The sequence below is a fragment of the Devosia oryzisoli genome (assembly GCF_014837245.1).
Lineage (GTDB): Bacteria > Pseudomonadota > Alphaproteobacteria > Rhizobiales > Devosiaceae > Devosia > Devosia oryzisoli.
In genome coordinates this window covers 166,361-220,196 of sequence record NZ_JACYFU010000003.1, presented here as the reverse complement: position 1 = coordinate 220,196, position 53,836 = coordinate 166,361, and the positions used below count along the sequence as shown (strand labels likewise).

General features: G+C 65.1%; 59 protein-coding genes (2 of these 59 cut by a window edge). 32 read left to right on the top strand and 27 right to left on the bottom strand.

The window, feature by feature from the left end:
* Positions 1-423: the 5' portion of an iron response transcriptional regulator IrrA gene (gene irrA / locus IC608_RS12570; protein ID WP_191775892.1), read on the bottom strand. It extends 24 nt beyond the left edge of the window; the window shows 423 of its 447 coding nt (coding positions 1-423); the start codon lies at positions 421-423; its stop codon lies off the left edge, out of view.
* A gap of 175 nt (positions 424-598) precedes the next feature.
* Between irrA and fabA the strand changes: the two genes are divergently transcribed.
* The 3 genes from fabA (at position 599) to IC608_RS12555 (ending at position 2,687) form a co-directional block, all read left to right on the top strand.
* Complete coding sequence (fabA, locus tag IC608_RS12565; RefSeq protein WP_191775889.1) at positions 599-1,105, top strand: 3-hydroxyacyl-[acyl-carrier-protein] dehydratase FabA; 507 nt, start codon at positions 599-601, stop codon at positions 1,103-1,105.
* Positions 1,106-1,217: 112 nt separating this feature from the next.
* Positions 1,218-2,444 (top strand): beta-ketoacyl-ACP synthase I, encoded by a 1,227-nt coding sequence (fabB, locus tag IC608_RS12560; protein WP_191775886.1) that lies wholly within the window; start codon positions 1,218-1,220, stop codon positions 2,442-2,444.
* An 87-nt stretch (positions 2,445-2,531) separates the two neighbouring features.
* Positions 2,532-2,687, top strand: a complete 156-nt coding sequence (locus IC608_RS12555) for a hypothetical protein (protein ID WP_210316348.1) — start codon at positions 2,532-2,534, stop codon at positions 2,685-2,687.
* Positions 2,688-2,692: 5 nt separating this feature from the next.
* Here IC608_RS12555 and mutM read toward each other — a convergent pair whose 3' ends face one another.
* A complete protein-coding gene (gene mutM, locus IC608_RS12550; protein WP_191775881.1) occupies positions 2,693-3,580 on the bottom strand; it encodes a bifunctional DNA-formamidopyrimidine glycosylase/DNA-(apurinic or apyrimidinic site) lyase in 888 nt (295 codons plus the stop codon).
* Between the two features lie 119 nt (positions 3,581-3,699).
* Here mutM and ubiE point away from each other — a divergent pair, with 119 nt between their 5' ends.
* The 8 genes from ubiE to dnaA all read left to right on the top strand — a co-directional run bounded on the left by ubiE (position 3,700) and on the right by dnaA (position 11,338).
* A complete protein-coding gene (gene ubiE, locus IC608_RS12545) occupies positions 3,700-4,464 on the top strand; it encodes a bifunctional demethylmenaquinone methyltransferase/2-methoxy-6-polyprenyl-1,4-benzoquinol methylase UbiE (protein WP_191775878.1) in 765 nt (254 codons plus the stop codon).
* Between the two features lie 3 nt (positions 4,465-4,467).
* The gene (gene ubiB / locus IC608_RS12540; RefSeq protein WP_191775875.1) at positions 4,468-6,009 is read left to right on the top strand and encodes a 2-polyprenylphenol 6-hydroxylase; all 1,542 of its coding nucleotides are present in this window, start codon (positions 4,468-4,470) and stop codon (positions 6,007-6,009) included.
* A gap of 62 nt (positions 6,010-6,071) precedes the next feature.
* Positions 6,072-6,671, top strand: coding sequence for a hypothetical protein (locus IC608_RS12535; protein ID WP_191775872.1), 600 nt, complete (start codon positions 6,072-6,074; stop codon positions 6,669-6,671).
* Positions 6,668-7,123 carry a dUTP diphosphatase gene (dut, locus tag IC608_RS12530; protein ID WP_191775869.1) on the top strand — a complete coding sequence of 152 codons (456 nt, stop codon included), beginning with the start codon at positions 6,668-6,670 and terminating at the stop codon, positions 7,121-7,123. The genes IC608_RS12535 and dut overlap by 4 nt, the downstream gene beginning before the upstream one ends.
* The gene (locus IC608_RS12525) at positions 7,074-7,832 is read left to right on the top strand and encodes a DUF2259 domain-containing protein (protein WP_191775867.1); all 759 of its coding nucleotides are present in this window, start codon (positions 7,074-7,076) and stop codon (positions 7,830-7,832) included. Before dut ends, IC608_RS12525 begins: the two co-directional genes overlap by 50 nt.
* The gene (moeB, locus tag IC608_RS12520; protein WP_191775864.1) at positions 7,822-8,574 is read left to right on the top strand and encodes a molybdopterin-synthase adenylyltransferase MoeB; all 753 of its coding nucleotides are present in this window, start codon (positions 7,822-7,824) and stop codon (positions 8,572-8,574) included. The genes IC608_RS12525 and moeB overlap by 11 nt, the downstream gene beginning before the upstream one ends.
* Before the next feature lie 147 nt (positions 8,575-8,721).
* The gene (rpsT, locus tag IC608_RS12515; RefSeq protein ID WP_191775861.1) at positions 8,722-8,988 is read left to right on the top strand and encodes a 30S ribosomal protein S20; all 267 of its coding nucleotides are present in this window, start codon (positions 8,722-8,724) and stop codon (positions 8,986-8,988) included.
* A 907-nt stretch (positions 8,989-9,895) separates the two neighbouring features.
* Positions 9,896-11,338, top strand: coding sequence for a chromosomal replication initiator protein DnaA (dnaA, locus tag IC608_RS12510; protein ID WP_191775859.1), 1,443 nt, complete (start codon positions 9,896-9,898; stop codon positions 11,336-11,338).
* 77 nt (positions 11,339-11,415) lie between these two features.
* On the opposite strand, the gene IC608_RS12505 is transcribed toward dnaA, so the two are convergent.
* On the bottom strand, positions 11,416-12,393 hold the full coding sequence (locus tag IC608_RS12505) for an aldo/keto reductase (protein WP_191775857.1): 978 nt from the start codon (positions 12,391-12,393) through the stop codon (positions 11,416-11,418).
* A complete protein-coding gene (locus tag IC608_RS12500; protein ID WP_191775853.1) occupies positions 12,390-13,256 on the bottom strand; it encodes an SDR family NAD(P)-dependent oxidoreductase in 867 nt (288 codons plus the stop codon). The genes IC608_RS12505 and IC608_RS12500 overlap by 4 nt, the downstream gene beginning before the upstream one ends.
* A gap of 202 nt (positions 13,257-13,458) precedes the next feature.
* Here IC608_RS12500 and dnaN point away from each other — a divergent pair, with 202 nt between their 5' ends.
* The 5 genes from dnaN to IC608_RS12475 all read left to right on the top strand — a co-directional run bounded on the left by dnaN (position 13,459) and on the right by IC608_RS12475 (position 19,077).
* Positions 13,459-14,583, top strand: coding sequence for a DNA polymerase III subunit beta (gene dnaN / locus IC608_RS12495; RefSeq protein WP_191775850.1), 1,125 nt, complete (start codon positions 13,459-13,461; stop codon positions 14,581-14,583).
* A 218-nt stretch (positions 14,584-14,801) separates the two neighbouring features.
* Complete coding sequence (recF, locus tag IC608_RS12490) at positions 14,802-15,914, top strand: DNA replication/repair protein RecF (protein WP_191775847.1); 1,113 nt, start codon at positions 14,802-14,804, stop codon at positions 15,912-15,914.
* Positions 15,915-16,095: 181 nt separating this feature from the next.
* Complete coding sequence (gene gyrB / locus IC608_RS12485; RefSeq protein ID WP_191775844.1) at positions 16,096-18,546, top strand: DNA topoisomerase (ATP-hydrolyzing) subunit B; 2,451 nt, start codon at positions 16,096-16,098, stop codon at positions 18,544-18,546.
* Positions 18,547-18,607: 61 nt separating this feature from the next.
* The gene (locus tag IC608_RS12480) at positions 18,608-18,817 is read left to right on the top strand and encodes a type II toxin-antitoxin system HicA family toxin (RefSeq protein ID WP_345890896.1); all 210 of its coding nucleotides are present in this window, start codon (positions 18,608-18,610) and stop codon (positions 18,815-18,817) included.
* Positions 18,790-19,077 carry a type II toxin-antitoxin system HicB family antitoxin gene (locus IC608_RS12475; protein WP_191775841.1) on the top strand — a complete coding sequence of 96 codons (288 nt, stop codon included), beginning with the start codon at positions 18,790-18,792 and terminating at the stop codon, positions 19,075-19,077. The genes IC608_RS12480 and IC608_RS12475 overlap by 28 nt, the downstream gene beginning before the upstream one ends.
* A 65-nt stretch (positions 19,078-19,142) precedes the next feature.
* On the opposite strand, the gene IC608_RS12470 is transcribed toward IC608_RS12475, so the two are convergent.
* A complete protein-coding gene (locus tag IC608_RS12470; protein WP_191775838.1) occupies positions 19,143-19,322 on the bottom strand; it encodes a DUF3606 domain-containing protein in 180 nt (59 codons plus the stop codon).
* 163 nt (positions 19,323-19,485) lie between these two features.
* On the opposite strand from IC608_RS12470, the gene IC608_RS12465 reads away from it, so the two are divergent.
* Positions 19,486-20,508 (top strand): LLM class flavin-dependent oxidoreductase, encoded by a 1,023-nt coding sequence (locus tag IC608_RS12465; RefSeq protein ID WP_191775834.1) that lies wholly within the window; start codon positions 19,486-19,488, stop codon positions 20,506-20,508.
* A gap of 12 nt (positions 20,509-20,520) precedes the next feature.
* Here IC608_RS12465 and IC608_RS12460 read toward each other — a convergent pair whose 3' ends face one another.
* On the bottom strand, positions 20,521-21,051 hold the full coding sequence (locus IC608_RS12460) for a hypothetical protein (protein WP_191775831.1): 531 nt from the start codon (positions 21,049-21,051) through the stop codon (positions 20,521-20,523).
* Between the two features lie 321 nt (positions 21,052-21,372).
* On the opposite strand from IC608_RS12460, the gene IC608_RS12455 reads away from it, so the two are divergent.
* A complete protein-coding gene (locus IC608_RS12455; RefSeq protein ID WP_191775828.1) occupies positions 21,373-24,066 on the top strand; it encodes a PBP1A family penicillin-binding protein in 2,694 nt (897 codons plus the stop codon).
* A gap of 68 nt (positions 24,067-24,134) precedes the next feature.
* Here the strand turns inward: IC608_RS12455 and IC608_RS12450 are convergent, their stop codons facing one another.
* The 4 genes from IC608_RS12450 to IC608_RS12435 all read right to left on the bottom strand — a co-directional run bounded on the left by IC608_RS12450 (position 24,135) and on the right by IC608_RS12435 (position 26,621).
* The gene (locus tag IC608_RS12450; RefSeq protein ID WP_191775825.1) at positions 24,135-24,824 is read right to left on the bottom strand and encodes a L,D-transpeptidase; all 690 of its coding nucleotides are present in this window, start codon (positions 24,822-24,824) and stop codon (positions 24,135-24,137) included.
* Positions 24,825-24,883: 59 nt separating this feature from the next.
* Complete coding sequence (locus IC608_RS12445; protein WP_191775823.1) at positions 24,884-25,222, bottom strand: hypothetical protein; 339 nt, start codon at positions 25,220-25,222, stop codon at positions 24,884-24,886.
* A gap of 51 nt (positions 25,223-25,273) precedes the next feature.
* Positions 25,274-26,023, bottom strand: a complete 750-nt coding sequence (locus IC608_RS12440) for a M48 family metallopeptidase (RefSeq protein WP_191775820.1) — start codon at positions 26,021-26,023, stop codon at positions 25,274-25,276.
* A gap of 124 nt (positions 26,024-26,147) precedes the next feature.
* Positions 26,148-26,621 (bottom strand): DUF2852 domain-containing protein, encoded by a 474-nt coding sequence (locus IC608_RS12435; RefSeq protein WP_191775817.1) that lies wholly within the window; start codon positions 26,619-26,621, stop codon positions 26,148-26,150.
* Between the two features lie 143 nt (positions 26,622-26,764).
* On the opposite strand from IC608_RS12435, the gene IC608_RS12430 reads away from it, so the two are divergent.
* Both IC608_RS12430 and IC608_RS12425 read left to right on the top strand, forming a co-directional pair.
* Positions 26,765-28,084, top strand: coding sequence for an ActS/PrrB/RegB family redox-sensitive histidine kinase (locus IC608_RS12430; protein ID WP_191775814.1), 1,320 nt, complete (start codon positions 26,765-26,767; stop codon positions 28,082-28,084).
* Positions 28,085-28,126: 42 nt separating this feature from the next.
* On the top strand, positions 28,127-28,678 hold the full coding sequence (locus IC608_RS12425; RefSeq protein ID WP_191775811.1) for an ActR/PrrA/RegA family redox response regulator transcription factor: 552 nt from the start codon (positions 28,127-28,129) through the stop codon (positions 28,676-28,678).
* 7 nt (positions 28,679-28,685) lie between these two features.
* Here the strand turns inward: IC608_RS12425 and IC608_RS12420 are convergent, their stop codons facing one another.
* The 6 genes from IC608_RS12420 to IC608_RS12395 all read right to left on the bottom strand — a co-directional run bounded on the left by IC608_RS12420 (position 28,686) and on the right by IC608_RS12395 (position 34,211).
* Positions 28,686-29,039, bottom strand: coding sequence for a DUF1428 domain-containing protein (locus IC608_RS12420; protein ID WP_191775808.1), 354 nt, complete (start codon positions 29,037-29,039; stop codon positions 28,686-28,688).
* Between the two features lie 96 nt (positions 29,040-29,135).
* The gene (locus IC608_RS12415; RefSeq protein ID WP_191775805.1) at positions 29,136-30,290 is read right to left on the bottom strand and encodes an MFS transporter; all 1,155 of its coding nucleotides are present in this window, start codon (positions 30,288-30,290) and stop codon (positions 29,136-29,138) included.
* 49 nt (positions 30,291-30,339) lie between these two features.
* Positions 30,340-30,804, bottom strand: a complete 465-nt coding sequence (locus IC608_RS12410) for an MmcB family DNA repair protein (RefSeq protein WP_191775802.1) — start codon at positions 30,802-30,804, stop codon at positions 30,340-30,342.
* Entirely contained in the window at positions 30,797-31,984 is a 1,188-nt protein-coding gene (locus IC608_RS12405; RefSeq protein ID WP_191775799.1) for an MFS transporter, read from the bottom strand. The genes IC608_RS12410 and IC608_RS12405 overlap by 8 nt, the downstream gene beginning before the upstream one ends.
* Positions 31,981-33,153, bottom strand: a complete 1,173-nt coding sequence (locus IC608_RS12400) for an MFS transporter (protein WP_191775798.1) — start codon at positions 33,151-33,153, stop codon at positions 31,981-31,983. Before IC608_RS12400 ends, IC608_RS12405 begins: the two co-directional genes overlap by 4 nt.
* 188 nt (positions 33,154-33,341) lie before the next feature.
* Positions 33,342-34,211 carry a LysR family transcriptional regulator gene (locus IC608_RS12395; protein ID WP_191775796.1) on the bottom strand — a complete coding sequence of 290 codons (870 nt, stop codon included), beginning with the start codon at positions 34,209-34,211 and terminating at the stop codon, positions 33,342-33,344.
* 156 nt (positions 34,212-34,367) lie between these two features.
* On the opposite strand from IC608_RS12395, the gene IC608_RS12390 reads away from it, so the two are divergent.
* Entirely contained in the window at positions 34,368-34,520 is a 153-nt protein-coding gene (locus tag IC608_RS12390) for a YjiS-like domain-containing protein (protein WP_191775794.1), read from the top strand.
* Positions 34,521-34,578: 58 nt separating this feature from the next.
* Here the strand turns inward: IC608_RS12390 and IC608_RS12385 are convergent, their stop codons facing one another.
* Positions 34,579-34,932: a septal ring lytic transglycosylase RlpA family protein gene (locus tag IC608_RS12385; RefSeq protein WP_191775792.1), complete on the bottom strand. Its 354-nt coding sequence runs from the start codon at positions 34,930-34,932 to the stop codon at positions 34,579-34,581.
* Positions 34,933-35,395: 463 nt separating this feature from the next.
* Here IC608_RS12385 and IC608_RS12380 point away from each other — a divergent pair, with 463 nt between their 5' ends.
* Together IC608_RS12380 and preA are read left to right on the top strand one after the other, a co-directional pair.
* Entirely contained in the window at positions 35,396-36,745 is a 1,350-nt protein-coding gene (locus IC608_RS12380) for an NAD(P)-dependent oxidoreductase (RefSeq protein ID WP_191775790.1), read from the top strand.
* Entirely contained in the window at positions 36,738-38,060 is a 1,323-nt protein-coding gene (gene preA / locus IC608_RS12375) for an NAD-dependent dihydropyrimidine dehydrogenase subunit PreA (protein ID WP_191775788.1), read from the top strand. Before IC608_RS12380 ends, preA begins: the two co-directional genes overlap by 8 nt.
* 95 nt (positions 38,061-38,155) lie before the next feature.
* On the opposite strand, the gene IC608_RS12370 is transcribed toward preA, so the two are convergent.
* From IC608_RS12370 to IC608_RS12335, 8 genes are all read right to left on the bottom strand, one after another.
* The gene (locus IC608_RS12370; RefSeq protein ID WP_191775786.1) at positions 38,156-38,791 is read right to left on the bottom strand and encodes a peroxiredoxin; all 636 of its coding nucleotides are present in this window, start codon (positions 38,789-38,791) and stop codon (positions 38,156-38,158) included.
* A gap of 161 nt (positions 38,792-38,952) precedes the next feature.
* On the bottom strand, positions 38,953-39,477 hold the full coding sequence (locus tag IC608_RS12365; RefSeq protein ID WP_191775785.1) for a CreA family protein: 525 nt from the start codon (positions 39,475-39,477) through the stop codon (positions 38,953-38,955).
* A 58-nt stretch (positions 39,478-39,535) separates the two neighbouring features.
* Entirely contained in the window at positions 39,536-40,339 is an 804-nt protein-coding gene (locus tag IC608_RS12360; RefSeq protein ID WP_191775783.1) for an amino acid ABC transporter permease, read from the bottom strand.
* Between the two features lie 44 nt (positions 40,340-40,383).
* Complete coding sequence (locus IC608_RS12355) at positions 40,384-41,178, bottom strand: transporter substrate-binding domain-containing protein (protein ID WP_191775781.1); 795 nt, start codon at positions 41,176-41,178, stop codon at positions 40,384-40,386.
* Positions 41,179-41,248: 70 nt separating this feature from the next.
* Positions 41,249-41,575, bottom strand: coding sequence for an Rdx family protein (locus IC608_RS12350; protein ID WP_191775779.1), 327 nt, complete (start codon positions 41,573-41,575; stop codon positions 41,249-41,251).
* Between the two features lie 82 nt (positions 41,576-41,657).
* Positions 41,658-42,290: a DUF1236 domain-containing protein gene (locus IC608_RS12345; protein ID WP_191775777.1), complete on the bottom strand. Its 633-nt coding sequence runs from the start codon at positions 42,288-42,290 to the stop codon at positions 41,658-41,660.
* Between the two features lie 165 nt (positions 42,291-42,455).
* Positions 42,456-42,935 (bottom strand): glutathione peroxidase, encoded by a 480-nt coding sequence (locus tag IC608_RS12340; RefSeq protein WP_191775775.1) that lies wholly within the window; start codon positions 42,933-42,935, stop codon positions 42,456-42,458.
* A 436-nt stretch (positions 42,936-43,371) separates the two neighbouring features.
* On the bottom strand, positions 43,372-43,836 hold the full coding sequence (locus IC608_RS12335; protein ID WP_191775773.1) for a hypothetical protein: 465 nt from the start codon (positions 43,834-43,836) through the stop codon (positions 43,372-43,374).
* Between the two features lie 598 nt (positions 43,837-44,434).
* On the opposite strand from IC608_RS12335, the gene IC608_RS12330 reads away from it, so the two are divergent.
* Complete coding sequence (locus tag IC608_RS12330; RefSeq protein ID WP_191775771.1) at positions 44,435-44,797, top strand: DUF4365 domain-containing protein; 363 nt, start codon at positions 44,435-44,437, stop codon at positions 44,795-44,797.
* 130 nt (positions 44,798-44,927) lie between these two features.
* The gene (locus tag IC608_RS12325) at positions 44,928-45,788 is read left to right on the top strand and encodes a hypothetical protein (protein ID WP_210316347.1); all 861 of its coding nucleotides are present in this window, start codon (positions 44,928-44,930) and stop codon (positions 45,786-45,788) included.
* 408 nt (positions 45,789-46,196) lie between these two features.
* Here the strand turns inward: IC608_RS12325 and lepA are convergent, their stop codons facing one another.
* Positions 46,197-48,002 carry a translation elongation factor 4 gene (lepA, locus tag IC608_RS12320; protein ID WP_191775768.1) on the bottom strand — a complete coding sequence of 602 codons (1,806 nt, stop codon included), beginning with the start codon at positions 48,000-48,002 and terminating at the stop codon, positions 46,197-46,199.
* Positions 48,003-48,104: 102 nt separating this feature from the next.
* Here lepA and IC608_RS12315 point away from each other — a divergent pair, with 102 nt between their 5' ends.
* Positions 48,105-49,061: an extensin-like domain-containing protein gene (locus IC608_RS12315; protein WP_191775766.1), complete on the top strand. Its 957-nt coding sequence runs from the start codon at positions 48,105-48,107 to the stop codon at positions 49,059-49,061.
* Here the strand turns inward: IC608_RS12315 and IC608_RS12310 are convergent, their stop codons facing one another.
* On the bottom strand, positions 49,062-49,583 hold the full coding sequence (locus IC608_RS12310; protein ID WP_191775765.1) for a hypothetical protein: 522 nt from the start codon (positions 49,581-49,583) through the stop codon (positions 49,062-49,064).
* Positions 49,584-49,889: 306 nt separating this feature from the next.
* On the opposite strand from IC608_RS12310, the gene IC608_RS12305 reads away from it, so the two are divergent.
* From IC608_RS12305 to IC608_RS12280, 6 genes are all read left to right on the top strand, one after another.
* Positions 49,890-50,801 carry a LysR substrate-binding domain-containing protein gene (locus tag IC608_RS12305; RefSeq protein WP_191775763.1) on the top strand — a complete coding sequence of 304 codons (912 nt, stop codon included), beginning with the start codon at positions 49,890-49,892 and terminating at the stop codon, positions 50,799-50,801.
* Positions 50,802-51,336: 535 nt separating this feature from the next.
* Complete coding sequence (locus tag IC608_RS12300) at positions 51,337-51,588, top strand: hypothetical protein (RefSeq protein ID WP_191775761.1); 252 nt, start codon at positions 51,337-51,339, stop codon at positions 51,586-51,588.
* A 12-nt stretch (positions 51,589-51,600) separates the two neighbouring features.
* The gene (locus tag IC608_RS12295; RefSeq protein ID WP_191775759.1) at positions 51,601-51,864 is read left to right on the top strand and encodes a hypothetical protein; all 264 of its coding nucleotides are present in this window, start codon (positions 51,601-51,603) and stop codon (positions 51,862-51,864) included.
* 314 nt (positions 51,865-52,178) lie between these two features.
* A complete protein-coding gene (locus tag IC608_RS12290; protein ID WP_191775757.1) occupies positions 52,179-52,394 on the top strand; it encodes a cold-shock protein in 216 nt (71 codons plus the stop codon).
* A gap of 401 nt (positions 52,395-52,795) precedes the next feature.
* A complete protein-coding gene (locus IC608_RS12285) occupies positions 52,796-53,008 on the top strand; it encodes a hypothetical protein (RefSeq protein ID WP_191775755.1) in 213 nt (70 codons plus the stop codon).
* 292 nt (positions 53,009-53,300) lie between these two features.
* Positions 53,301-53,836, top strand: partial view of an NAD(P)/FAD-dependent oxidoreductase gene (locus tag IC608_RS12280; protein ID WP_191775754.1) — the beginning only. Its footprint extends 718 nt past the window's final position; only the first 536 of its 1,254 coding nucleotides appear in the window; it begins with the start codon at positions 53,301-53,303; its stop codon lies off the right edge, out of view.

Sequence of the window (53,836 nt, the reverse complement as noted above, 5' to 3'; positions counted from 1 at the left end):
GATGACGACGTCGACATGGCTCACTTCCATGCCCTCGGGCGCGCGCGGTAGGGAGCGGAACTCCACGGCATCGGCCGGGATGTCGATCATGCGCTGCTCGTCCTCGACGAAGAAGTGGTGATGATCGGATGTGTCGGTGTCGAAATAGGAGCGCGCGGCGTCGATGGCCACTTCGCGCAACAGCCCCGCTTCGTGGAACTGGTGCAGCGTGTTGTAGATGGTGGCCAGCGACACGTTCACATTGGCCATGGATGCCTCGCCATGCAGCTGTTCCGCGCTGACATGGCGGTGCGGGCCGCCGAACAGGAGCTCGGCCAGCGCCACGCGCTGCCGGGTCGGGCGGAGGCCGGCCATGCGCAGGACGGCAGTCAGGCACGGCGTGCGGGAAGGGTGGGCCCGGGTGGCTATGGTACGGTCGATCATTAGGCCGAAAATGCTCGTCTCGAGGTCCTGAAATCCAGAGTTTGTTATAGGGTGAGGGGACTTGCCTGACAAGCCGCGGCCCTGTCGCGCACCGCCGTTGCGTCTTTCGGCTGGCTTGACCCTCCCGGTGCGCGCCTATACGAGACGAAGCTTGAGGTGAAGTGGGGACGACCGGATGGCCGAGCGGCAACACGCGTTTGACTATGAGGAATTGCTCGCGCATGGCCGCGGCGAATTGCCCGGGCAGGGCGACGCCCGCCTCCCGGCGCCGCCGATGCTGATGTTCGATCGCATCACCGACATCCAGGAAGAGGGCGGCACCCACGGCAAGGGGTTCGTGCGCGCCGAACTCGATGTCAATCCGGACCTGTGGTTCTTCCAGTGCCACTTCATCGGCGATCCGGTGATGCCCGGGTGCCTTGGGCTCGACGCCGTCTGGCAGATGACCGGCTTTTTCCTGTCCTGGATCGGCCAACCCGGCAGGGGGCGGGCGCTGGGCGGCGAGATCAAGTTCCAGGGCCAGGTGACCAATGACGTCAAGCTGGTCGAATACGGCATCGATCTCAAGCGCGTGATGCGCTCCCGCCTGACGCTGGGCATCGCCGATGGCTGGGTCAAGGCTGACGGAAAAGTTATCTACGAGGCCAAGGATTTGCGGGTTGGACTGTTCACGGACGTTTGAGTCCCGTGCGGAACGGTCTGCCCCGGCAACCTTTCCGATCGGTTACGCGTCCCTATATGAGTGCGATGCGAGCGCCCCGGCGCCCGCACCCAAAGACTAAAGCGAGGACCAGATGAGACGAGTTGTCGTCACCGGCATGGGTATCATTTCCTCGATCGGCAACTCGCTCGACGAGGTGACCGAGAGCCTGCGCCAGGCCCGGCCAGGGATCATCTTTGCCCAAGACTACGCGGAACTGGGCTTTCGCAGCCAGGTCAAGGGCGACCCGCTGCTCGATCCGTTCGAGGCGCTGGACCGGCGCGTCACCCGGTTCATGGGCAAGGGCGCGGCCTGGAACTACCTCGCCATGCAGCAGGCCATCGCCGATGCCGGACTGGAAGAAAGCGACATCTCCAACCCGATGACGGGCATCGTCATGGGATCGGGGGGCGCCTCGACCCGCACCATCGTCGAAGCGGCCGATATCACGCGCAAGAACAATTCGCCCAAGCGCATTGGCCCCTTGGCCGTGCCCAAGGCCATGGGCTCGACGGCGTCGGCGACGCTGGCGACGCCGTTCGGCATCAAGGGCATCAACTATACGATCACCGCGGCCTGCGCGACCTCCAAGCACTGCATCGGCAATGCCATGGAGCAGATCATGCTGGGCAAGCAGGACATCGTCTTTGCCGGCGGCCACGAGGATCTCGACTGGACGCTGAGCGACCTCTTTGACGCCATGGGCGCCATGAGCTCGGACTTCAACGACACGCCGCAAAAGGCGTCGCGCTGCTACGATGCGGCCCGGGACGGCTTCGTCATTTCCGGCGGCGCGGGCGTGCTGGTGCTCGAAGAACTCGAGCACGCCAAGGCGCGCGGCGCGAAGATCTGGGCCGAACTGGTCGGCTATGGCGCGACCTCGGACGGGCTCGACATGGTGGCCCCCTCGGGCGAGGGCGCCGAGCGCTGCATGCGCATGGCGCTCAAGACCATCAAGGCGCCGATCGACTACATCAATCCCCATGCCACATCGACCCCTGTGGGCGATCTCAGGGAAATCGAAGCGCTGCGCGCCGTTTTCGGCAATGAGGACAAGTGCCCGCCGATTTCGGCGACCAAGTCGCTGACCGGCCACTCGCAGGGCGCCACGGGCGTGCACGAATCGATCTACTCGATCCTGATGATGCATCACCGCTTCATTGCGGAAAGCGCCAATATCGAGACGTTGGACCCGGCCTTCGAAGACATGCCGATTCTCCGCCAGCGCCGGGACGACGTCGATCTGGGCTATGTCCTCAGCAACTCGTTCGGCTTCGGCGGCACCAACGCCGCGCTGGTGTTCAAGCACCCCGACGCCTGATCGCAGCCGCCCCGCCTACGTAAAGCGCCGAACTGTCGCCGCTTTGGTCCAGACCCTATCGTTCTCCCAGCATCTGGGGGGAACGCTATGGGTCGGCTCATGCAACGGCGCGGCAGTGCCAGTTCCGCGGACAATGGCCCGCTGGGGCAGCGGGGATACGTGATCCTGGGAATGGCGCTCGGGGCCTGGGCGGCCGTGGCCTTCCTTGGGTTCGGCATCTGGACCGCCCTGAGCCTCGGCTGATCGCGCTAGGGTCTTTTCTGGCAGACGGGACAGTAAAAGGTCGACCGGCCTGACTGCACGATGCGGGCAATGATGCCCGTGCAGAGCGGGGTGGGGCAAGCTTGGCCCTCCCGGTCGTAAACGGCGAAGCGGTGCTGGAAATAGCCCGACCCGCCCTCGGCATTGCGAAAATCGCGCAACGTCGATCCGCCCACTTCAATGGCCTCGATCAGCACTTCGCGCACCGCAATGGCCAGCTCGTCCAGCGCCTGCTTGGGCTTGCCCCGTGCCGTGACCAGTTTTCCGGCGAGGATCGTGGGCAGGATATGGGCGCGGTGCAGCGCCTCGGCGACGTAGATATTGCCCAGCCCCGCCACGACGCGCTGGTCGAGCAGGGCCGACTTGATCGGCGTCTTCTTGCCGGCAAACTTCTCCGCCATCTCGGCCGCGCTGAAATCGTTGCCCAGCGGTTCCGGTCCCAATCCCCGGAGAAAGGGGCTGTCTTCGGGCCGCTCGAAAAGGTCGATGAAGCCGAAGCGCCGCGGGTCGGCGTAGATGAGGTGGCTCTTGCCGTGCCGGGGGTGGGCGATCTCCCACACCATATGGTCGTGCTTGGGTTCGGTGCCCGGCTCGTAGTAGCGCGGCGGCTTATCGATGCCGTGCTCGGCAAAGCGCCAGGAGCCGGTCATCCCCAGATGGCTGAGCAGCGTCTTGCCGCCCGAGAGCGAGAGCAGAAGATACTTTGCCCGCCGCCCCACATGGGTCACGGTCTGGCCCTCGAGGGCGTCCTTGAGCCCCTCGGGGAAGGGAAAGCGCAGGTCCGCCCGGTTGAGCGTCACCTTGTCGATGCGGGCTCCGGCCAGCCAGGGCTCCAGCCCCCGCCGCACGGTTTCGACCTCGGGCAATTCGGGCATGAAACGACAACTCCTTCACCCTGCGCGGCTTTGTGGCATGGGCATTTGCGCCGGCCTTATATAAGGTGCGGCGCGATCCCGACGGATCGACACCCGTTCACCTTTGTGTTGAGCCTGCCATGACCGAGACCCGCGAGACCACCCATTTCGGCGAACAGACCGTGGCGCTGGAAGATAAGCAGGGGCTGGTCAACCAGGTGTTCCACGACGTGGCGGACCGCTATGACCTGATGAACGACCTGATGAGTGGGGGCGTCCACCGGCTCTGGAAAGACGCCATGGTGGCCGATCTCGCCCCGCCGCGTTCCGGATCCCGGCCCTATCGCGTGCTCGACATGGCGGGCGGCACGGGCGACATCGCCGAGCGCATCGTCAACACCTCGCACGGCTACGCCGAAGTCGTGGTGTCGGACATCAATGCCGACATGCTGCGCGTCGGCGCGGAGCGGGCCAAGCGCTGGCGCTATCCGGCGCAGGTCAGTTTCGTCGAAGCCAATGCAGAGGAATTGCCCTTCGAGGACGCCAGCTTCGACGCCTATACGATCGCCTTCGGTATCCGCAACGTGCCGCGCATCCAGAAGGCGCTCGACGAGGCGCATCGGGTCTTGAAGCGCGGCGGGCGGATTCTCGTGCTCGAGTTCAGCCAGGTCGACGTGCCGGGGTTCGATGCGGTCTACAAGGCCTTTTCCGATCGCTTGATCCCGCCCATGGGTCGGGTCGTGACCGGTGATGCCCAGCCCTATCAGTACCTCGTGGAATCGATCCGCAAGTTCCCCGACCCGCACCGGTTTTCCGGCATGCTCGGCACCGCCGGGTTCAAGCGCGTCAAGCACACGGCCTTTACCGGCAACATCGCCACCCTGTTCTCGGGCTGGAAGCTCTAGCCCATGTCGGTTGTGTCCTATTTCCGGCTCGTTCGGGCCGGCTGGGTGCTGGCGCGCGAGGGCGCCTTCGCCGTGCTCCCGATCGAGTCGCTGCCGCCTTCGATGCGGGCCGGGATCGCGCTGGCACGGCTCGTCGAACGGCCGAGCGTGCGGCGGACCGGCCGGGTGGACCGCCTGAACGCGGCGCTCAACAAGCTGGGGCCGACCTATGTGAAGTTCGGCCAGACCCTGGCGACACGTCCCGATATCGTGGGCCCCGAGGCGGCCGAGGATCTCTCGGGCCTGCAGGATCGCATGCCGCCCTTCGACCCGGCCCTGGTGCCGGGCATGCTTGACGAGGCCCTTGGGACGAAGGCCGCCCAGCTGGTCGACATCAGCCCGCCCATTGCGGCCGCCTCGATTGCCCAGGTGCATCGCGCCAGGCTCCGCCTGCCGGGACAGCCGCCCAGGACGGTGGCAGTCAAGCTGCTGCGCCCCGGGGTGAAGGCGCGGTTTCGCTCCGATGTGGACAGTTTCTATGCCGGCGCGCGCTTGGCGGAGACCTTCGTACGCAGCTTCCGGCGGCTGCGGCCGACTGATATCGTGCGCACGCTCGATCACTCCTCGCGGCTTGAGCTCGACCTTCGCCTCGAGGCCGCGGCCATTTCCGAAATGGCGGAGAACATCAGGAACGACACGGGTTTCGTCATCCCGCAGGTGCATTGGGACCAGGTGGCCGAGACCGTGCTCACCACCAGCTGGGTCGATGGCATCCCCATCCGCGATCATGCCGCTCTCGATGCCGCTGGCATCGATCGCAAGGCGCTGGCTGCAAAGGTGCTGCAGTCCTTCCTGCGCCATGCCATCCGCGACGGCTTTTTCCATGCCGACATGCATCCGGGCAATCTCTTTGCCGACCGCGTCACCGGCGACGTCATCGCTGTCGATTTCGGGATCATGGGACGCATCAACAAGCGCGAGCGGCGCTTTCTGGCCGATATCCTCTATGGCTTCATCACGCGCGACTATGCGCTGGTGGCCCAGCGCCATTTCGACATCGGCTATGTGCCGCCCGACCAGTCGGTGGATGACTTCATGCTGGCCATCCGCTCCATCGGTGAGCCGCTGCACGGCCGGACGGCGGCGGATATATCCATGGCCCGCGTGCTGGGACAGCTGTTCACGATCACCGACCTCTTCCAGATGCAGACCCGGCCCGAGCTGGTGCTGCTGCAAAAATCCATGGTGCTCGTTGAAGGGGTGGCGCGCAGCCTCGACCCCGAGCTCGACATCTGGACGGTTGCCGAGCCGGTGGTCGGGGACTGGTTGCGCCGCGAAGAGGGGCCGGTGGGGCGCTTTGAGGATTTGAGCGGGCACCTGAAGCGGTTCAGCGATGCCGCAGGGCGCGTGCCGACGCTGCTGGTGCAGGCCGAACTGCTGATGGCCGAGCATCGCGCGCTGATGCGGCGGCCGCAGGACGCCACGCTGCGCCATGCCATCCTCGCCGTGCTGGTGGTCGCGATCGTGGTGCTCGTGATCGGCGGCATCAAGCTTGTTTCGCTTTAGTGCGGCGCTTGTTCCCTCTCGGGTCAGCCCCTAGACTGCCCCGCGTTCTATCTGGAGACCCGATGCGCCTCCTATCCCTGGGCAAGATCGTCGCGACGCTTGCGCTGGCCGCTGCGCTCTCGGCCTGCCTCGACGCAACCGTCGACGTGGCGCTGACGAGCCCGGGCGCGGCGCGCGTCAGCATCGTCGAGACCATGGGGGCGGACTTCTATGCCATGCTCGACACCGAGGCGGGGAAGGACGAGGGGGACGGGGCCGAGTACTGCCTCCATGGCCGGCTGCGCTTGGACGGCGACGGCAGCGCGATCTGCACGCAGGTGGAGGAGGGCGCATTCGAGACCCTGGCGGCCACCCGGCGCGACCCCGGCCTGGCGTTCACCCCGGCGGGGCCGAACCGCGTGCGGATCAGCCTTCCGCTGGCCCTGCTGCGCGAGGAGATCGGCGCTGGCGAGGCCACCGACAGCGAGGGGCGGGAGACCATCGCTGCGCTCTTTGCCGGCCGTACCCTGACCATCCGCTTTTCGGGCAAGAGCATCGTCGCGACCAATATGGACCCGGCCGACGACGGCAAGAGCGCCCAGCGGGTCCTGCCCTTCCTCGACCTCATCAATGGGACCGGCGACCTGCCCAAGACGCTCTATGCCGTGGTGGAAGCGCCATGAGCGTTCCGGTGGCTCTCCGCTGGCTGCCCCATGGCGTGGGCCTGCCCGTGCCGGCGGTCGCGACCAGCTATGCCGCCGGGGTCGACCTTCGCGCCGCGCTCGCTGCCGGGGCTCCTCTCGCGTTGGCGCCCGGCGCGCGTGCCGTTGTGCCGTGCGGCTTTGCCATCGCCCTGCCGGTGGGCTACGAAGCGCAGGTGCGGCCAAGGTCCGGCCTTGCGGCCCGCCATGGCGTCACGGTGCTCAATGCGCCCGGGACCATCGACGCCGATTATCGGGGCGAGGTGATGGTGATCCTGGTCAATCTGGGGCAGGACATTTTTCGGATCGAGCGGGGCGACCGGATCGCCCAGATGGTGGTGGCGCCGGTGGTGCAGCCGGTGTTCGAGATAGAGGACGAACTGGATGAAACCGGACGCGGAGCGGGCGGCTTCGGATCGACGGGGCAGCGCTAGAGCCGCCCTTGCCGCAGCGGGCCTCTGGATCGCCCTGGTGGCGGGTGCCAGCGCTGGGGACCGGGCGCTGATCGACTTCATCGGCTATTCCGATGACGCGCGCTATTTCGCCTTCGAGGAATTCGGCATTCAGGACGGGTCCGGCTTTGCCTATTCGAGCGTCTATGTGGTGGACCTTGCGACCGATAGCTGGGTGCTGGGCAGTCCGGTCAAGGTTCAGGCCGAGGACGAGGCTGAGCCCCTTTGGCAGGTCCGGGCAGAGGCGATCGAGCAGGCGAGAGGCTTCATCGATGATTTCGGCCTCCACACCCCTGTCGAGATCGCGGCCCTTACCGGCGATGGCGTTGCCGCCGGCGACGGCAAGAGCCTCGAGTTCGGCACGCCGCCCATTGTCGGTCGTGCCGTGTCGGACAGCTACGGCCTGCGGCTTTCCACCTTCGAAACCACTGCGGCGACGGCCTGTGTGGAGTATTTCGGCGCCGCACCGCTGGGGTTCGAGCTGACGCTGTCGCAGGGGACCGATCGGCTCGTGCACCGGGATGCCAGCCTGCCGCGCTCGCGCGGGTGCCCGAGCGACTACCGTATCTATGCCGTCCTCATGCCGTTTGGCGCGGCGACGCTGAGCAATGCGGTGGCCATAATCTCGGTGTATCCCGGCGGCTTCGAAGGGCCCGACCGGCGCTTCCTGGCGGTGCCGCTTGGCTTCTGACCCCTTGCTCTCGCCCGAGGAGACGCGGCGCTACGCCCGGCACCTGGTGCTCAAGGGCTTTGGCGGGGCCGGCCAGCAGCGCCTCAAGGCGGGACGCGTGCTGGTGGTGGGGGCCGGTGGGCTGGGCAGTCCGGCCATCGCCGCCCTGGCCGCTGCGGGCGTGGGACACATGACCATCGCCGACCCCGACAGCGTCAGCCTTTCCAACCTGCAGCGCCAGACCCTGCATCGGCTCGCCGATATCGGGCGCAACAAGGCTCAAAGCGCGGCGCGCTTCGTGGCCGATCTCAATCCGCACGTGGAGACGATGGTGCTGGAGGCGGGGGTCACGGCGGAGGCCGCGACGGCGCTGGTGCGCAGCTTCGATGTCGTGCTGGACGGCTCGGACACGCTGCACACGCGGCGCATGGTGGCTGCCGCTGCCGAGGCGGCAAAGGTGCCGCTGGTCTCCGGTGCCGTGGGGCAGTTTTCCGGGCAAGTGAGCGTCTTTGCGCCCCATCTCGGCGGGCCGCGGCACGAGGCACTGTTTCCCGCCGAGGCCGGTGACGCCGATCTGCCCTCGTGCGAGGCCAATGGCATTCTTGGGCCGGTGACGGCGGTGATCGGCGGCCTGATGGCGGTCGAGGCCATCAAGGTCCTGAGCGGGATCGGCGTGCCGCTGATCGGTCGCGTGCTGCTTTACGATGCGCGCGAAGCCGCTTTTCACGAGATGATGCTGGAGGGGCAGGGCGCGGAGCCATAAGGCCCGAATCCTGTTGACGCTCACCCGCCTTTCCCCTATAGACCGGCCGACTTGGCGGCGCCTTGGATGCCGCCGCTTTCATTTTATCCCGGTCGCCGGTTGCGCCTAACGCGCCCCGTCGTCCGGCTGGACGCCAAGAGGACCGCAATGGCCAATACGCCCTCAGCCAAGAAGGCTACCCGCAAGATCGAAGCGCGCACCGCCGTGAACAAGGCGCGCCGCAGCCGCATGCGCACCTTCCTGCGCAAGGTCGAGGAAGCGATTGCCACGGGCGACCACGCCGTAGCCTTCGCAGCGCTCAAGGCCGCCGAACCCGAGATCAACCGCGCCGCCAATAAGGGCATCGTCCATGCCAACCTGGCCGCCCGCAAGGTCTCGCGCCTCAACAACCGCGTGAAGGCCCTCTCGGCCTGAGTGCAGACCCGCGGCGCCGATCCCGGCCGACGCGGACGGAACAGATAAAGGGCTCCGCGAGGAGCCCTTTTTGTTGGCCGCCCGCTGGGCAAGCTTTTTTCGCTGCGTGACGCTTCCGTGACAGTTTGGCAACGCCTCTCCGGGTGGCGACGCTGGCGAGAACGAAACACGATTATCGTGTGCCGGCAGGCACTTGCGGGGCGGTGTGCAAAGGTGCTGAAAGTCTTCGAGGTGCCGCACCAGCAGAAAAACCGGTTGAGGAAGAATAAATTTTTCGCTCTCCGGCAGCGCCTAAGTGTTGGAATCTGCATGGAGTCACAGAGCCTTGCCGGGGGACACTTTTGAGGGGTGGCCGGCCCTGAAAAACGGGCTCCAGAGTCAAGCCCCTATTTCAACGATTCACGTGTTGCGAGGCCAAAACCCACCCTCTAAAGTAATCTGGCCAGCGCGGAAAACGAGGCCGATAAGGTTCCCGAGCCAAGCTGGTTGCCCTCCGCTCAGGAGGGTTCTTGTTGGGGCAGCAACCGGCAGCAATGCCGGCTCGTATCGTGCCAGAAGTGAGTGAGTTGGCGGCATGGCTGCAGCGTGACCCTATGGGTCGGGTTGCATCGAGTAGACCTTCGGCCGGTTCAGGCCGGGATCAAGTTCAAGGTCGGTAGGCCGCGACGGCATCGCCGTCGAGAGGATAAATGCGCCCGGTTTTCGGGCGCAGGGGCGAAGCCATGTCCAATGGTCCGGAACGGACCGCGTGGCAATGAGATTTAATGGCTGGGGCAATTGCGGACCCTGGCGTGCTGAAAGAATGGGGCGACAAGCGATGATGCGACAGGCGACTGCGGGACGGGATGACTGGGCCGAGACCAATCAACCTCCCTCTTCTCTTCCCAGCAAGAACGGTGCCCCTGTCATGATCGATAGCTCCGAGAACCAGCGTGAACTGTGGACCCGGGTACGCGCCCGCCTCAAGGCAGCGGTGGGGGAAGACGTCTTCGCCTCCTGGTTTGCCCGGCTCGAGCTGGAAGAGTTGAGCGGCGATCTGGTGCATCTGTCGGCGCCGACCCGTTTTCTCTGCTCCTGGGTGCAATCCAATTACGCCGATCGCATCGTGGAAGCGTTCCGCAATGACGCTACCGAGGTCACTCGGCTGCAGGTGACGCTGCGGGTCAATGGCCAGGCCCGGCCACGCCTTGCCGCTCCCGCCGAAGCCGAAGCCCCGGCAGCCGCCGCCCCGGCCAGCACGGCGGCGCCCACCGCCGCGCCGACCCCGATGCGCGTGGTGCGCGACAGCGCCAAGAGCGGCGACGCCCTCTCGGGCAGTGCCATCGACCAGCGCATGACCTTCGATACGTTCGTGGCCGGCTCGGCCAACGAGATGGCTTTCGGCGTCGCCCGGCAGATCGCCAATGCCGCGATCAACAACGCGGTGACGTTCAATCCGGTCTACATTCATTCCACGGTCGGCCTGGGCAAATCCCACCTGCTCAATGCCATCGCCCATGCCGTCTCGGAAGCCGATCCGTCCAAGAACATCGTCTACCTGACGGCGGACCACTTCATGTACCATTTCATCACGGCCGTGCAGCGCCAGAGCGCGCTCGGCTTCAAGGAATGGCTGCGGCGGGTCGACCTGCTGCTGATCGACGACATGCAGTTCCTGCAGGGCAAGTCGGCCACCGAATTCGGCCACACGCTGGGGACGCTCCTGACGGGGGCCAAGCAGGTGGTTGTGGCCGCCGACTCGCCGCCGCGCGACCTCGAAATGCTTGATGAGCGCGTTCGCTCGCGCCTTTCGGGTGGCCTTGTGGTGCCGATCTCGACCTTCGACATGGACTTGCGCCGGGCCATCGTGCAGCGCCGTGCCGACCAGGCGACCGCCCGCTTCGGCATGCATTTCCCGCCCGCCGTTATCGACTATGTGTCGCGCGCCGTGATCAGCCATGGCCGTGACCTCGACGGTGCGGTCAACCGCCTCGTGGCCGCCAACCAGCTGACCGGCGAGCTGATTACCGTGCCGCTGGCGGAAAAGACGCTGGCCGACCTGATCCGCACCCGCGACGCCAAGCGCGTCCGCATCGAGGACATCCTCAAGATGGTGTCCCGTCACTACAAGGTGCCGCGCAACGAGCTGCTGTCCGCCCGCCGCTCGCGCGACGTGGTCCGCCCGCGCCAGATCGCGATGTATCTCGCCAAGGCGCTGACCCAGCGCTCGCTGCCCGAGATCGGCCGACGCTTCGGCGGCCGCGATCACACCACCGTGCTCCACTCGGTGCGCAAGGTCGAACAGATGATCAAGGACGATATCGAGCTGGGCCAGGAAATCGAACTCTTGAAGCGCATGCTGGAAGAGTAGGCCCGGCGGTCCTGTTCGCGGCTCTCCTGTCAAAAAAAGCCCCGTGTCATCCACGGGGCTTTTGTCTTGAGGGGGACTCAGCTGGCGTCTAGCTGGCGCGCGATTTCGGCCATCGTCTCGGCCGGAAGGGGACCGAACTCGAGCGCGCCCAGATTGTCCCGCACCTGCTTTTCGGTGCGGAAGCCGGGCACGGGCACGGCAATGGGGGAACTGGCCAGGATCCAGCCCAATGCTCCCTGGGGCATGGTGCGGCCGCCGGTTTGCAGCAGCTCCCGGATGGCACCCAGCCGTTCGAGATACTCCGCGTTCGGCTTGCCGTCCTTGAAGAAGCGCAGCCAGGCGTGATCCTGGGCGCGCACGTCGTCAGCGGCGAGTTTTGCATCGGGGGCAAACTTGCCGCTGAGCAGGCCCATCGCCAGCGGCAGCCGGCTGATCGAAATCAGCCCCCGCTCCTGGGCGAACGCCATGAGCTCGCGCGCCGGGGTAAAGACATTGTAGTCGTTCTCGAAGGCGACGAAATGCGGATAGCCGGCCGCAGCGCGGGCCTGCGGCATGAAGTCGGTGCTCCAGCCATAGGCGGCGATCCTGCCGCGTGCCACCAGCGCTTCGAGCGTGTCGAACACTTGCGGCACGAGGCCCACATCCATGTCGTTGACGTGCAGCAGCACGAGGTCGAGACAGTCCCGCTTGAGCCGCGAGCGGCTGCCCTCGATGATGCCTTCGATCCCCGCCGGGGTGAGATTGACCTCGCCCTTGAGGTTGGCCTCGAAATCCACCTCGACGCCGAACTTGGTGACGATGATGGCATCGTCATAGTGGGAAATCTCCTGGCCCACCAGCATTTCGGAGTGGCCTGCCCCATAGGCCGCGGCAGTATCGAAGACACGCGCGCCCATCTCGTAGCCGGCCTGCAGGGCGGCGCGTGAGGTGGCGTCGTCCGTCTGGCCATAGGAGGTGGAGGGGCCGCTATTGGCCGTGGTGCCGCCAATGGCCCAGCAGCCCATGCCGATGCGCGGAACCGTGCGGCCGTTCCAGAGGGTGATGTCAGTGCTCATGATGATGTGCTCCTGTTGGTTGTCGGCAGGTCGGCGTCCATGAACTGGGCGAAGGCTTCCTTGTAGTCCGGGTGCCAGCGCGACAGGGCCGGCCGGTTCTCGACGATGTCGAGCGCGTTCCACACGATGCGCTTGTGATCGACCCCATTGGGTGTCTCGTCATCGGGGCAGAGGATGAAGAAGCGATCGGCCGCGATCGCTTGGTCCATATAGTCCACGACCTGCTCGGGGAGCCAGGCGCCCTTCTGATGAACCCGGTCGCCCGTGGTCGTCCAGCCCGGGATCAGCAGGTGTGCGGTAACGCGGCACTTGTCCCGCTCGCGCAGGTCCCGGGCAAGGTTCTGGCTATAGGCGTTCACCGCTGCCTTGGACGTATTGTAGGCGGGGTTGCCGGGCGGGTTGGTCAGCCCCTGCTTGGAGCCGGTGTTGACGATGACGCCGGCGCGGTCCGACGCCAGCATGCCGGGCAGGAATGCCTGCACGCCATTGACCACGCCCATGACGTTGACCGCCATGACGCGCTGCCAATTGCTGTTGTCGTCGAGAATACCGCCTGGGCCGCCGGAGACGAAGGCGGCCGCGTTGTTCATCAGGAGCGTCGGGCTGCCCAGTTGCGCCTCGACGCGGGCCGCCAGGGCGGTCATCGCCCCCGGATCGCTGACGTCGACGCGCTCGGCCATGACTCTTTCGGGACCCAGTTGTTCCGCCAGTTCGGCCCGCAGCGCCTCGAGCTTGTCCGCATCGACGTCGACCAGAACGACGCTCATCTCCGATGCTGCGGCGCGCCGTGCCGCCGCCCGCCCGATGCCGCTGGCTCCGCCGGTGATGACGGCGACGCCGCCCTTGCTGAAACACCTTGCCATGCGATCCTCCTTTGTCGTGTCGAGGCAGGCCTAGACCGATTTGCCGCTCCCCGCAGCCCGGCTCGGCTCCCGCCAGGATTTCCCGTGGCAAACCGCCGCTCGCCCTTGCGTTTTCGTCAACGAATTGTAAATGTCCAAGCCCCGGCGTGCCGGGGGTTTTGTCGTCTCCCCGGAGACGTATCGAGTGCCGGAGTAGGTTGGAATGAAAGTCACGCTCGAACGCAATCATCTGCTCAAGTCGCTGAGCCATGTGCATCGCGTGGTCGAGCGCCGCAACACCTACCCGATCCTGGCCAACGTGCTGTTCAAGGCCAGCGACGATCATGTCGAGCTGCGCGCCACCGACCTCGACATCGAGGTGACCGAGAGCGTGCCGGCGATGGTCTCGACGCCGGGCTCCACCACCGTGCCGGCGCATACGCTCTACGAAATCGTGCGCAAGCTCGCCGATGGGGCCGAGGTGCGGCTCGAGACCGATGGCGGCGAGAACATGGTTCTCACCTCCGGGCGCTCGCGCTTCAACCTGGCCTGCCTCTCGCCCGACAGTTTTCCCGATCTCAAGTCCGGCGCCTTCGCGCATGAGTTCGACATTTCCGCCGCCGCGCTGCGCGAGTTGATCGAGCGCACCCAGTTCGCCATCTCCAACGAGGAGACGCGCTACTATCTCAACGGCATCTATTTCCATGCCGTGACCAGTTCCGCCGCCGGCCCCCTGTTCCGCGCCGTGGCGACCGACGGGCACCGCATGGCGCGCGCCGAGATCGCGGCGCCCGCTGGCGCCGAGGGCATGAGCGGCATCATCGTGCCGAAAAAGACGGTGGGTGAGGTGCAAAAGCTTCTCGATGGCGTCGATGGCGACATCCACGTCGAGGTCAGCGACACCAAGATCCGCTTCACCGTCGGTCCGGTCGTGCTGCTCTCCAAGCTGATCGAGGGGACGTTCCCCGATTATGACCGGGTGACGCCCAAGAACAACGACAAGCAGATGATCGTCGACAAGCAGGGCTTTGCCATCGCCGTCGATCGCGTCTCGACCATCGCGTCCGACCGCGGCGGCAAGGCAGTGAAACTCTCGGCCCATGACGGGCTACTCGATCTGTCCGTCACCAACCCTGATCATGGCACGGCCACCGAGGAAGTGGCGGTGGATTTCGACACCGACGGCTTCGAGATCGGCTTCAACGCCCGGTACCTGCTCGACATCATCGGACAGATCCGCTCGGAAAGTGCGGTGTTCCTGTTCAACGACGCCAATTCCCCGACGCTGGTGAAGGAACAAGGCACCGAGGCCAACGCACTTTACGTGCTGATGCCGATGCGGGTCTAGGCGGCGTCCCGAAGGAGAAATCGCTCCGGTGGAGCGATTTAAGCTGACTAGGCCCGGAGAGCTACGCTCGCAGGGCCAGGGGGAGCGCCCTCGTGGTTCGAGGGTCGCGTTGCTCCCACCTCACCATGAGGGCTTACCGGACACCGAGCTTGCGAGAGCCCTCATGGTGAGGTGCTTTGCTTCAGCAAAGCCTCGAACCACGAGGGCGGCCAACTAATATGATCCGCCACATCTCCCGCCTGCGCCTGACGGCCTTTCGGAACTACGCTTCGGCCGCGCTCGATCTCGATGAGCGCCACGTGGTGCTGACCGGCCCCAACGGCTCGGGCAAGACCAATCTGCTTGAGGCTATATCGGTGCTGTCGCCCGGGCGCGGATTGCGCGGCGCCAGCTTCGAGACGCTGCAGGCGCATGGCAGCGACCTGCCCTGGGCCGTGGCTGCTACGGTGGAGACAGACGCCGGACCTGCCGATATCGGCACGGGCGCGCTGTCCGATGGCGGGCGGCGCGTGCGGATCAACGGGGCCAATGCCCGCTCCATCGAAGCCATGAGCGATTATCTGCGCGTCCTGTGGCTGACCCCGGCCATGGATGGGTTGTTTTCCGGTCCCGCGGGCGAGCGGCGCCGGTTTCTCGACCGGCTGGTGACCACGCTCATTCCGGCGCATTCTTCGGCGGTCTCCGATTTCGACAAGGCGATGCGGCAGCGCAACCGCCTGCTCGAGGAGGATGGTGACCGCCACTGGCTCTCGGCGATCGAGGCGCAAATGGCCGAGCTGGGGGCCGCCATCCACCTCAACCGCACCGATAGCCTCGTGCATCTGCAGGCCCTGATCGAGGAGAGTCTCGAGGGTGGCAGTTTTCCCGCCGCGCGCCTGGCGCTGACGCCGCTGTTCGAGGCCGAGGCCGAACCGCATACGTCGGCCGCGCTCGAGGGGCTGTTGGCGCAACGCTGGCATGACGCGCGCGGCCTTGATCGCGCCGCCGGACGCACCACATCAGGACCACACCGTGTCGATCTCGACGTGGTGCATGCGCAAAAGCAGATGCCCGCGGCTTTGGGCTCGACAGGTGAGCAGAAGGCGCTGCTGATCGGGCTGATCCTGGCCCATGCCCGGCTGGTGCGGTTGCGCACCGGCATCGTGCCGTTCCTGCTGCTCGACGAGATCGCGGCCCACCTCGATCCGGACCGGCGGCGGGCCCTGTTCGAGGCGCTGGACGGGCTCGAGACGCAGTGTTTCCTGACCGGCACCGACCCGGTGCTGTTCGAGGCGCTGGAGGATCGGGCGCAGCGGATTTCGGTCCGCGATGGCCGGCTGGCACGGGAGTAAATCGCGTCCGGTTGCGGTGTCATCTGCGCGGAAGCGGGGGCCTCCCGCTTTGGCAGGAATGACATCGGGTTGGAGCAGGCGCCTTTGCCCAGCAAAAGCCACGAAAACCGGCAAATTTCTTGGGGTTTCCGCCCCGTTCCGCTAGAACTGATGCAACGTGAAAACGACTGATTCGGACCCCATGACCGACACCCCGCTGACCCCGAACGAATATGGCGCTGACAGCATCAAGGTGCTCAAGGGCCTTGATGCGGTGCGCAAGCGCCCGGGCATGTATATCGGCGATACCGATGACGGGTCAGGCCTGCATCACATGGTCTACGAAGCGGTCGACAACGCCATCGACGAGGCGCTGGCCGGCCACGCCGACCTCGTCACCGTGCGTCTCAACGCCGATGGCTCCTGTACCGTGATCGACAACGGTCGCGGCATCCCGACCGACATCCACAAGGAAGAGGGCGTCTCTGCGGCCGAGGTCATCATGACCCAGCTCCATGCCGGCGGCAAATTCGACCAGAACTCCTACAAGGTGTCGGGTGGCCTGCACGGCGTGGGCATTTCCGTGGTCAACGCGCTCTCGGTGTGGCTCAAGCTACGCATAAGGCGCGACGGCAAGGTGCACGAGATCGGCTTCACCCACGGCGTGGCCGATGCTCCGCTCACAGTGGTGGGCGACTATGTGCCGGATCTGCAGCCGGGCACCTATGAGGGTCGCTCGGGCACCGAGATCACCTTCCTGCCCAGCTCTGAAACCTTCACCATGGTGGAGTTCGACTTCAAGACGCTCGAGCACCGCCTGCGCGAGTTGGCGTTCCTCAATTCGGGCGTGCGCATCATCCTCTCCGACCGTCGCCATCCCGAGCCGGTGGATGTGGAGCTGTTCTACGAGGGTGGTCTTGAAGCGTTCGTGCGCTATCTCGACAAGTCCAAGCAGCCGGTCATCGACACGCCGATCACCATGATCAGCGAAAAGGACGGCATCACGGTCGAGGTGGCGCTGCAGTGGAACGACAGCTACCACGAAAACGTCCTCTGCTTCACCAACAACATTCCGCAGCGCGATGGCGGCACGCACCTGGCCGGGTTGCGCGGCGCCCTGACGCGCCAGGTGACCGGCTACGCGCAAAGCTCAGGCATCGCCAAGAAGGAAAAGGTCGAACTCTCGGGTGACGATACGCGCGAAGGGCTGACCTGCGTTCTTTCGGTCAAGGTTCCCGATCCGAAGTTCTCTTCCCAGACCAAGGACAAGCTGGTTTCCTCCGAGGTTCGCCCGGTGGTCGAGAACATCGTCAATGAAAAGCTCGGCCAGTGGTTCGAGGAGCACCCCAACGAGGCGCGCACCATCGTTGCCAAGGTGGCGGAAGCGGCGGCCGCACGCGAAGCGGCCCGCAAGGCGCGCGAACTGACGCGGCGCAAGGGGGCGCTCGAAATTTCCTCGCTGCCCGGCAAGCTCGCCGACTGCCAGGAACGCGACCCGACCAAGAGCGAAATCTTCATCGTCGAGGGTGACTCGGCCGGTGGCTCCGCCAAGCAGGGCCGTGACCGCTCCAACCAGGCCGTGCTGCCGCTGCGCGGCAAGATTCTCAATGTCGAGCGGGCGCGCTTTGACCGCATGATCTCGTCCGAACAGGTCGGTACGCTGATCACCGCGCTGGGCACCGGCATCGGGCGCGAGGAGTTCAATCCGGACAAGCTGCGCTACCACAAGATCATCATCATGACGGACGCCGACGTCGACGGCGCCCATATCCGGACGCTGCTGCTGACGTTCTTCTATCGCCAGACGCCGGAACTGATCGAGCGCGGACACATCTATATCGCCCAGCCGCCGCTCTACAAGGCGACGCGCGGTCGCTCCGAACTCTACCTCAAGGATGAGCGGGCGCTCGAGGATTACCTGCTCGAGGGCGGGCTGGACGAGGCCGTGTTCACGACGCGCGACGGCGTCACGCACGCCGGACAGGACCTCATGGGCATCCTGCAGCAATCGCGCGATATCGTGAACGCAATCAACAACCTCAACACGCGCTACAATCGCAACCTCGTAGAGCAGGCAGCCATCGTCGGCGGGCTCGATCCCGAGGCCATGGCCGATCCGGAGCGGAACCAGGCAACGCTGGAGCGGGTGGCGGGACGTCTCGACCGCATTTCCGATGAACTGGAGCGCGGCTGGACCGGCGCCATCACCGATGAAGATGCGCTGGCCTTCTCGCGCACCGTGCGCGGCGTGACGGAAACCCACCAGATCGACCGCGCCCTGCTCGCCAGCGCCGATGCGCGCAAGCTGCGCTCGCTGGCCGGACGGCTGGACGAACTGTTCGGGGGCGTGCCGACACTGACGCGCAAGGGCGAGACGACCAAGATCTTTGGACCGGCATCGCTCTTCAAGGCCGTCACCGACGCTGGCCGCAAGGGCGTCTCGCTGCAGCGCTACAAGGGGCTGGGCGAAATGAACGCCGAGCAGCTTTGGGAAACCACGCTCGACCCCAACGCCCGCACCCTGCTGCGCGTCGAGATCGACGAAACCAGCGAAGCGGACGAAATATTCAGTGCACTGATGGGCGATCTGGTGGAGCCGCGCCGCGACTTCATCCAGGACAACGCGCTCAACGTGAGCAATCTGGACGTCTAGGGGTTTGACCCATCAACGCCGCGAAAAAGGGGGGCGACCACGAGTGGCGCGGAGTTGAGGCATGCTAGACAGTCGCCAAATCATCCGCCGCCTGACGGAGACGGGCTTCGCTCTTGTTTCGGTGCGCGGTTCACACCATAAATATCGTCACGCGGACGGTCGGATCGTTATTCGGCCACACCCGCGCAAGGATTCTTGTCGGCACAGTCCGTTCTATTTATCGGCAGGCGGGATGAAGCAGCGATGCGTGACGTCCACTATATTGCCCTGATCCATAAGGATCCCGAACCCGGCTACGGTGTGTCCTTCCCTGATGTCCCCGGCGTCATTGCGGTGGCCGATACGATGGACGAGGCCATTGCGGAAGCCGCTGCGGTGCTAGCCATCGCCTTCGAGGACTGGCCGGACGAGCAGCCAGTGCCGCGTACGCTGGAAGCGCTGCGTCAGGATGCCCGATTCCAGAACGACGCGGAGGGCGCAGTCGTGGCTGTTATCCGCCCCTCGCCCAAATATTACCAGGCCGCCGAATAACGACGGTGCCCTGAGTCACCGCTGTGTCCTTCCAGCAGTGCCGGGAGAGCCGGGCAGCAAAAGCGTCAGCTCTTGAGCTGTTGCTCGACGGCTTTGCGGGAATTACCGGCCTGCTTGACGGCCTCTTTTACGGCGTCTTTGCTCTTGCCCGTCTTTTCCGCCTCGTAGCGCACTTCGTGCTCCTGCCCGCCAGCCACCTTGGCGCGATCCTGGGCGCGGCCGCGGGCTGTATGTTCGCTTGCCATGATGCAACTCCTCGTGCTGATGATACAAACGAACGCATCGCGGACTCCGAAGTTTCATCGCTCGCTCCCGGTTCGGCAAACGCCACAGCAGCGTCATGCGAAGCACCCCTGTGCAGACCCGCCAGGGATCACCACGTCAGGGACAGTGGAGACGAGGAATGTGATGAAAAAGATCGGCTTTCTGTCCTTTGGCCACTGGAGCCCTTCGCCGCAATCGGGCACCCGGTCGGCTGCCGATGCCCTGCTGCAGTCGATCGATCTGGCCGTTGCCGCCGAAGAGCTGGGGGCTGATGGGGCCTATTTCCGTGTGCACCACTTTGCGCGCCAGCTTGCCTCCCCCTTTCCGCTGCTGGCGGCCGTCGGAGCCAGGACCCGCAGGATCGAGATCGGCACGGCCGTCATCGACATGCGCTACGAGAATCCACTCTATATGGCCGAGGATGCCGGGGCCGCCGACCTGATTGCGGGCGGACGGCTGCAGTTGGGGATCAGCCGCGGCTCGCCCGAGCAGGTGATCGACGGCTGGCGCTATTTCGGCTTCGCGCCCGAAGAGGGCAAGACCGACGCTGACATGGCCCGCCAGCACGCCGAGGTGTTCCTCGAGGTGCTCAGGGGCGAGGGCTTTGCCCAGCCCAATCCGCGGCCCATGTTCCCCAACCCGCCTGGCCTGCTGCGGCTCGAGCCGCATTCGGAAGGCTTGCGCGAGCGCATCTGGTGGGGCTCGGCCACCAACGACACGGCCATCTGGGCGGCGCGGCTGGGCATGAACCTGCAATCCTCGACGCTGAAATTCGACGAGACCGGCAAACCGTTCCATATCCAGCAGGCTGAGCAGATCCGCGCCTTTCGGCAGGCCTGGAAGGCGGCGGGGCACGCCCATGAGCCGCGCGTGTCGGTGAGCCGCTCCATCTTTGCGCTCGTCAACGACATGGACCGCGCCTATTTCGGTACCGGACGGCCGGAGCAGGATCAGTTCGGCTATATCGAGCCCGAGGTGCGGGCGGTGTTCGGACGCGGCTACATGGCCGAACCGGACACGCTCGTCGAGCAATTGCGCACCGACGAAGCGATTGCCGAAGCCGATACGCTGCTGCTCACCGTGCCCAATCAGCTCGGCGTCGAGTATAATGCCCACGTCATCGAAGCCATCTTCACCCATGTGGCCCCGGCGCTCGGCTGGCGTTAGGGCCGGGCTCTGTCAGGGCAAGGCGTAGGGCGATGCCTGACAGCTATTGGCGCGCCAATAACCTCCGACATCGGTGAAGCGGCCGGTGGCGCGCTGCTCGATGGCGGCCGCGAACGCCATCGCCCGGCACTCGTCGGGACCTGCAACGGCGTGCACCACCTCATGCAGGATGGTCAGGGCCCGCAGCGCATCGCTGCCGTCGCGGTGGAAGCGGGGACAAACCGTCAGCGTGGCTGTGCCGTTTCGCGGCGGCAGGTCGACATAGGCGGCAAAGCGCGCGCAACCAGCGCTCTCGGATGCCGCATCGGTGATCCTCAGGTCGACGGCGTCACCCCAATGGGCCGACCTGAAACGGCGCAGCGTCAAGGCATCGCGGTAGGTGGCCGTGGCGACGCCGCTCATCTCGGCGCCGAGGCCCGGCAATGCCTTTTCGAAGAGAGCGATGGCGGCATCGAAGGCGCGCTCGGTGGTTGAGGTGGCGCTGGCGGAAAGGGGCATCACCACCATGAACAGCAGCAGTGCGACGATGAGGCGGCTCGGCATGAATTCTCCGGGAGCGGGGCGGCCAGCAGGTAACCCCTTCGGTATGGCGATGTCGAGACGAGCATGGGGAGTAGCGGTCGCCCAAAGCAGGGGCGAGTCCGGGCAGCGTTGTGGCAGGCTTGCATCAGCCGGCGAACGGTCGCATCCTACCCCTTAAACCGGCCACAATTGATGCGGAAAAGCGTCAACCAGCCGCGCCAGAGCGAGACCGCAGCGGGAGCACCGCGCACTCGACAGTTAACCTCTTGGTGACCATTGGTTCCCGGATGCACCGGAACCGGGTACAAGCGGCTTCACGACGTCCTGCGACAGGTTTACTTGATGGATTTCCGCATTTCGGCCGATGACCGCGTTGGCAACCAGCCCGCCAAGGGCGGCAAGGCCAAGGCCCGTTCGACCAGAAGCGAACGCGTCGAGCCTTCGCTCGGCCGTTCCGTTGGTGTTTTCGTCGACGACGAACGCTCGGGCGGCAATGGCGGCGGCGGACATGGCGGCAAGCCGCCCAAGAAGTCAGGCGGCGGCAAACCCCCTCGCCGCGGCAAGGCGAAGCTGAGCAAGCCCAAGAAGCGCCGCTCGCGCACGGGCGGGTTCCTGATGGGGCTTCTTTGGTGGGGCTTTGTGGGGTGCCTCTGGGCCGGCCTCGCCGTTATCGGCATCATCGTCTACTACGGTGCGCAACTGCCATCCTCGGACACCTGGGCCATTCCCGAGCGGCCCCCCAATATCCGCATTCTGGCCGCGGACGGCAGCCTGATTTCCAATCGCGGCCAGACCGGCGGCGAGGCCGTGACCTTCCGCGAACTGCCCTATTATGTGCCCGCGGCTTTCATCGCCTCGGAAGACCGGCGCTTCATGAGCCATTTCGGCGTCGATCCGATCGGCATTTTCTCGGTGGCCATCGAGATGATCGAAGCCCGGGGTGTAACGCGCGGCGCCTCCACCCTGACCCAGCAGGTGGCCAAGAACCTCTTTCTCACGCCCGATCAGACCCTGGGCCGCAAGGTGCAGGAAGCCATTCTCGCCATCTGGCTCGAGCAGAACTACACCAAGGAGCAAATCCTCGAGCTCTACATGAACCGGGTGTATTTCGGCTCCGGGGCCACCGGCATCGAGGCCGCAGCACAGACCTATTTCGGCGTTTCGGCGCGCAATCTTTCGCTTGGGCAGGCCGCCATGCTGGTGGGCCTTCTGCCCGCGCCGTCGGCCTACAACCCCAAGGCCAACCCGGACAAGGCGATCGAGCGGCAGCGCATCGTGCTCGGTCTCATGGCGCAGGAAGGCTACATCACCAAGGACGAGGCCGCCGCAGCGCAGATCGATCCGGATGAAACCGTGCGCACCCGCGTCGCCGGATCGGAATCCTATGTTGCCGACTGGGTCGAGAGCCTGATGACCGCCTATCTCGGTGAGATCAAGGACGACGTCGTGGTGCAGACCACCATCGACTACAAGCTGCAAAAGGACGCGGAGTTCATCGTCAAGGAGCATGTGGCCGAGGATGGACCCAAGCGCGGCTTTACCCAGGGCGCCCTTGTGGCCATGGATGTCGACGGCAAGGTGCGGGCCATGGTGGGTGGCGTCGATTACCAGAAGAGCCAGTACAATCGCGCCGTCACCGCCAAGCGGCAGTCGGGCTCGGCCTTCAAGCCCTTCGTCTACCTGGCGGCCATGGAAAAGGGCTATACGCCCGACACGCTCGCCGAGGACGCCAAGTTCGAGTACAACGGCTGGAGCCCGCGCAACGCCTCGGGCAAGTATGCGGGCACGGTGACCCTGCGCCAGGGTTTGGCCTATTCGCTCAACACCATCGCCGCGCGTCTTGCTATCGACGTGACACCGGAAAAGGTGGTCGAGGTGGCCATGCGTCTGGGCATTTCGTCGCCGCTGACGCCGGTGCCCTCGATTGCGCTGGGTACGCAGGAGATCAACCTTCTGGAACTGACCAGTGCCTATGCGCCGTTCGCCAATGGCGGTTACGGGGTCATTCCCAACGTCATCACCAAGATCACCGACAAGGACGGCAAGGTGCTCTACGAGGCGTCGGACGCCGGCCCCGGGCGCGTCATCGACCCAAAGGTGCTGGCCGAGATGAACGACATGCTCGAAACCGCCGTCGAGGTGGGAACGGGCAAGCGCGCCAACCTCAATGGCTGGGAGGTCGGGGGCAAGACCGGCACCAGCCAGGAATCGCGCGATGCGCTGTTCATAGGCTACACCTCGGCCATGGTGGCGGGCGTGTGGCTCGGCAACGACGACGATTCGGGCACCAGCCTCTCCGGCGGCAACGTGCCGGCGCAAATCTGGTCCGAATTCATGACCAAGGCCCTGGCCGGCAAGGAGCCGGCACCCATTCCCGGCGGCAGCTATGCCGGACAGCTGGTGGCGCAGCAGGTCGTCGACCCGACCACCGGGCAGCCGGTGATCGACCCCAATACGGGCCAGCCCATGGTGCAGTATGTCGACGGCGGGACGGGCGAGCCGGTGCAGACCACGACCGATCCGGCCACCGGACAGGTCGTGGCCATTGACCCAGCCACGGGGCAGCCGATCAATGGGCTGCAGCCGGTCCAGGCCCAGCCGGCCCCGCAACCTGAGGGGCAGGTCATCGACCCGGCAACGGGACAGCCGGCGATGCAATACGATCCGGCCACCGGCATGCCGGTAGGGCAGATCGTCGATGGCGGGCAGGTCGTGCAGTACGACCCCAATGGGCAGGCGCTCGATCCGGCTACGGGAGAGGCGCCGCAAGGTCAGCCGGTGGATGCCGGGCAGGCGCCGATCGATCCCGATACTGGTCTTCCGATGACGCTTGTCATCGACCCTGCAACGGGTCAGCAGGTGTGGGTGCCCAGTGCCCCCGCCAACCAGCCGCAACAGCCGCAGGCGGGCCAGCAGCAGATCATCGTGCCGCAGGACCAAATCGTTCCCCCTGCCGCGGTGGAGCAGCAGAACCAGCCGGTCTACCAGACCGAGCGGCAGCAGCGGACGCTGATGGACATGATCTTCGGCAACTAGAGACGCCACGAGCGGACAAACAAAAGCCCCGGTCTTGCGACCGGGGCTTTTTCTACACCTGGCCGAAGTCAGATGACGATGATCGGGGAGTTGTCCGGTACGCGCTCGTAGAGGTCGATGACGTCCTGGAACAGGAGGCGCACGCAGCCGCTCGACACGGCCCGGCCGATGGAATGGATGTCCATGTTGCCGTGCAGGCGATAAAGCGTGTCCTTGCCGTCCTGGAAGATGTAGAGCGCCCGTGCGCCAAGGGCGTTGTCGAGACCGGGCGGCTGGCCGTGGCGGTAGATCTCGAGCTCGGGCTGGCGCTCGATCATGTCCGCGGGCGGCGTCCAGGTGGGCCATTTGCGCTTGTAGGCGATGCGGGCCCTGCCGCTCCACTCGAAGCCTTGGCGGCCGATGCCGACGCCATAGCGCATGGCTCGGCCATTGGGCATCGTCCAGTAAAGGAAGCGATTGGCCGTATCGACCACGACGGTCCCTGAGCGCTCGCCGGTCGGGTTGGCAACCTCCTGCCGCCAGTAGACCGGGTCGAGCAGCCAGATGGGCGCGGCGGGAACCGGGAACTTCTCGTCCGGGCGTGGTCCGTACATGGCGAGAACGTGGGCGGGGACATCGGCCGGTCCGAGCGGACGCGGTTCAGTCGTGGCGACGGGGCGGCTCGTGGTGGTGCAGCCGGCAAGGGCAAGGGCGCCGAGACTGGCAAGGCTCGCCATGGCGGCGCGGCGCGACAGGCGCGCGTCGAGAACATAAGACATAAATGGTTTCCCTGGAGCCAGAGGCTCCGCTGAGCGAAGATAAAGGTGAGGGATATTGCTCAGGCCGCGCGCGGCGGCCGCAGGAGACTGGGTTTGGGCCCGTCCAGGGCCACCGCATCCACGGCACGTTCGAAGAACGGCCGCTCCTGCGCGGCAGGAAACTCGAACACCTCCACGGGAATGGCAAAATAGGGACCGCACGGCATGATGATGCCCGAACCCAGATCGATATTGCCCTTCTGCACGGTGACGATCACCGGCCGTGACACATTGGCGGCGTCCACGTGGTTGAGTACCACGATGGGCGTGCTCTCATAGCGATGCGCATGCGCCAGCGCCGGTCCGACAAGGGAGGCGAAGGCAAACAGAATCGCGATGAGCCCGATGATGCGCTGCATGACCCGGTCTTAGACCGGCAATTGCGGCGCAAGCCAGGCACAAAGATGCGATCAGGCTCCGGAGGCAGGCGGGTGCCAGCTCATCAGCACCCGACCGTGTGCTTTTAGCCACGCTCGGCCGCGGGCCATGTCAGGCAGGGTGCGCTCCACGGTGGCCCAGAACGCCGGCGAGTGATTCATTTCCACCAGATGCGCCACTTCGTGCGCCGCGACGTAGTCGAGCACGAAGGGCGGCGCCAGGACGAGGCGCCAGTTGTAGTTGATGGTGCCGGTCGATGAGCACGAGCCCCAACGGCTCGACTGGCTGCGCAGCCTCACCTGGCAAACGGTGACGCCCAGCCGGTCGGCATGCATTGCGCTTTGTCGCGTGAGGTCGGACAGCGCCTCAGCCTTGAGCCAGTCATAGAGCCGCCGCGGCAGGTGTTCGGGGGCACCGGGCACGATCAGCAATGGCCCCGCGGCATCTTCTTGAACCAGCACGCGCCCGCGCACCTGACCGCTGGCCACGATGCGGTGATCGAGACCCCGCAGCGGCACGACCTTGCCCTCGTCAAGCCGCTGGACCTGCGCCGCGCGGGGCAGGCGCGCCGCCAGCCAGTGCCGATGCCGGTGGAGGAACGCCTCCGCGTCTGCCCAGCGCGCTTTTTCCGGCAGGCTGAGCACCGGCCCGGTGGCCGGCAGCGACAGGCGAAAACTGCGCGCCCGCTTGCTGATGCGGACCGCCACGGCAATGGTTTGGCCGTCGATGTCGAGATGGGTGACGCTGGGGGGGGTCGCGCGCTGGCGCAGGAACGAAAGCATGAGAGGCCGTGGGAATCGCTTGGCAGGAGTCTAGCGCGTTTGCCGGTGGCACACGCAAAAAAAGGCGCTCCTTTTGGGAGCGCCAGTCGACTTCAGGAGGGAAGGGAAGGAGCGGACAGCGGCGTTAGCCGTTATTGCCCCAGTCCGGGGTCTGCGCGGGCGGGTTGGAGTCGCCATAACCCTGGCGGTTGCCGCGGCGTTCGCTCATGAAGCGGTCGAACTCCTCGCGGTCCTTGGCCTTGCGCAGATTGGCCATGTACTCGTGGAAAGCGTCGATCTCGGCGTCGAGCCGGGCGCGCTCTTCCTCAAGGCGCCGAAGCTGCTCTTCGCGATACTCATCGAAGGCGGCATTGCCCGAGGAACCAAAACCCTGACCAAAACCGTGGCGGCCGAAGCCTTGAGCCTGCTTGTTGTTGCGCACGAAGCTGCATCCCTTGTTCCAGTAACCCTGAGCCTTTTCGGCGGAGCCGCCGAACTTTTCGCCCCAGATGATGTAGCCGAGCACCGCAAGGCCCAGCGGCCAGAAAATGATGAAGCCCAGAACCATGAGGGCGATGGTCAGCGGGGACCATTGAGGCTTGATGATGGCTGTGTTCATGTCTTTCGTCTCCCAGTCACGATGTTCTGTACTTGGTCCGTGCGCGCACAGGATCAAGCATGTGCCCATCAAAAAAACGCGCTTGAAATGATGTTTTGCGGTACCTATGCGCCGTCTCCCCTGTGGCGCCTGAAGGAACAAGGATGAGTGACGTCACCGTTTCCGGCCTGCCTGCCCCCGGCGTATGGCGACCACTGCGCATGCAGACGTTGGTCGGACTGCGCTGGCTAGCCGTGGCTGGCCAGGCCATCAGCGTGCTTTTCGTCTATGGCGGGTTGGGCTTTCCCTTGCCGCTCTGGGCGTGCCTGGCGCTGATCGCGCTGTCGGCGGCCATCAACATCGCCCTGGCGCTGCGCCTGGGTGTCAACGGGCGGCTGTCGGCGCGCTCGGCCGCCCTGCAACTGGCCTTCGACCTCTGCCAGCTCGGTGGGCTGCTTGCCCTGACCGGCGGACTGCACAACCCGTTCGCGATTTTGCTGCTGGCGCCCGTTTCGGTTTCGGCGACCAGTCTCCCACGCAAGGAAGCTTTCGCCATCGCCATCCTTGCGGCCCTCGTGGCTTCGGCCCTCTCGGTCTGGCACCTGCCCTTGCCCTGGGACCCGGCGGAGACCATCAACTTCAACCGCATCTACGTCATCGGCATCTGGGTCTCGATCATCTGCGGCGTCGTCTTCATCGCGGCCTATACCAACCGCGTTGCCCATGACAGCCGGCAGATTGCCGATGCCCTGGCAGCGACCGAGCTGGCGCTCTCGCACAAGGAGCAGCTTTCTGCCCTTGATGGCCTTGCTGCAGCGGCGGCGCACGAGCTGGGCACGCCACTCTCGACCATCGCGCTCGCCGCCAAGGAAATGCGGGCGGAAGTCGAGAATGGCAGTCCGATGGCCGATGACGTCGAACTGATCATCGAGCAGGCCGCGCGTTGCCGGGCCATTCTCGCACGCCTGCGCAATCTCGGCGCCGATCCGGCCGACCCGTTCGCGGAGGCGCCGCTGACCGATATCCTTGCAGAAGTGTCGCGACCGCATGAGGCAAGGGGCAAGGCGATCCTCTTCTACACCGGGGAAGCATCGGGCCCTGCGCCAATCTTTCATCGCAGCGTCGGCCTGCTCTATGGGCTTGGCAATCTGATCGAGAACGCCACCGACTTTGCCCGTGGCACCGTTCGGGTCGACAGCACCTGGACCCAGACGCGCATCACCGTTGTCATTTCCGACGATGGCCCGGGCTTTGCGCCGGAGCTGATCGCCCGGCTGGGAGAGCCCTATCTCACCAGCCGCCCGCGCGATCCTGCCGGTGCCGACGCGCACCAGCCCGGTGGCCTCGGCCTGGGCATTTTCATCGCCAAGACGCTGCTGGAGCGCACCGGCGCCCGGCTGACATTCGACAATGCGAGTTCGGTTGGGCATGCGCGCGTGCGGATCACATGGCCGCGAGACGGGGAGCGCGAAACGATCCACTGAAGTCCTTTTGACGTATGGACAAACAAACCTTATCTAGAGCCCATGGACACGATCGAAGAGCTACTGGCTGCAGACCCCAGCCTCCTTCTGGTAGATGACGACGCCGCGTTCCTCAGTCGCCTCGAGCGCGCCATGGTCCGGCGCGGATTCGAAGTCCGCACCGCCGGCACCGTGGCGGCGGGATTGACGGCGGTGGATGAACGCGCGCCCGCCTATGCTGTGGTCGATTTGCGCCTCGAAGACGGCAATGGGCTGGACGTGGTCTCGGCCCTGCACCAGAAGCGCCCCGACGCGCGCGCCATTGTCCTCACCGGCTACGGCAATATCGCCACTGCCGTGACGGCGGTAAAACTTGGCGCCATGGATTATCTCTCCAAGCCGGCGGACGCGGACGACGTGATCAACGCGCTGCTGGCAACGGGCGAGGACAAGCCCGAGCCGCCGGAAAACCCGATGTCGGCCGACCGCGTGCGATGGGAACATATCCAGCGCGTCTATGAGCTGTGCGACCGCAACGTGTCCGAAACGGCACGCCGGCTCAACATGCACCGGCGCACCCTGCAGCGGATTTTGGCCAAGCGCGCCCCGCGCTAGCGGACAATCACTCCTCGGCGAACAGCGTCTCGAACCCGCCAAAGATCATGCGCTTACCGTCGAACGGCATGTCGCCGACGCTGGCCATCTCCGGGTCTTCCATCATTCGTTTCTGGATGGCCGCACGCGTCGCCTTGTCCGGATATTCGATCCAGGAGAAGACGATCACTTCGTCGTCCTTGGCCTGCGTCGCCCGGTAGAAATCGGTCACGGTGCCCTTGGGCACGTCGTCGCCCCAGTTTTCCACCACGCGCGTCGCGCCCCACTTGCGGAAAAGCTCCGCCGCCGCACGCGAATGGCGCAGATATTTCTCCTTGTTGGCCTTGGGGACCGCGGCGAGAAATCCATCGATATACGGCATCGTCGTCTCCTTCGTGCTTGCCTGCCGGCGCGCCGGAAGGTGCGCCTTGCCCTTGAGACGAGCGAGCATCCCCCGATGCGACATCGGCAGCAAGAATTATCGGGCGGCGGTTGACTGCTGCGGCTCGAGGCGCCCGGCCATGGTGAAGGTGAGGACCAGGAGCGGGATCAGCACGGCAAAGGCGATACGCACCCCAAGTCCCTGCGCGACGGCGCCGATCAGCCCCGGCGCGCCCAGATTGACCAGTTGGAACACGAGCGTGGTGGCTGCGACGTTCTGCGAGGCGGGGCGATCCCCCAGCCGCGCGGCGGCGGAAAGCATCAGCGGATAGAGCACGCAAATGCCGATGCCGACCAGAAGGAAGGCGAGGAGCGCGAGGTAGGCGTCGGGGGCAATCACGACCATCACCATACCCACCACGGCGAGCCCGGAAAGGGACCGAGCGACCCGCACGGGGCCGAAGCGCTCGATGAAGCGGTCTGCCACGAGGCGCCCCACGGCCATTGCCAGGAGCAGGGCCGGCAAGGCCAGCGACTCCACGAAGGCCGGAACCTCGAAGCTGTCGCGCAGATAGATGATCGACCAGGCGCGCGAGGCGCCTTCGGTCAGGCCGGCGCCCAGGCCGAAGGCCACAAGGCCGAGCGTCGCGAGCGTTGGCACGGCGAGCTTGCGTCCTTTAGTGCCCGCATGCGGACGGGACGGCGCGACGGGCATGCGAACGAGCACCGCAAAGAGAAGAATGCTCAGGATCGGCACCAGCGCCCAGAGGTGAACGGCAGGAGATACGCCGAGGCCGCGAACCGCGGCCCCGATCAGCGAGGTGAGGAGAAACCCGACGCTCCACGCCCCGTGGCAGGTGTTCATGACGCGAACGTCGCCGGCCGCCTCGATGCGGTCGGCCTCCACGTTGATGGCGATGTTGGTCAGGGAAAACCCGATGCCGTTGATCGCCAGTATGCAGAAAAACGCCAAGGGGTCGAGCCAGACGGTGGCCAGTGCCGCCGTCACCATGACCAGCGGCAGGAGCACCAGGACGACGCGGCGGGGACTGAAGCGCTCGATGATGGTGCTCGAAAAGAGGAACATCGAGAGGCCGCCCAGCGGTTGGCCCATCAGCACCAGCCCCAACTGCCCCTCGCTGAGGCCCATCTGCAGCTGGAGATCGGGGATGCGCGTATGGATGGCGCCGGCCGCCAGGGCGTGGGCGAAAAACAGGGCGATGATCCGCCAGTGGCGGGCGAAGAAGGGCATGGGCGGATCCGGTTGGATCAGGGCGGCGGGCGCCACGTGGAAAAAGCGATCAGCGGGGGCCGGGGTCCATCAGGCCATGAATGCGGTCGGCGCCCATTCGCGCCAGCTTCAGCATCAGCGCCTTTCGGCGTGCCGGTGCCAGCGGCGTCTCCGGACTGTCGCGCAGGATGGCGCCGTCATGCCCATCGGCCACGATCAGCCCTTCGCTCTGCGGGAAAATCTCCCCCTCGAGTTCCGGCGGCTTGGCGAAAAAGAACCTGTCCGAAAATTCCCGGTATTCGGGCCATTTGCGATCGACCTGGAAGTCGATGAGGCTGGACTTGATCTCGATGATCCAGATTTCGCCCTTCGGCCCCACCGCCAGCACGTCGGCCCGGCGGCCATTGGCCAGCGGCACCTCCGCGTAACAGGCCATGTCGTGTCGCTCGCGCAGCATGCGCATGACGCCGCGCTGAACCCGTAGCGCCGTCGCAGACTGGCGGAGGTCGACGATGGGCGGCAGGTCGTCAGCCATTGGGCGGCAGGGGTTCCGGCGGCAGGCCGAGCGGAACCTCGACCTTGCGCGTGCCCAAGGCAAAGCTCGATGCCCACAGGCCCGCCAGCAGCAGCGGCAGGCAGATGAGGTACGAATTGCGGATGCCCCAGTGCTCGGCAATGAACCCCAGGAGCGGCGGCGCGAGAAAGAACACGACGAAGCTCACCTGCCCCAGCGCCGCGACATTGACAGCCGACGGCCGGTCGGTGCGCTGCGCCGCGGCCGACACCGCCAGCGGGTAGACGGCGGAACAGCCGATGCCCATCAGCGCAAAGCCAAACAGCGCCACAGCGGGCGCGGGCGCGATGCCCACGAGCAGCGCACCGAGTGTCGCAAGGCTGAGGAGCGATACCGCCACCCGCCGCGGCCCGAAGCGGCCAACGACCGGGTCGGCGGAGAGGCGCATCGCGGCCATGAAGAAGGCAAAGAGCGTAAGGCCCATGCCGCCGACGAACGGCTCGACCGAGAAGATGTCGCGCATGTAGATCGCCGACCAGTCGATGCCCGCGCCCTCCACGAGGAAGGCCGCAAAACCGATGAGGCAGAGCGGCAGCAGGCCCCAGTTGGGAAACGCAATGACGTGTCCATCGGCATTGCTGGCCGCACCGCGGCGCGGCGCCGAGGTGGCGCCCCAGAGCATGAAGAGGCCGAACGCCACCCCGAAAATGGCAACGATCAGCAGGTGCCAGTTGGCCGGCAGGCCCGACTGCCGGATCATGGCGCCGAACAGGGCGGTGACGAAGAAGCCGACGCTCCAGAAGCCGTGCGCGCGGTTCATGAAACGCTTGCCGGTCTGTGCTTCGAGCCGGTCGATCTCGACATTGAGATTGATCTCCAGCGCCCCGGACAGGATGCCGGTGACAAAGAGGACGCAGAACACCAGCGGCGCGTTGGGGAGCCAGGGAATGCTTGAGATCAGGATGACCGGTCCAAGCGTCGTGACGAGAGCGGAGGTGCGAAAGCCGAGGCGGTCGATAAACCCCGCGCCGAAGGTCAGCGAAATCAGCGAACCGATGGACATGCCGATCATGGTCAGGCCCAGCTGGCCTTCGGTGACGCCAAGGTGGGTCTGGATGTCAGGCATGCGGGCCATCAGGGCGCCGGTGGTGACGGCGAACAGGAAAAAGCACGCATAGATGCGGAACTGAGGGGCGATCATGGGGTCACCACTGCCTTGACCGGGCGCGACCCGAGGGCGCCCGCCGTCATGAAGCCGAGAATGGCCAGCGGTACGCCGATGCCATAGGTCCAATGGATGCCGAAGTGCTCGGCAACATAGCCCAGGAGCGGCGGCCCAAGCAGGAATGAGACGAACGCGATCTGGGTCAGCGCCGCCACATTGACCGCAGCTGGCCGGTCGGTGCGCTGCGCCGCCGCCGACATGGAGAGCGGGAAGAGGGCGCTCGAGCCCACGCCGATCAGCACGAGCCCGAGATAGCCCACCCAGCTTGCCTGGGCCACGAACATCAGGGCGGCCCCGATGCCGAGGATGGTGACGAGAACCCGCGCCACCAGGACCGGGCTGTAGCGCTCGACAAACCCGTCGGCAAAGAAGCGCGCCACGGCCTGCGAGCCGGCAACGAGCGCCACCGCGAAGCCGGCCCAGAACGGCGTCGCGTCGAAGAGATTGCGCATGTATATGGCGGACCAGTCGATCCCGGCGCCTTCCATCATCATGGCGCCGATGCAGACGCTGATGAGGCTGAGGATAGGCAAGGTGGGCCGTGCGAAATGCGGCGTTGCCTCGGTGCTCGAGCCGGTGCGATGCGCGGCCGGCTCGAAGCGGCCGAGGACGACGAAGGTGCCCAGCGTCACCACCGGGATCATCAGCGCCAGGTGAGCCTGCGGGGGCAGCCCAGACTGGGCAATGAACGAGCCGACCATGCCGGCGGAGAAAAAGCCAAAGCTCCAGAAGGCGTGCGCGCGGCTCATGATGCGCCGACCGATGGCGTGCTCCACCCGGTCGGCCTCAAGATTGATGATGATCTCGATGCAGCCAATCGTCATGCCCACCGGAACCAGCAACAGGAAGAAGGCCAGCGGCCCCTGCGCCCAGACTGAAGCCGCGTAGAGAGCCGAGAGCAAGGGAATGGCGCCCAAGAGGGTGCGGCGATAACCGATGCGCTCGATGATAGGGGGCGCAAAGGTGAGCGAAATCAGCGTGCCGATCGCAGCGCCGATCAGGGACAGCCCCAAGGCGCCTTCCCCCACACCCATGGCGGCCTGGATGGCCGGTAGGCGCGGATAGAGGCTCCCCATGCAGAAGGAATAAACAAAGAAGGCCCCGAAGACCTTGATCTGGGGCGGCAAATCGAGGCCGAATCGCATGGGAGGACACTGCTGGAAAAGATCAATCGGACCGCACGCTATGCCATTTCCTCCACCAGGGGAACGGTCTCACAAAGCGGCCAAACCTATTCTTGCAACGTTTGCATTCGGGTCACACTGCCACAGGGGGCACCCTATCACCCCGCAAACAGTCGTCGCTTCGCCGGACCGGCGCAGCTAACGCCCCCCTAGCGAGCTTTCCCTTCGCCGCGAAACAGCCGGCTGTGCTCGTGCATGAGGGTGGCGATCCGTTCGGTGACGGTGCGGACGGCCGGGACGTGGCGTTCCTCGTGATGGCAGACCAGCCAATGGTCGGTCTCGAGCTCCGGGATGGGCGGCGCCATGCGGGCGAGGCGCGGGTCGCTGTCGCCCACAAAGCACGGAAAGACCGAGATGCCCGCCCCCGCGGCCACCAGTTCAAGCACACCCAGGGCGTCGTTGCCGCGTATGGCGATGCGGTCGGCATGGTGCGCTTGCAGCCAGCGAGCCGAATGAGTCTGGTAGCCGCCGCTGGCCGTGCCGACGAAGTAGCCGGCGGAAACACCGTGCACCAACTCCGGACGGGCATAGAGGCCGTAAGCGACGCGCCCCATGGATCGACCTGCCAGCCACTGCTCGCTGGGGCGCTGGTTGCGGATGCCGATATCGGCATTGCGCCGGCCGATGTCGACCTTTTCATTGGCCGTGACAAACTCGATCCCGAAGGGGTCCGATGGACTCCAGAGCCGTCCGATATGGCGGGCAAGGAAGGCCGACGTCCACGGCCCCGCGGAAACCCGTACGACGCGCTGAGCCGCAGCACCCTCAGCCCAGCGCTTGACGGCGACCATCGCCGTCTCGACCTCCTCGGCGCGAACCAGCAGGTCCTCGCCGGCCGGGGTCAGCCGATAGCCTTTCTGGCTGCGCAGGAAGAGCGGCTGGCCGAGTTGCTGCTCCACGGCCGCGACCCGCCGGCCGAGCGTGGCCGGAGAAAGACCAGTTGCGGTCGCCGCTGCGCTGAGGCCACCCAGCCGCGCCACCTGGAGAAAGAGCTTCAGGTCGTTCCAGGAAGGATCCATTTTTCACATGTGAAAAGAACGTTTCGCTCTTGTCTGTAGCTGAAGCGCCGAGCTTTGGCCACTCTTTCTGGTGTGAGCGGGCCCGATACGGGCGCTGGTCGTGCTGAAGTTTTTCAAACTTGCAACGGCCCTCGCACATGACAGAGGAGCGCAACGATGCTTTCAAATCTGACCAAACGATTCCGCACCTGGCGGCTCCGGCACGACACTGCGCGCCGGTTGCGGGCACTGGACAACCGCCTGCTGGCGGACATCGGCGCCGAGCGTGAGGCGATAGATGATTTCGTCCGCGACCGCGTCGGCACGTGAGCCCAAAACGAGAAAGGCCGCCCTCGCAGGCGGCCTTTTTGTTCGAGAGCGCGCAGGCCTACATCTGAGCGAGGCAGACGGACGTGGTGCCGCGGTTGCGGAAGCCCAGCTTGGTCGCCGCAGCCTTGGACAGGTCGATGATGCGCCCGCCGTGGTAGGGGCCGCGGTCGTTGATGGTGACCTCGACTTCCTTGCCGGTCCGCTGGTCAACGACTTTCACCTTGGTGCCGAAAGGAAGCGACTTGTGAGCCGCCGTCATGGCGTTCTCGTTGAAGATTTCTCCCGACGCGGCCGTCTTGCCGTTAAAGCCGGGGCCATACCAGGAGGCGCCACCACATTGGGCGAACGCAGAAGTCGAGAAGAGGGCGAGGACTGCTGCGCATGAGGCGACGCGGACGGCTTTGTTGATCAATGGTCTAGCTCACTCAAGTTATCGATGAGGGCTGACTAGATTGTGGCAAAGGCCGAAATGTGAGGGAAAATGCGGGGAAATGGGGCGCGAGTCCCATTGTGGCACATCCGCCACACGCCGATGGCAGGACTTTACTAACCGAGCGGCTTAACCAAAAAGGTCCAGGAGAACTAGAATCCTCCTGCTGGGTCGATTCATCCGAATCATGCGCTCAACTGGTCAATGAGGCGCAATGGCTTTCCTCGTGTGTTTTGTCTGCAACGGTTGCATCACGACTCCGACAAGCCTCTCAAAAACCGGGGTTCCAAGAACAATGGCAGCAACTTTGCGCCATGCGGCGGCGACAAATGGGGGCAAATGTGGCCATCGGAAGGGTTCCACTGGCTCATAATTTGACCAATTGATAAAAAATAGGAGCTGCGCTAGCGTTTCGATGAGGGGAAACGCAGCAAGGGGAGTCACGATGGCTCAAGGTGTTCTGAAACAGGGCATCGCGCCCGGACGTCTCGATCCGGCCGCACTGGCCGCGAACTTTTCCGACCTGCACCCGCCGCTCGACCGCCACGAAGCCCATGTGGAGGCGGACCGGTGCTACTTCTGCTACGACGCGCCGTGCATGAATGCGTGTCCCACCAGCATCGACATCCCCCTCTTCATTCGCCAGATCGCCACCGATAATCCGGTCGGCGCGGCCGAAACGATCTTCGAACAGAATATCCTGGGCGGCATGTGCGCCCGCGTCTGTCCCACCGAGCAGCTGTGCGAAGAGGCCTGCGTGCGGGAGGAGGCTGAAGGCAAGCCCGTCAAGATCGGCATGCTGCAGCGCTATGCTACCGACATCGCCATGGAGGGGCACTACCAGTTCTTCGAGCGGGCCGCCCCAACGGGCAAGACGATCGCGGTGGTGGGTGCGGGCCCGGCCGGTCTGGCGGCTGCGCACCGGCTGGCAACGAAGGGGCATGACGTCGTCATGTTCGATGCCCGGCCCAAGGCAGGCGGCCTCAACGAATACGGCATTGCCGCCTACAAGGCGACCGACGACTTTGCGCAGGCCGAGGTCGATTATGTGACGGCCATCGGCGGCATCGACATCCGCCACGGGCAGGCGCTGGGGCGCGACCTGTCGCTCGACACGCTGCAGGCCGAGTACGACGCAGTGTTTCTCGGGTTGGGCCTTGGCGGCGTCAACGCCCTCAGGGCCGAAAACGAGATGGCCAGCGGTGTCGACAACGCCGTCGATTTCATTGCCGGACTGCGTCAGGCCAGTGACCTCGCCAGCCTGCCGATCGGGCGTCGCGTGGTCGTCATCGGCGGCGGCATGACCGCGATCGATGCGGCCGTGCAGTCCCGCCTGCTGGGGGCCGAAGAGGTGACGATGGTCTACCGGCGCGGCAAGGAGCAGATGAGTGCGTCGCTGTTCGAGCAGGATTTGGCGGCGGCCAAGGGGGTCACCATTCGCCACTGGATGGCGCCCAAACGCGTGTTGACCGACGGCGATCGGGTGACCGGCATCGAGCTCGCCTACACGACCCTGGTCGATGGAAATCTCGCCGAGACCGGAGAGACGGCAGTTTTGGCGTGTGACCAGGTGTTCAAGGCCATCGGCCAGACGCTCGCCACCGATGGCGGCGCGCTCGAGCTGGCGGGTGGCAAGATTGCGGTCGATGGGGAAGGGCGGACCTCGCTGCGCGGCGTCTGGGCCGGTGGCGACTGCGCCACGGGCGGCGACGACCTGACGGTGACGGCCGTCGCCGAAGGCCGCGATGCGGCCGAGAGCATTCATCGGTTCCTCATGGGAGGCGGCAATGGCTGACCTGCGCAACACTTTCGTCGGCATCAAATCCCCCAACCCGTTCTGGCTCGCCTCGGCGCCGCCGACCGACAAGCAGTACAATGTCGAGCGGGCCTTCAAGGCCGGCTGGGGTGGGGTGGTCTGGAAGACGCTGGGCGAGGAAGGCCCGCCGGTCGTCAACGTCAATGGCCCGCGCTACGGCGCCATCTGGGGCGCCGACCGGCGGCTCCTCGGCCTCAACAATATCGAGCTCATCACCGACCGGCCGCTGCAGATCAACCTGCAGGAGATGAAGGCGGTCAAGATGAACTGGCCAGACCGCGCCCTCATCGCCTCCATCATGGTGCCGTGCGAGGAAGATGCCTGGAAGGCTATATTGCCGCTGGTGGAAGAGACCGGCGCCGATGGCATCGAGCTCAATTTCGGCTGCCCGCATGGCATGAGCGAGCGCGGCATGGGCGCCGCCGTCGGGCAGGTGCCCGAATATGTCGAAATGGTCGTGCGCTGGTGCAAGCAATATACGCGCATGCCGGTGATCACCAAGCTCACGCCCAACGTGACCGACGTCCGCAAGCCCGCTCGGGCCGCCAAGCACGGCGGTACCGATGCCGTGAGCCTGATCAACACCATCAACTCCATCGTCTCGGTCGACCTGGACACGTTTGCGCCGGTGCCGACGGTGGGTGGCAAGGGGACGCATGGTGGCTATTGCGGCCCGGCCGTCAAACCCATCGCCCTCCACATGGTCGCCGAAATCGCCCGCGACCCGGAGACCTCCGGGCTCCCCATCTCGGGGATCGGGGGCATCACCACCTGGCGCGACGCCGCCGAATTTCTGGCCCTGGGTGCGGGCAACGTCCAGGTCTGTACCGCCGCCATGACCTATGGCTTCAAGATCGTCGAGGAGATGATCTCGGGCCTCTCCAACTGGATGGACGAAAAGGGGCACCGCACGCTGGACGACATCACCGGACGCGCGGTGCGCAACGTCACCGACTGGCAGTTCCTCAACCTTGAGTACATCAGCAAGGCGAGGATCAACCAGGAACTCTGCATCAAGTGTGGCCGCTGCCACATCGCCTGCGAGGATACGTCCCACCAGGCGATCACCAAGGAAAAGAACGGCGTCCGCTACTTCGAGGTCATGGACGACGAGTGCGTCGGGTGCAATCTGTGCGTCAACGTGTGCCCCGTGGACGACTGCATCACCATGGAAGCCCTGCCCATCGGCACTGTCGATGAACGGACCGGGCGCGTGGTGACCGGTCAGTATGCGAACTGGACGACACATCCGAACAATCCCATGCGCAAGGGTGCGGTGGAACCGGCAGAATAGAAGGTCTTCGCCCACCCGAGGAAAAGAAGGGGCGATGGCCTCGGCCACCGCCCTTCAAGTTGGTCAGGGAGAAGTCTTGGGCACGCGGGGAGGGGTCATCCCTGCGGCTGGGGAACAATGCGAAGGTAGGGCTTCAGTTCCTTCCAGCCCCCGGGGTACTTCGCCTTGGCGGCCTCGTTGGAGACGGCCGGGACGATGATGACGTCCTCGCCCTGCTTCCAGTTGACCGGCGTTGCGACCTGGTGCTTGGCGGTGAGCTGCAGGCTGTCGATGACGCGCAGCACCTCATCGAAGTTGCGGCCGGTGGACGCCGGGTATTCGATCTTGAGCTTGACCTTCTTGTCCGGCCCGATGACGAAGAGCGAGCGCACGGTCAGCGTGTTGTCGGCGTTCGGGTGGATCATGTCGTACTTGCGGGCGACTTCGCCCTCGCTGTCGGCCAGCAACGGGAAATTCAGCGCCGTGCCCTGGGTCTCTTCGATGTCCTTGGCCCAGCCCTCATGGTCTTCGATCTTGTCGACCGAAAGGCCCAGCACCTTGACGCCGCGCTTGGCGAATTCGTCCTTGAGCTTGGCGGTGTAGCCCAGCTCGGTGGTGCAGACGGGGGTGTAGTTCTTGGGGTGGCTGAACAGCACCGCCCAGGAGCCGTCGATGTAATCGTGGAAATGAATGGTGCCCTCGGTGGATTGGAGGGTGAAGTCGGGCGCGATGTCGCCGATCAGTATCGCCATGTCGTTTTCCTCTGCCCGCGATGCGGGTCTGCTAAATGCCTGTGCACGAGAATATCGTGCGCACAAGCCTCACATGAATGGCCGGGTGCGGAACGCTTTTGCCTTGTTGGTCGATAGCGAGGCAACCCGTTCTGCCTGTTGTTCGTGCTGTGGCGCAATGCCTACTGCACCATGACCGACTGGCTCTCGCCCGACGTCCTTGGGGCGCCGTTTGTCCAGTGCACGTTGAGCCCGTTGAGGGGCACGACGGACAAGCTCATCTTGCCCGATCCCTGCTGCACCTCCCGGGCGTGCGCCAGATAGATCAGGGCGTTGTTGGCCTGGTCGTAGATGCGGGTGACGCGCAGCGACTTCCAGATCAGCGACCGGGCCTGCTTGAAGATTTCCTCGCCGCCCGGGCGGGTGGAAATGTCGCCCACCGTGACCGGGCCGACAGCGGAACAGTCGAGAGCGGAATAGGACGGATCCTCGAACCAGTTGCCCTGGCTGACCCGATCGATGAAGGAGCGATTGAAGAAAGCGAGGTGACAGACGACGCCCTCGACATCGGGGTCGGCCACCGCTTCGATGGAGATATCGTTTCCGGTCCAGTCGACGCCGACGCTGCCCACCTCGTCGCGGTTGCCGCAGGCGGCGAGGGAAACGGCGGCGAGAGCAACGACGCCCAGGCGGGCAAATACGTTCATGGGGACCTCCGGTTGTTCGGCACGAGATTTGGTGTCCTGGCGGACGGTCTGCAAGGGTTCAGCGACGATCGCCCACCGCCATGTGGCGCTCCAGCCAGCGCACGAGCAGCGAGAGCGAAATGGTCATGGTGAGATAGAGGAACGCCACGACGTTATAGGTCTCGAAGAACTTGAATGTTCCGGAGGAATAGACTTTTCCCAGCTGGGTGATGTCCTGCACGCCGAGCGCCGAAACCAGCGCCGAATCCTTGATCATCGCGACGAAGTCATTGCCCAGTGGCGGCAGGATGGTGCGCAGCGCCTGGGGAAAGACGATGTGGCGGAAGCACGCCCAGCGCCCGAGGCCCAGCGACCGTGCCGCCTCGATCTGCCCGACCGGAACGGCCTCAATGCCGGCCCGGAAAATCTCGGCGATGAAGGCCGAATAGGCAACCGTCAGAGCCAGGATGGCGCGCCAGGCGAAATCGAACTGGCGGATCGTGACACTGGCTCCGGTGGGACCGAGTGCCCAGTTGACCGCCCCCACCAGGGCAGGCGCCCCGACGAACGCGACGTAGAACAGCAGCACCAGCACGGGAATGCCGCGCACGATCTCGACATAGAAGGTGGCGATTTCGACCAGAACCCGATTGCCGGACGTGCGGGCCAGCGCCACGAGCATGCCGAGGGCAGTCGCCAGGGTGAAGGCCACGGCGGTGACCCAGAGGGTGGTCGCGACGCCGCCCGAGAGCGCGGCGAAGATCGTGGCATAGCCCGCGTTGGCCGTCATCGCCCAGAAGCCGAGCACGAAGAGCAGCACGATGGCGAGAAGCCACCACGGCATGCGGGAAAGGAGCGTGGGGCGCTGTGGACGATGAACCATGAACACTCAGGAAGGCCAGCCTGCCCCGCCCCGCTCGCCGGTCTCTACTGGGCCGCGTTGTAGTCGTAGAACCACTTCTGCTTTAGCGCGTCCATGGTGCCATCGGCCATGATGGCCGCCAGGGCCGCATTGACCGGTTCGACGAGATCGGAACCCGGGGTGAAGATGAAGCCGAAATCCTCCGAGCCCAGCGCCTCGCCGATCACCTTGAAGGCCCCGGGATTGGCGCCGATATAGCCGTTGGCCGAGGTCTGGTCCATCAGCACCGTATCGACGTCGCCCGCCTGCAGGGCCTGCACGGAGGCGCCGAAGGTGTCGAAGAGCTTGATGCGCGGATTGGCCTCATCGCCATCGAGCACGTTGTAGACGGCGACGTAGAAATTGGTGGTGCCGGCCTGGGCGCCCACTAGAAACTCGTCGTTGGCCGCAAAGCTCGCCGCATCGGTAAAGCGGTCTTCGTTGGCGCGCACCAGCATGAACTGTTCGCTGGTGAGGTAGGGGGCGGAGAAATCGACCATCTGCTTGCGCTCGTCATTGATGGTGATGCCGTCCATGCCGACATCGAACTGACCATCGCGCACCGCCTGGATCATCACGTCCCAGCTCGCGAGCTGCCACTCGACCTTGGCGTTGAGGCGCTTGCCGATCTCGTTGAAGAGATCGTATTCGAGGCCCACCCCCTCACCGGTCTTGGGATCGGTGAAATTGAGCGGGACATAGGCATTCTCCGTCACCGCAACGATCGTGCGCCCGCCCAGATCGGGCAGGTCCTGAGCCTGAACCGCGGCGCCGCTGCTCAGGAGCGCGAGGGTGGCAAGGATGATCTTGAGCGAGTGCATGAGGCGACGGTCTCCGGAAAACCTGCGATTGCCGGCGACATTAGCCGTAGAGGGGATGCTCGGGAAGCACCTATTCCGGGTTGCTGCCTGCTCCCGCCTTTGCGGCCGAGACCCCGTCCACATGGCCCAGGCTGCGCTCCGGATCGAGCCGGTCCCGCACCATCTGCTTGAGCACCCGCACATCCGGAAAGCCCCCATCGCGCTTGCGCTCCCAGATCAGCGCGTCGTCATAGCGGATCTCGAAGATACCGCCTGTGCCGGGGATGAGGACAAGTTGGCCCAATTCGAGCGAGAAGGTGGAGAGCAGCTCCTGCGCCATCCACGCCGAGCGCAGCAGCCAGTTGCACTGGGTGCAGTAGGTGATGGTGATGCGGGGCTTTGGCGCTTGCTCAGTCATGCGGGAAGGGTAAGCGAGCCGAAGCGCAAAGCAAAGCCGCCCGGCACGAAACCGGGCGGCTGGGGCGGAGACGGTCCGCTGCTTACTTGATCCAGACGATGGTCCGGCTGCCGGCATCGACGAGCGCCGGGCGATCGTTGATGTAGACGTAATCGTAGTAGGCGTTGTCCGGCACAGGCGTCAGCTCGACATCGTCGGGCAGCACATAGCCGACGACTACGTCACCCTCGACGCTGGCCGAGGTGGTGGGGTTGGCGATGGCATAGTCGGCCGAGGCCTGGCTCACGACATAGCCGGGCGACTGCACCAGGGTCCGGTCGCTCATGTTGACGATCCAGACGCGGCCATTGGCGTAGACGTAGCCATAGTCCGGGTCGCCCTCGACAGGGTAGATCTTGACGCTCTTGGGCAGGGCCATGCCGACGTCGACCGAGCCGTCGATGACGATCGGATCGACCGGATGGTTGCCGGCATATTCGACCGTGGAGCTGGCGACGCCCGCTTCGGCGCCGATCACGGCACCGGCAAAGCCGCCGATCACGGCACCGATGGGGCCGCCGGCGAGGAAGCCAAGCGTCGCGCCACCGGCTGCGCCACCTGCACCGCCAATGGCGGCGCCGGCATCGGCATTCACGGTGCCGCTATCCTGGGCGAAAGCGGGAGCGGCAAGGCCAAGCGAAAGCACGGCCACGGAGGCCATAAGCATCTTTTTCATGGGGAAAGTCCTTTTGTCGGTTCGGCGGGATTCTCGCGTCCCGCGCTGCCAAGGGAACACCGGCGAAACGCCGATGCGGTTGGTAGCCCCTTGCCAACCGAACGGCGCTCCGGCCCGAACGTTCCCTGCTAGCTGCTTCACATCGTGCAGCCTGTTGCCCGCGTGCTACAGCAGCTTTTCGATCGCCGGCGCCATCTCCTCGGGCTCGGTGGTGGGGGCGAAGCGCTCGACCACATGGCCCTGCCGGTCGATGAGGAACTTCGTGAAATTCCACTTGATCGCCTCGCTGCCCAAGAGCCCCGGCGCCGACGCCTTGAGCCACTGGTAGAGCGGGTGGGCCGTGTCGCCATTGACGTCGATGCGCGCAAAGATCGGGAAGGTGACGTCATAGGTGGTCGAGCAGAAATCGGCGATTTCTGCCGCCGTGCCCGGCTCCTGGCCGGCGAACTGGTTGCACGGAAAGCCGAGGATGACGAAGCCCTTGTCCCGGTGCTGCCGGTAGAGCGCCTCGAGCCCGCGATATTGCGGCGTCAGCCCGCACTTGCTCGCCACGTTGACGATGAGGAGCACCTTTCCGTCATAGGCCGCAAGCGGCTGGTCGGTGCCGTCGAGCAGCGGCAGGGTGAAATCGGACAGACGGGTCATCTTGGACACTCGCGGCATGAGGAGGGATCAGCCTCCCCATTACGCGCGAGCTGCCCCTTGGGTTCATTCAGCGGCGCTGCGCCGCTGATTTCGCGACGCGCCGAAGCGCCGGACGGCGCCGCACGCCTCCGGACACAGGGAAAGATGACGGGCCCCGAGGCGGTTTTCGCCTCTGGATGGGTTGTGTAGGAGACGAAAACCGCCTCGGGGCATCGGGATTTTGCGCCGCCGGACTTCAGGCCGGGGGGTGGTAGAAGAGACCCCCGACACTTCCTTGCGGCCCGGGCGGGGTCACGACACCCCACCCCCCGATCGTCGCTGCGCCAGTGGCCGTGCACGCCGTCTCTGCGCAAGCGATGCCGCTCATGATAGCGCAGGCAAGACGCGCGGGGACAAGCAGCAGAGTTCTGCCCGAGGCAAGCGCCCGGGCGCGGTCTCACACCCTGGCCTTGGTGATGGCGTTGATGCGCGCCTCGAGCTTGCGCCGCAGCTCCGACGCCTCGGCGGGGGTGTAGCTGTGGTCCTCGCCCGTCACCTCCGGCCGCAGCCGCCGCACCGGCACCGGGCCCGATTTCATGCGCCAGGCCCGGCATTTGAGGCGCGGCTCCCACCCGGCATGGCGGTTTTCAAAGGCATCGAGCTCGGCCAGCGCCTGCCCCAGTTGCACCGCCAGCCCCGCCCAGTCGGGCGCGGCCACCGCCAGCCGCTCGCCCGAAACGCGAAACGGCGTGCAATCGCTGAGCAGCCCCTCCGCCACCACCCGCACCGCCTCGGAAATTTTTCCCTCCGGCCGCCGGCCGGCGAGGCCCGTCACCGCCTTGTGCAGCGCCGTCATCCGCAGCCAGAGCGCCTCATGCCGCTCGGCCCTGGCATAGGTGGTGGTGGAAAGAGGAATGGGCATCGGGGTCTCCTGTCGAAAGTGGGACAGGAGAGGGTACGCGCGGGGGGTGGGGCGGGGATTATTTGGCGGTCAGCGACGCGGTTGGCATGGTTCCCGCCAGGACCCGTCTCGGCCTTGGCATGACCAAAGCAGGTCCCGCTCCCTGCCGTCACCCTCGGGCTGGCACCGGGGCGTTATCGTTCGCCGCCATCTCGGCACCGCCACGCGGCGCGAAAGAACAGGGAAAGGTCGACTTCGCCCGTGTACGGACGCGTTGATCGAGCAGCGTGCTCCGGCTGGCGGGCTGGTCGGAGGACTTGCTTGAGGAGAGAGCCCTCGCGTCAAGCCCGCGGGTGACGAGCGGTGGGGGTGGAAACACATAGTCCAAGACCTGGGTGGCGGTCACCGACCCCAGGACTGTCGTCCGCCAAAGCTTGGTTGCTTTCCAAAAGCTGATATTGCGCATTGCCAAAAATCAATTGGAGGGGTGTGCCGCAAAGGTCTAATTAGCTGGTGCAACGAAGTATTGACTTCCGCTCAGCCAGTATCGCCAAAATCCCACAGCTTTGGGGAAGCTTATTTCGTGATACTCGAACCGCACATAAAAGAACGGCTGTCTATGGCCTACGTCGACGCAATCGCGGGACGCTTGGGGATTAATGTGACGCGCGCGCTGCACGATTACGGCGTCGACGGCACCTTTCATCCGGTGAAAGAGACGATTGCGGGGCGAACCGAAACGGGGTTCACTCTGCAATACCAGCTCAAAGCTACGGTAAACTGGGAAGTCGATGGCGCCTCAATAGTGTATGACATGGAGGCCGCCGCCTTCAACAAAATGGCATTGCGAGATCCTGCCGCAGTTCCGCTCGTGCTGATCTTGCTGTGTCTACCCGCGCTGGAAATTTCATGGCTACGTCAGAATGAACGGGCGCTACTGCTTAGGTGGCGCGCTAGAACTTTTCACACTTGGTCCCGATAAAGATAGTTCCCCCGAGATTGTACTCAGTAGCAGTGAGCCCGAGGATGTCGAGCGGCGGATACGCCAGGCATTGCGAACGCTCTCCAGTGTGACTGGGATGGCCGTTGAGCGGCTCGCCCACGACATTTCGATGTTTGACTATGACCTGCTTCGGGCCAGGTTGCCTGGCACCTTGGTGCTTCGAGACAGCATCCACTTACGCATCGCCGAGAAATTCATCGTCAATGCCCGCAAGTTTTTGACTTCCGCAGCTGCTGCCGAGATTCGTAAGGTCATTGTTGTGCCCGACAACCAGAGCGCGGGTGCTGAGTATGCCAACAGTTGTCGGCTGGGACACACTTTCAAGGGCAGCTTCGGGTTTACAATTGAATCGCCTGCAGGACCCGCGGCGCAGACCTTGGACGGCGAAGCTCCACCTGCGCCGCTTGAAAGGCGAGTCATTGAACGCATCGCCCGCGGCCTCACCCTCGTGGAAAAGGCTACGGCCGTGAAAAGTGCGGAGCCACTTTTGATCGGCGCTTCCGAAGGCTTCAATTTCAATATGCTGAGCGACTTCACGACGTGGATTGCAGACACGTCAGCGGGCAAGATCAAATACGACATCACCCTCACGCCCGCATGGGCACCATCGCCTGACATCCGTTTAAGCGCTGAAATCGAGGATACAGCTCTCCCAATCCTTGACAGCGCCATATCTCAGCTCGGACCGGCAGTAGGCCCGGTTTTGGTCACGGTTGTAGGGCAAGTCGTTCGCCTCGAGACGAGGGAGATACCTGCGAATTTGCTGGATGAGGGCCGGTATGAGATCGGACTGGAAGGGGCTAGCAGCGAAACCGGCTCGATCGCCCTTAGAGTTCGCCTTTCCGCTGAGGATTACCTTCTTGCCGTTGACGCGCACCGGAATGGGCGCGTTGTCGCGGTGACTGGAGAGATTGGGAGGGCATCGAAATCTGCAACGATGCTGCAGCCAAGCAGCTTTCGCGTCTTTTGAGATGTCACAATAGGGCAAGTCCGGTTCATGCGGCTGCTTTGTGCTAGAGGTTCCTCAGAAGCTGCCCGTCCGAAAACCACGCCATGGCCCCCCCAATCACCCAGGCCGCCCTCACCCGTTTCGGCCTTGGCCGCGCCACCCTCTGCCCGAGGGGAGAGGAATGGGGGCCTGGGTCCTGGCTTGGTGGCTGTGCCACCCCCCACCCTCGGTCCCTCCCCGCGAGGGGGAGGGAGGAGGCCGCGGCTGGCGGGGAGGCGTCCTGCGCGTAACCGGGCAATAATTGGGTCAGCCAGCCACGATGCCATGCCCGCGAAAGCGGGACCCTCTGTTGGCCCCTTGAAACGGAGGCCCCCGCTTTCGCGGGGGTGACTGTGTGGGGTGTCGAAGGGCTGTGATCGCGCGAAGGGCTCAGTCGTCGCCCATCTTGAGGGCCTTGATGAAGGCTTCCTGCGGGATTTCCACCGAGCCGAACTGGCGCATGCGCTTCTTGCCGGCCTTCTGCTTTTCGAGGAGTTTGCGTTTGCGAGTGGCGTCGCCACCATAGCACTTGGCGGTCACGTCCTTGCGCATGGCGCGCACCGTCTCGCGGGCGATGACCTTGCCGCCGATCGCCGCCTGGATGGGAATGACGAACAGGTGCGGCGGGATCAGCTCCTTGAGCTTTTCGCACATGACGCGGCCGCGCGACTCCGCCGCCGAGCGGTGCACCAGCATGGAGAGCGCATCGACCGGCTCGGCATTGACCAGGATCGAGAGCTTGACGAGATCGCCGGGGCGGTGGTCGGCGAGCTGATAGTCGAAGCTCGCATAGCCCTTGGAGATGGATTTGAGCCGGTCGTAGAAATCGAACACCACCTCGTTGAGGGGCAGGTCGTATTCCACCATGGCGCGCTGGCCGACATAGGAGAGGTTGCGCTGGATGCCGCGCCGGTCCTGGCAGAGTTTCAAGATGGCGCCGAGATACTCGTCCGGGGTGAGGATGGTCGCCTTGATCCAGGGCTCGCGGATTTCGGCGATCTTCATGACGTCCGGCAGGTCGGCCGGATTGTGCAGGTGCACCGTCTCGCCATTGGTCATCTCGATCTCGTAGACCACCGAGGGGGCGGTGGCGATGAGATCGAGGTCGAACTCGCGGCTGAGCCGCTCCTGGATGATTTCGAGGTGCAACAGCCCCAGAAATCCGCAGCGGAAGCCGAAGCCGAGCGCGGCCGAGGTCTCCATTTCGAACGAGAAGCTGGCGTCGTTGAGCCGGAGCTTGCCCATGGCGGCGCGCAACTCGTCGAAGTCCGAGGCATCGACCGGAAACAGCCCGCAGAACACCACCGGCTGGGCCGGGCGGAAGCCGGGCAGCGGGGTGGCGGTGGGCTTTTTGTCCTCGGTGATGGTGTCGCCCACATTGGTGTCGGCGACTTCCTTGATCGAGGCGGTGAAGACGCCGAGCTCGCCCGGGCCCAGCTCCTTGACCTCGACCACCTTAGGCGTGGTGACGGCAACGCGATCGAGCTCGTAGACGGCGCCCGAGGCCATCATGCGGATCTTTTGGCCCTTCTTCATCACCCCGTCGATGATGCGGACGAGGACGACGACGCCGAGATAGGTGTCGTACCAGCTATCGACCAGCAGCGCCTTGAGGGGGGCGGTGATGTCGCCCTGGGGCGCGGGCAGGCGCTTGACGATGGCCTCGAGCACCTTGTCGATGTTGAGGCCGGTCTTGGCGGAGATTTCCACCGCATCAGAGGCGTCGATGCCGATAACGTCCTCGATCTGCGCCTTGACGCGCTCGACATCGGCGGCGGGCAGGTCGACCTTGTTGAGGACGGGGACAATCTCGTGGTTGGCATCGAGCGCGTGGTAGACATTGGCCAGCGTCTGCGCCTCGACGCCCTGGGAGGCGTCGACGACGAGGAGGGAGCCTTCGACGGCGGCCATGGAGCGGCTGACCTCATAGGCGAAGTCGACATGGCCGGGCGTGTCGATGAGGTTGAGGACGTAGGTCTCGCCGTCCTCGGCGTGATAATTGAGGCGCACGGTCTGCGCCTTGATGGTGATGCCGCGCTCGCGCTCGATATCCATCGAATCGAGCACCTGCTCCTTCATCTCGCGCAGGTCGAGCCCGCCGGTGAGCTGGATCAGCCGGTCGGCCAGGGTCGATTTGCCATGGTCGATATGGGCGACGATGGAAAAATTGCGGATGTTCTTGAGCGGCGTTGTCATGGGGGTGGCTGATAGCAGAAGCGCCCTGGGCAAGAAAGATGGTTTGCGAGGGGTAAACGCCCGCCTGCGCAACGGGGGACGCGGCTGCGGCGTTTGGGAGCCATGCGCTTCTCCCTCGCCCCCGCCCTCGCCGTCCTGATGCTGGTCCAGCCCGCGGGCGGGACAATGGCGCAGGATATCCTCAAGCCGCTGCAGACCCTGGTGGACGACCTCGTGCCTCCGCGTCCGCGGCCCGCGCCGGTGGCGGAGCGGGAAAAGGCCGCCAAGGCCGAAGCGGAGGCCGAAACCGAGGCGCCGCCCATTCCCTTGCCGCGGCCGGACAATGGGGAGGGCGAGGAGGCCACAGACGCGGCCGGCCCCGCCGAGGACGAGACGGAGGCGGTGTCGCCAGAGGCAGATAAGCCCGAGGCCTCCGAGGCCGAAGAGACGGCGAAACCCTCTGAACCCGAGCCGGAGCCCGAGGCGCCGGCCAAGCCGGCCGAGCCGCATGAGGACGGCCGCATCTACCAGACGGCGTGCCCGGCGGTATTGAGTGGGATCGTGGAGGCCGAGATGCTTCCGCCCGTCGCCGACGGCGTCTGCGGCACCCAGTCTCCGCTTTCGGTGACGGCGGTGAACGTCAATGGCCACCGCGTGGCCTTTGCCAGCCCTGTCACCACCACCTGCGCCATGGCCGGTGCGCTGGCCGATTGGGTGGGCGAGATCGACACCTATGCCCAGGCGGCGCTGGAAAGCCGGGTGGAGAGCCTGGCCTCGGGCCCGGGTCTGGTCTGCCGCAACCGCGTCAGCAGCGAGGACGACAAGATTTCCGAACACGCCTTCGCCGATGCGCTCGATGTGATGAGTTTTACGCTGGCCAATGGCGAGACGATTTCAGTGGAGGCCGGCTGGCCCAGGCGGACGACGCCGGAAGGAAAATTCCTGCGCCAGTCGCACGGGGCCGCCTGCGGCCGCTTCACCACCGTGCTGGGTCCGGAGGCCAATGCGGACCACGCCAACCACTTCCACCTTGACCTCGGGTGTCACGGCAAGAGCTGCACGGCCCGCATCTGCGAGTAGTTATTGCGCAGCAGGAGCAGCAGGAGCAGCAGGAGCAGCGGGCGCCGGGCTCGGCGCTGCCGGGTCGGTGGCGGCAGGGGCTGGGGCAGCGGCAGCAGGGGCCGGGGAAGCGGCTCCGCTGTTCTCGTAGAGCGCAGCCACCGCTTCGGCCTGCTGCCGATCGGTGCTGCCCTCGGCACAATCGACGCCCGTCTTTTCCACGTCCGCCCGCACCGTGTCATAGGCCTTGGTGCTGGTGGCTTCATCCATCGAGAGGCTGGTTTCCATCTGCTTGCGATGGGCGTCCATGGCGGTGGTCACCGTGTCGGACACGGCGATGTCGCACAATTCGACGGTGGCGAGGGTGGCGTAGAGCCCGGTGAGGATATTGGCGGTCTGCGGCATGGCGCTGACCGCCGCGGAGGGATCGATGGTGACCTGGGCATTGGCGGCGCCGGCCGCATCGGTCGTCAGGTCCTGCTGGGCGAAGGCGGGGCTGAGGCCCAGAGTGGCCAGCATGAGCGTTGCGGACAGAAGGCGCATTGGATGTTCCTTGCGGTTGTTACCGTTTGGCACCCCACTGACGCGCCGAATATGGCGTCAGCACGGCGCCTCGTCGCAACGCGGGTGGTGGGTGGGAAGATCCGCCCAGTCGTGCAGGGCAAGCTCGTCCGGCAGGGGTCTTCGGCTGTGCGAGGCGCGCGCATCGAAGAGCCGGGCAAGGAGACGGCGCAGGGTCGACATTTTGTGGGCCTCCAGCGGAGATCGAGATGTGATGCAGAAGGAGGTTGCGCCTGAACGGGGGGCTCGCCAATGGACAGTTCGGCTGTGCCGGTTTAGAAAATCTCCATGTCTTCCGCGTTTCCGATCCCGCTCAACGCCCTGCGCGCCATCGAAATCGTCGCCCGCCGCGGCGCGCTGGCGCCGGCGGCCGATGAACTTGGCGTGACCGTTGGGGCGGTGAGCCAGCACCTGCGGCGGGCCGAGGAGCGGCTGGGCATGCCGCTCTTTGCGCGCACGCCGCGCGGCCTCGAGCCGCTGCCGGCGCTGGTGCAGGTCCTGCCGCAGCTCAGCGCCGGCTTTGCGGCGCTGCAGGATGGCCTCGCGAGCCTTTCGGGGCGGCAGGAAGACATCCTCACCGTGACGGTGGGGAGCGTCTTTGCCTCGCGCTGGCTGATCTGGCGGGTGCACAAGTTTGCCGCGCTCCATCCCGGGGTCGAACTGCGGCTGACGGTGACCGCGGCCATGCTGGACCTGGGGCGCCCGGACATCGACTGCGGCGTTCGCTATGGCGAGGGCAACTGGCCCGGCGTCTTGGCGCGCCCGATTGGCGGTTTCGCCTTCCAGCCGGTCTGCGCGCCGGTGACGCGGCAATTGCTGCAAACCCCGGCTGACCTCGCGCACGTGCCGGTGATCGTCGACCAGACCAGCATGCTCGACTGGCCGCTCTGGCTGCGAACGGCGGGTCTCGACCCGCAGACCGCGCTCTCCGGCCCGGTCTATTCCGATGCCTCGCTGGCCTTCGACGCGGCCATTTCCGGGCAGGGCGTGCTGCTTGCGGCCGACATGATGAGCGCCGACGCCGTCAGCGACGGGCGTCTCGTCCGGCCGTTCGATCTGCCCGTCGAAGGGCGGCGCGGCTATTACCTCGCTACGGCCAAGGGGCGGCGGGAACCGGCCAAGGTGACGCAGTTTCACGACTGGCTGGCGCAGGAGGTGCCGGCCAGCGCGGGGGGCTATGTGGCTCAGGCGACGGGTTAGGGGGCCAGGTGTATGGGGCTATGCTCGATCCGGCACCCTCCCCCTCATGGGGAGGTGCCGCATGGGGTCTGTGAGACCTTCGTGGACGATCCTGGACCAAGCGAGGGAGCCGCGGCCTGCAGCACACCGACGGAACGTCATCGGGAGCTGTGCGCCAGGTGTTTGTGCTTACTCGATCCGGCTCTCTCCCCCTCGCGGGGAGGGACGGGGTGGGGGGATCGCGCGCAGGATGCTTGTTACTGGTCACCAGCGCGGGGCGCACCCCCACCCAGCCTCCCCCGTCACGGGGGAGGAGCCGCATCGAGCCTGTCCAAGCTTCAGGGGCAATGCTGTGGCGACCCAGATCGCTTCCGAGCCGCCAGTGATGGTTCTAGCGAGGATCTTGCCACCCTGCCGCCTTACAAAAGCGGCTATTGCGCCCTATATAGGGTGATGCGTTTCAGACGCCTCTGGTCCCCGGCTCCTGCCGCTTTCCTTAGATCATGAACGTTGTGCTCCGCGGCGCTCGATCTCGCGTATCTTCAGGGAAGCAACAATGACCAACTATAATGCCCCGGCCGAACTCTATCCCGGACGACATCACAGCTCGCCCCGAGCGGCCCGCTATCAGCGGTTCCCCTCGCTGGCCGAGGCGGTTCAGTTCACGGTCGAGGAACTTCCGGTTCGCCTTCAGGCAAGCTCTTTGATCGAGGCAGATGAGATTCGATATGGCGGTGACGCCATTCGCGGCCTCTATTTTTCCGAGGACTATCCCCTGCGCCGCGCGCTCACCCAACGCGCATCGTGAAGGCGCGTGCGGATGACCACTAAGACGACAACACGTCGCATCACTTTCAGACATCGCTTCGCCCTGGCCAACATGTCGGAAACTCATGCACCAGGGACCTTCGATCTTGTGATCGAGAAAATCCCGTTGGACGTTTCGTGGGAAGCGCATCGCACGTCTTGCCAGTTGATGCTGATAGACGGTGGAACCACGAGCGCGATTGCGGTCACAATGACGGACGTCGAAGCCGCCCTGCTGGCTGACAGTCAGCACGATGTCAGCACGGGTTTCTCCTAAGGGATGCAGCGCTGTGTTTCGGCAGCGCTGCCCTTCGCGCGGCGGGCTGTCAATTCGGTTTCAACGTCCCGCACAGCGCCGCCAGCCTCGCAGAATATCGTCCATCTGCCCGATTTCTTACCGTCCGCCTTTACAGCGCCACTATTGGATGCGAGAAAGAGGGATACACGTTTTCAGCCCAAGTCGGCTGCCTCCTGCCGGTCATAACCGGTTCATGGCTCACTGATCTACTTTGCGAACGTCTATGCCCCCTCTCGCATGTTGCGGAGGGCAACGCTCGCTTTGCTTCGGCTTCGAGCTTAAGGAGTACTCCAATGGCTACCATTAACGGCACCGTCAAATTCTTCAACGCAACCAAGGGCTTTGGTTTCATCACCCCTGACAACGGCGGCAAGGACCACTTCGTCCACGTCTCCGCCGTTCAGAACTCGGGTGTGGACGGGCTTTATGAGAACGACAAGCTGTCCTACGAGGTCGAGACTGGCCGGGACGGTCGCGAGTCTGCAATCAATCTCATCCTGCAGAAGTAACGCCTGACAGTCCACTGCGCCTTTGGCGTCTCGGACCACAAGAACCCGCCGGCGAAAGCTTAGGCGGGTTTTTTATTGGCTGAGACGTGGAAAACGCTCATTTGGGACGCTTGCGGGAATGACCAGCAGCGCCCAAATGGCCGGAGAAAGCAACGTCATCCACTGTCTCGATAGCCGCAACAGGCAAGCGAGCAGACCCGATCCAGCACCAGCCGTGATCGACGGCGAGCGACCTCAAACACACCTAAGCCATCTCCAGACGGCTGCCCTTCCTTTCCTTGCCAGGAGGCTGCCACTCGGTGAAGGGCAGCATCCTCTGACTAAGCCAGCCAAGGGGCGTAACGTGCTTGTTGGTCCCGGCGTGGGCCTGGCGTATGGTCAATGCACGAAGCGAGGGGAAAATGGCAGAGATCTACAAGGTGGTCGTTTCTGGTCACGATAAGATCAGAGAACTCAGTTTCGTCCATTGCCCCAGGATCGGGGAGACGGTGGTGATCGACAGTCTCGGTAGCAACGCCCGGTTCATGGTGCGCCAAATCACGCATCATGCCTATGCGCCGGGTGCCAACCATGTTCCCAATGCCACTATCACCTTGGAACCGCACCCCTGGTAGGCGGGACTGGCAGGCGAAACGTCCCGTTCCAGGCTGCCCCCAAACCGCTGCCAATGTCAGGGTTGTCGTTGCGACAGCAAAGACCTCTGCCGAGAGTCTGCCTGCCTACAGCAGGGCTGGTGCCGTAGCGGCGAACAAAGCTGCTCTAAAGGCGCTCAGCCACGCTTCGTCCAATTGCGTAACTCTGTTGTCCCGCCTGTCTTCTCTTCCTCCGCCCATTACGCCACATAGACGACCTCCTGCTTCTTTGATTTGATGGCGGTGGGGTAAACGCCAGGGCGCAAAGGCCGATATGGACGACGTTATTATTCTTGGGGCCGGGATCGTCGGCGTGGCGACCGGGATTCATCTGCTTCGGCGTGGCCGCAGCGTGACGCTGGTGGACCGGAGCGCGCCGGGGCACGAGACTTCGTTCGGCAATGCCGGGATCATCCAGCGCGAGGGGGTGCGGCCGCATCCGTTCCCGCGCGACCTGACGACGCTGCTGCAGGTGGGGCTGCACCTCTCGACCGCCGCCCGCTACGAGCCGCTGGCGCTGCCCAAACTGGCGCCGCCGCTGTTGCGCTACTGGTGGGAGTCTTCGCCCGAGCATTATCGGCGCGTGGTGGAAAGCTATGCGCCGCTGATCGGCCGCTCGATCATCGCCCATTCCGACCTGATCGCCGCCGCCGGCCCCGAGGCCGAAAAGCTGATCTCGCGGGACGGCTGGTATCTGGTGTTCCGCACGGCCGAAAAAATGGCGCGCGAAGAGGGCAAGGCCAGGGCCGATCACGAGCGCTTCGGCATCGGCTACGAGATGGTGGGCTGGCCGGCGCTCAAGGCGCTGGA

Excerpts from the sequence above, each read along its gene's own strand:
- IC608_RS12325 (WP_210316347.1), top strand. The coding sequence starts at position 44,928 with ATGTTTGACTATGACCTGCTTCGGGCCAGGTTGCCTGGCACCTTGGTG.
- mutM (WP_191775881.1), bottom strand. The coding sequence starts at position 3,580 with ATGCCCGAATTGCCCGAGGTCGAAACCGTGCGGCGGGGGCTGGAGCCC.
- IC608_RS12315 (WP_191775766.1), top strand. The coding sequence starts at position 48,105 with ATGCGCTTCTCCCTCGCCCCCGCCCTCGCCGTCCTGATGCTGGTCCAG.
- IC608_RS12455 (WP_191775828.1), top strand. The coding sequence starts at position 21,373 with ATGGATTTCCGCATTTCGGCCGATGACCGCGTTGGCAACCAGCCCGCC.
- IC608_RS12340 (WP_191775775.1), bottom strand. The coding sequence starts at position 42,935 with ATGACCCGTCTGTCCGATTTCACCCTGCCGCTGCTCGACGGCACCGAC.
- IC608_RS12370 (WP_191775786.1), bottom strand. The coding sequence starts at position 38,791 with ATGGCGATACTGATCGGCGACATCGCGCCCGACTTCACCCTCCAATCC.
- IC608_RS12395 (WP_191775796.1), bottom strand. The coding sequence starts at position 34,211 with ATGGATCCTTCCTGGAACGACCTGAAGCTCTTTCTCCAGGTGGCGCGG.
- IC608_RS12405 (WP_191775799.1), bottom strand. The coding sequence starts at position 31,984 with ATGATCGCCCCTCAGTTCCGCATCTATGCGTGCTTTTTCCTGTTCGCC.
- IC608_RS12460 (WP_191775831.1), bottom strand. The coding sequence starts at position 21,051 with ATGCCGAGCCGCCTCATCGTCGCACTGCTGCTGTTCATGGTGGTGATG.
- IC608_RS12430 (WP_191775814.1), top strand. The coding sequence starts at position 26,765 with ATGAGTGACGTCACCGTTTCCGGCCTGCCTGCCCCCGGCGTATGGCGA.
- IC608_RS12380 (WP_191775790.1), top strand. The coding sequence starts at position 35,396 with ATGGCTCAAGGTGTTCTGAAACAGGGCATCGCGCCCGGACGTCTCGAT.
- dnaA (WP_191775859.1), top strand. The coding sequence starts at position 9,896 with ATGATCGATAGCTCCGAGAACCAGCGTGAACTGTGGACCCGGGTACGC.
- IC608_RS12310 (WP_191775765.1), bottom strand. The coding sequence starts at position 49,583 with ATGCGCCTTCTGTCCGCAACGCTCATGCTGGCCACTCTGGGCCTCAGC.
- fabA (WP_191775889.1), top strand. The coding sequence starts at position 599 with ATGGCCGAGCGGCAACACGCGTTTGACTATGAGGAATTGCTCGCGCAT.
- IC608_RS12345 (WP_191775777.1), bottom strand. The coding sequence starts at position 42,290 with ATGAAAAAGATGCTTATGGCCTCCGTGGCCGTGCTTTCGCTTGGCCTT.
- gyrB (WP_191775844.1), top strand. The coding sequence starts at position 16,096 with ATGACCGACACCCCGCTGACCCCGAACGAATATGGCGCTGACAGCATC.
- IC608_RS12445 (WP_191775823.1), bottom strand. The coding sequence starts at position 25,222 with ATGCAGCGCATCATCGGGCTCATCGCGATTCTGTTTGCCTTCGCCTCC.
- IC608_RS12330 (WP_191775771.1), top strand. The coding sequence starts at position 44,435 with ATGGCCTACGTCGACGCAATCGCGGGACGCTTGGGGATTAATGTGACG.
- IC608_RS12470 (WP_191775838.1), bottom strand. The coding sequence starts at position 19,322 with ATGGCAAGCGAACATACAGCCCGCGGCCGCGCCCAGGATCGCGCCAAG.
- recF (WP_191775847.1), top strand. The coding sequence starts at position 14,802 with ATGATCCGCCACATCTCCCGCCTGCGCCTGACGGCCTTTCGGAACTAC.
- IC608_RS12285 (WP_191775755.1), top strand. The coding sequence starts at position 52,796 with ATGGCAGAGATCTACAAGGTGGTCGTTTCTGGTCACGATAAGATCAGA.
- IC608_RS12450 (WP_191775825.1), bottom strand. The coding sequence starts at position 24,824 with ATGTCTTATGTTCTCGACGCGCGCCTGTCGCGCCGCGCCGCCATGGCG.
- rpsT (WP_191775861.1), top strand. The coding sequence starts at position 8,722 with ATGGCCAATACGCCCTCAGCCAAGAAGGCTACCCGCAAGATCGAAGCG.
- ubiE (WP_191775878.1), top strand. The coding sequence starts at position 3,700 with ATGACCGAGACCCGCGAGACCACCCATTTCGGCGAACAGACCGTGGCG.
- IC608_RS12305 (WP_191775763.1), top strand. The coding sequence starts at position 49,890 with ATGTCTTCCGCGTTTCCGATCCCGCTCAACGCCCTGCGCGCCATCGAA.
- IC608_RS12555 (WP_210316348.1), top strand. The coding sequence starts at position 2,532 with ATGGGTCGGCTCATGCAACGGCGCGGCAGTGCCAGTTCCGCGGACAAT.
- IC608_RS12535 (WP_191775872.1), top strand. The coding sequence starts at position 6,072 with ATGCGCCTCCTATCCCTGGGCAAGATCGTCGCGACGCTTGCGCTGGCC.
- IC608_RS12435 (WP_191775817.1), bottom strand. The coding sequence starts at position 26,621 with ATGAACACAGCCATCATCAAGCCTCAATGGTCCCCGCTGACCATCGCC.
- lepA (WP_191775768.1), bottom strand. The coding sequence starts at position 48,002 with ATGACAACGCCGCTCAAGAACATCCGCAATTTTTCCATCGTCGCCCAT.
- IC608_RS12440 (WP_191775820.1), bottom strand. The coding sequence starts at position 26,023 with ATGCTTTCGTTCCTGCGCCAGCGCGCGACCCCCCCCAGCGTCACCCAT.
- IC608_RS12415 (WP_191775805.1), bottom strand. The coding sequence starts at position 30,290 with ATGCCCTTCTTCGCCCGCCACTGGCGGATCATCGCCCTGTTTTTCGCC.
- IC608_RS12355 (WP_191775781.1), bottom strand. The coding sequence starts at position 41,178 with ATGCACTCGCTCAAGATCATCCTTGCCACCCTCGCGCTCCTGAGCAGC.
- fabB (WP_191775886.1), top strand. The coding sequence starts at position 1,218 with ATGAGACGAGTTGTCGTCACCGGCATGGGTATCATTTCCTCGATCGGC.
- IC608_RS12410 (WP_191775802.1), bottom strand. The coding sequence starts at position 30,804 with ATGGCTGACGACCTGCCGCCCATCGTCGACCTCCGCCAGTCTGCGACG.
- IC608_RS12475 (WP_191775841.1), top strand. The coding sequence starts at position 18,790 with ATGCGTGACGTCCACTATATTGCCCTGATCCATAAGGATCCCGAACCC.
- IC608_RS12365 (WP_191775785.1), bottom strand. The coding sequence starts at position 39,477 with ATGAACGTATTTGCCCGCCTGGGCGTCGTTGCTCTCGCCGCCGTTTCC.
- preA (WP_191775788.1), top strand. The coding sequence starts at position 36,738 with ATGGCTGACCTGCGCAACACTTTCGTCGGCATCAAATCCCCCAACCCG.
- IC608_RS12300 (WP_191775761.1), top strand. The coding sequence starts at position 51,337 with ATGACCAACTATAATGCCCCGGCCGAACTCTATCCCGGACGACATCAC.
- IC608_RS12390 (WP_191775794.1), top strand. The coding sequence starts at position 34,368 with ATGCTTTCAAATCTGACCAAACGATTCCGCACCTGGCGGCTCCGGCAC.
- dut (WP_191775869.1), top strand. The coding sequence starts at position 6,668 with ATGAGCGTTCCGGTGGCTCTCCGCTGGCTGCCCCATGGCGTGGGCCTG.
- IC608_RS12360 (WP_191775783.1), bottom strand. The coding sequence starts at position 40,339 with ATGGTTCATCGTCCACAGCGCCCCACGCTCCTTTCCCGCATGCCGTGG.
- IC608_RS12525 (WP_191775867.1), top strand. The coding sequence starts at position 7,074 with ATGAAACCGGACGCGGAGCGGGCGGCTTCGGATCGACGGGGCAGCGCT.
- IC608_RS12425 (WP_191775811.1), top strand. The coding sequence starts at position 28,127 with ATGGACACGATCGAAGAGCTACTGGCTGCAGACCCCAGCCTCCTTCTG.
- IC608_RS12290 (WP_191775757.1), top strand. The coding sequence starts at position 52,179 with ATGGCTACCATTAACGGCACCGTCAAATTCTTCAACGCAACCAAGGGC.
- IC608_RS12500 (WP_191775853.1), bottom strand. The coding sequence starts at position 13,256 with ATGGCAAGGTGTTTCAGCAAGGGCGGCGTCGCCGTCATCACCGGCGGA.
- IC608_RS12400 (WP_191775798.1), bottom strand. The coding sequence starts at position 33,153 with ATGCGATTCGGCCTCGATTTGCCGCCCCAGATCAAGGTCTTCGGGGCC.
- IC608_RS12350 (WP_191775779.1), bottom strand. The coding sequence starts at position 41,575 with ATGACTGAGCAAGCGCCAAAGCCCCGCATCACCATCACCTACTGCACC.
- dnaN (WP_191775850.1), top strand. The coding sequence starts at position 13,459 with ATGAAAGTCACGCTCGAACGCAATCATCTGCTCAAGTCGCTGAGCCAT.
- IC608_RS12420 (WP_191775808.1), bottom strand. The coding sequence starts at position 29,039 with ATGCCGTATATCGATGGATTTCTCGCCGCGGTCCCCAAGGCCAACAAG.
- IC608_RS12465 (WP_191775834.1), top strand. The coding sequence starts at position 19,486 with ATGAAAAAGATCGGCTTTCTGTCCTTTGGCCACTGGAGCCCTTCGCCG.
- IC608_RS12505 (WP_191775857.1), bottom strand. The coding sequence starts at position 12,393 with ATGAGCACTGACATCACCCTCTGGAACGGCCGCACGGTTCCGCGCATC.
- IC608_RS12480 (WP_345890896.1), top strand. The coding sequence starts at position 18,608 with ATGCTAGACAGTCGCCAAATCATCCGCCGCCTGACGGAGACGGGCTTC.
- IC608_RS12295 (WP_191775759.1), top strand. The coding sequence starts at position 51,601 with ATGACCACTAAGACGACAACACGTCGCATCACTTTCAGACATCGCTTC.
- ubiB (WP_191775875.1), top strand. The coding sequence starts at position 4,468 with ATGTCGGTTGTGTCCTATTTCCGGCTCGTTCGGGCCGGCTGGGTGCTG.
- IC608_RS12335 (WP_191775773.1), bottom strand. The coding sequence starts at position 43,836 with ATGCCCATTCCTCTTTCCACCACCACCTATGCCAGGGCCGAGCGGCAT.